Source organism: Photobacterium sp. 53610, assembly GCF_036409375.1.
Lineage (GTDB): Bacteria > Pseudomonadota > Gammaproteobacteria > Enterobacterales > Vibrionaceae > Photobacterium.
Window position 1 is genome coordinate 56881 of record NZ_JAXOFS010000012.1, and the last position, 45745, is coordinate 102625.

The 45745-nt window shown below is 53.2% G+C and carries 43 protein-coding genes and 1 riboswitch; of the genes, 29 read left to right on the forward strand and 14 right to left on the reverse strand.

Annotated features, from left to right (window positions below):
- Positions 1–121: 121 nt before the first annotated feature.
- A complete protein-coding gene (gene yihA, locus SPK40_RS19775) occupies positions 122–805 on the reverse strand; it encodes a ribosome biogenesis GTP-binding protein YihA/YsxC (RefSeq protein ID WP_248144658.1) in 684 nt (227 codons plus the stop codon).
- Between the two features lie 158 nt (positions 806–963).
- Between yihA and SPK40_RS19780 the strand changes: the two genes are divergently transcribed.
- From SPK40_RS19780 to hemN, 5 genes are all read left to right on the forward strand, one after another.
- Positions 964–1581 carry a c-type cytochrome gene (locus tag SPK40_RS19780; RefSeq protein ID WP_248144659.1) on the forward strand — a complete coding sequence of 206 codons (618 nt, stop codon included), beginning with the start codon at positions 964–966 and terminating at the stop codon, positions 1579–1581.
- A 208-nt stretch (positions 1582–1789) separates the two neighbouring features.
- The gene (locus SPK40_RS19785) at positions 1790–2431 is read left to right on the forward strand and encodes a class I SAM-dependent methyltransferase (RefSeq protein ID WP_248144660.1); all 642 of its coding nucleotides are present in this window, start codon (positions 1790–1792) and stop codon (positions 2429–2431) included.
- Complete coding sequence (gene yihI / locus SPK40_RS19790; protein WP_248144661.1) at positions 2428–2961, forward strand: Der GTPase-activating protein YihI; 534 nt, start codon at positions 2428–2430, stop codon at positions 2959–2961. The genes SPK40_RS19785 and yihI overlap by 4 nt, the downstream gene beginning before the upstream one ends.
- Positions 2962–2964: 3 nt before the next feature.
- Positions 2965–3447, forward strand: coding sequence for a DUF2489 domain-containing protein (locus SPK40_RS19795; RefSeq protein WP_248144662.1), 483 nt, complete (start codon positions 2965–2967; stop codon positions 3445–3447).
- A gap of 166 nt (positions 3448–3613) precedes the next feature.
- Positions 3614–4987 (forward strand): oxygen-independent coproporphyrinogen III oxidase, encoded by a 1374-nt coding sequence (gene hemN, locus SPK40_RS19800; protein WP_330961644.1) that lies wholly within the window; start codon positions 3614–3616, stop codon positions 4985–4987.
- 112 nt (positions 4988–5099) lie between these two features.
- Here hemN and add read toward each other — a convergent pair whose 3' ends face one another.
- The 4 genes from add to glnA all read right to left on the reverse strand — a co-directional run bounded on the left by add (position 5100) and on the right by glnA (position 10647).
- Complete coding sequence (gene add / locus SPK40_RS19805; RefSeq protein ID WP_330961645.1) at positions 5100–6101, reverse strand: adenosine deaminase; 1002 nt, start codon at positions 6099–6101, stop codon at positions 5100–5102.
- Positions 6102–6265: 164 nt separating this feature from the next.
- On the reverse strand, positions 6266–7681 hold the full coding sequence (gene glnG, locus SPK40_RS19810) for a nitrogen regulation protein NR(I) (RefSeq protein WP_330961646.1): 1416 nt from the start codon (positions 7679–7681) through the stop codon (positions 6266–6268).
- 74 nt (positions 7682–7755) lie between these two features.
- Complete coding sequence (gene glnL / locus SPK40_RS19815; protein WP_330961647.1) at positions 7756–8820, reverse strand: nitrogen regulation protein NR(II); 1065 nt, start codon at positions 8818–8820, stop codon at positions 7756–7758.
- A 417-nt stretch (positions 8821–9237) separates the two neighbouring features.
- Positions 9238–10647, reverse strand: a complete 1410-nt coding sequence (glnA, locus tag SPK40_RS19820) for a glutamate--ammonia ligase (protein ID WP_248144667.1) — start codon at positions 10645–10647, stop codon at positions 9238–9240.
- A gap of 559 nt (positions 10648–11206) precedes the next feature.
- Here glnA and typA point away from each other — a divergent pair.
- Positions 11207–13036, forward strand: coding sequence for a translational GTPase TypA (gene typA / locus SPK40_RS19825; RefSeq protein ID WP_248144668.1), 1830 nt, complete (start codon positions 11207–11209; stop codon positions 13034–13036).
- 96 nt (positions 13037–13132) lie between these two features.
- On the opposite strand, the gene SPK40_RS19830 is transcribed toward typA, so the two are convergent.
- Positions 13133–13777, reverse strand: a complete 645-nt coding sequence (locus SPK40_RS19830) for a DUF2959 domain-containing protein (RefSeq protein ID WP_330961648.1) — start codon at positions 13775–13777, stop codon at positions 13133–13135.
- Positions 13778–13977: 200 nt separating this feature from the next.
- On the opposite strand from SPK40_RS19830, the gene SPK40_RS19835 reads away from it, so the two are divergent.
- From SPK40_RS19835 to SPK40_RS19845, 3 genes are all read left to right on the forward strand, one after another.
- The gene (locus tag SPK40_RS19835) at positions 13978–14925 is read left to right on the forward strand and encodes a virulence factor BrkB family protein (protein ID WP_248144700.1); all 948 of its coding nucleotides are present in this window, start codon (positions 13978–13980) and stop codon (positions 14923–14925) included.
- Positions 14926–14944: 19 nt separating this feature from the next.
- A complete protein-coding gene (gene dtd, locus SPK40_RS19840) occupies positions 14945–15382 on the forward strand; it encodes a D-aminoacyl-tRNA deacylase (RefSeq protein ID WP_248144670.1) in 438 nt (145 codons plus the stop codon).
- A 99-nt stretch (positions 15383–15481) separates the two neighbouring features.
- Positions 15482–16405, forward strand: coding sequence for a bifunctional GNAT family N-acetyltransferase/hotdog fold thioesterase (locus SPK40_RS19845; protein WP_330961649.1), 924 nt, complete (start codon positions 15482–15484; stop codon positions 16403–16405).
- Here the strand turns inward: SPK40_RS19845 and SPK40_RS19850 are convergent.
- The 4 genes from SPK40_RS19850 to hslR form a co-directional block, all read right to left on the reverse strand.
- Positions 16357–18462: an AsmA family protein gene (locus tag SPK40_RS19850; RefSeq protein WP_330961650.1), complete on the reverse strand. Its 2106-nt coding sequence runs from the start codon at positions 18460–18462 to the stop codon at positions 16357–16359. The genes SPK40_RS19845 and SPK40_RS19850 overlap by 49 nt on opposite strands.
- A gap of 166 nt (positions 18463–18628) precedes the next feature.
- Positions 18629–20263, reverse strand: a complete 1635-nt coding sequence (pckA, locus tag SPK40_RS19855) for a phosphoenolpyruvate carboxykinase (ATP) (protein ID WP_330961651.1) — start codon at positions 20261–20263, stop codon at positions 18629–18631.
- 310 nt (positions 20264–20573) lie between these two features.
- The gene (gene hslO / locus SPK40_RS19860; protein ID WP_330961652.1) at positions 20574–21452 is read right to left on the reverse strand and encodes an Hsp33 family molecular chaperone HslO; all 879 of its coding nucleotides are present in this window, start codon (positions 21450–21452) and stop codon (positions 20574–20576) included.
- A gap of 26 nt (positions 21453–21478) precedes the next feature.
- Positions 21479–21886, reverse strand: a complete 408-nt coding sequence (hslR, locus tag SPK40_RS19865) for a ribosome-associated heat shock protein Hsp15 (protein ID WP_330961653.1) — start codon at positions 21884–21886, stop codon at positions 21479–21481.
- Between the two features lie 299 nt (positions 21887–22185).
- On the opposite strand from hslR, the gene gspC reads away from it, so the two are divergent.
- The 14 genes from gspC (at position 22186) to cysQ (ending at position 34983) form a co-directional block, all read left to right on the forward strand.
- Positions 22186–23100, forward strand: coding sequence for a type II secretion system protein GspC (gspC, locus tag SPK40_RS19870; RefSeq protein ID WP_330961654.1), 915 nt, complete (start codon positions 22186–22188; stop codon positions 23098–23100).
- A gap of 38 nt (positions 23101–23138) precedes the next feature.
- On the forward strand, positions 23139–25151 hold the full coding sequence (gene gspD / locus SPK40_RS19875; RefSeq protein ID WP_305885150.1) for a type II secretion system secretin GspD: 2013 nt from the start codon (positions 23139–23141) through the stop codon (positions 25149–25151).
- Positions 25151–26647: a type II secretion system ATPase GspE gene (gspE, locus tag SPK40_RS19880; protein ID WP_248144677.1), complete on the forward strand. Its 1497-nt coding sequence runs from the start codon at positions 25151–25153 to the stop codon at positions 26645–26647. The genes gspD and gspE overlap by 1 nt, the downstream gene beginning before the upstream one ends.
- The gene (gene gspF / locus SPK40_RS19885; protein ID WP_248144678.1) at positions 26647–27867 is read left to right on the forward strand and encodes a type II secretion system inner membrane protein GspF; all 1221 of its coding nucleotides are present in this window, start codon (positions 26647–26649) and stop codon (positions 27865–27867) included. The genes gspE and gspF overlap by 1 nt, the downstream gene beginning before the upstream one ends.
- 24 nt (positions 27868–27891) lie before the next feature.
- On the forward strand, positions 27892–28329 hold the full coding sequence (gene gspG, locus SPK40_RS19890; protein WP_248144679.1) for a type II secretion system major pseudopilin GspG: 438 nt from the start codon (positions 27892–27894) through the stop codon (positions 28327–28329).
- Between the two features lie 8 nt (positions 28330–28337).
- A complete protein-coding gene (gene gspH / locus SPK40_RS19895; protein ID WP_248144680.1) occupies positions 28338–28913 on the forward strand; it encodes a type II secretion system minor pseudopilin GspH in 576 nt (191 codons plus the stop codon).
- Positions 28910–29287, forward strand: coding sequence for a type II secretion system minor pseudopilin GspI (gene gspI, locus SPK40_RS19900; protein WP_330961655.1), 378 nt, complete (start codon positions 28910–28912; stop codon positions 29285–29287). The genes gspH and gspI overlap by 4 nt, the downstream gene beginning before the upstream one ends.
- Complete coding sequence (gene gspJ, locus SPK40_RS19905; protein ID WP_330961656.1) at positions 29277–29945, forward strand: type II secretion system minor pseudopilin GspJ; 669 nt, start codon at positions 29277–29279, stop codon at positions 29943–29945. The genes gspI and gspJ overlap by 11 nt, the downstream gene beginning before the upstream one ends.
- Entirely contained in the window at positions 29942–30961 is a 1020-nt protein-coding gene (gene gspK / locus SPK40_RS19910) for a type II secretion system minor pseudopilin GspK (RefSeq protein ID WP_330961657.1), read from the forward strand. Before gspJ ends, gspK begins: the two co-directional genes overlap by 4 nt.
- Positions 30930–32219, forward strand: coding sequence for a type II secretion system protein GspL (gene gspL, locus SPK40_RS19915; protein WP_330961658.1), 1290 nt, complete (start codon positions 30930–30932; stop codon positions 32217–32219). Before gspK ends, gspL begins: the two co-directional genes overlap by 32 nt.
- Positions 32216–32698, forward strand: a complete 483-nt coding sequence (locus SPK40_RS19920) for a type II secretion system protein M (RefSeq protein WP_330961659.1) — start codon at positions 32216–32218, stop codon at positions 32696–32698. Before gspL ends, SPK40_RS19920 begins: the two co-directional genes overlap by 4 nt.
- Before the next feature lie 2 nt (positions 32699–32700).
- Entirely contained in the window at positions 32701–33459 is a 759-nt protein-coding gene (locus tag SPK40_RS19925) for a type II secretion system protein N (protein ID WP_330961660.1), read from the forward strand.
- A 127-nt stretch (positions 33460–33586) separates the two neighbouring features.
- The gene (gene nudE / locus SPK40_RS19930; RefSeq protein WP_248144687.1) at positions 33587–34135 is read left to right on the forward strand and encodes an ADP compounds hydrolase NudE; all 549 of its coding nucleotides are present in this window, start codon (positions 33587–33589) and stop codon (positions 34133–34135) included.
- Positions 34136–34149: 14 nt separating this feature from the next.
- Positions 34150–34983 (forward strand): 3'(2'),5'-bisphosphate nucleotidase CysQ, encoded by an 834-nt coding sequence (cysQ, locus tag SPK40_RS19935; protein WP_330961661.1) that lies wholly within the window; start codon positions 34150–34152, stop codon positions 34981–34983.
- A gap of 42 nt (positions 34984–35025) precedes the next feature.
- Here the strand turns inward: cysQ and SPK40_RS19940 are convergent, their stop codons facing one another.
- Positions 35026–35901: a LysR substrate-binding domain-containing protein gene (locus SPK40_RS19940; RefSeq protein ID WP_248144689.1), complete on the reverse strand. Its 876-nt coding sequence runs from the start codon at positions 35899–35901 to the stop codon at positions 35026–35028.
- Between the two features lie 167 nt (positions 35902–36068).
- Here SPK40_RS19940 and SPK40_RS19945 point away from each other — a divergent pair, with 167 nt between their 5' ends.
- Entirely contained in the window at positions 36069–36920 is an 852-nt protein-coding gene (locus SPK40_RS19945) for a bifunctional allantoicase/(S)-ureidoglycine aminohydrolase (RefSeq protein WP_330961662.1), read from the forward strand.
- Between the two features lie 94 nt (positions 36921–37014).
- On the opposite strand, the gene sthA is transcribed toward SPK40_RS19945, so the two are convergent.
- A complete protein-coding gene (sthA, locus tag SPK40_RS19950; protein ID WP_248144691.1) occupies positions 37015–38430 on the reverse strand; it encodes a Si-specific NAD(P)(+) transhydrogenase in 1416 nt (471 codons plus the stop codon).
- A 296-nt stretch (positions 38431–38726) separates the two neighbouring features.
- Here sthA and fabR point away from each other — a divergent pair, with 296 nt between their 5' ends.
- The gene (fabR, locus tag SPK40_RS19955; RefSeq protein ID WP_248144702.1) at positions 38727–39362 is read left to right on the forward strand and encodes an HTH-type transcriptional repressor FabR; all 636 of its coding nucleotides are present in this window, start codon (positions 38727–38729) and stop codon (positions 39360–39362) included.
- A gap of 17 nt (positions 39363–39379) precedes the next feature.
- The gene (locus SPK40_RS19960; protein ID WP_248144692.1) at positions 39380–39757 is read left to right on the forward strand and encodes a YijD family membrane protein; all 378 of its coding nucleotides are present in this window, start codon (positions 39380–39382) and stop codon (positions 39755–39757) included.
- A 75-nt stretch (positions 39758–39832) separates the two neighbouring features.
- Here the strand turns inward: SPK40_RS19960 and trmA are convergent, their stop codons facing one another.
- The gene (gene trmA / locus SPK40_RS19965) at positions 39833–40939 is read right to left on the reverse strand and encodes a tRNA (uridine(54)-C5)-methyltransferase TrmA (protein WP_248144693.1); all 1107 of its coding nucleotides are present in this window, start codon (positions 40937–40939) and stop codon (positions 39833–39835) included.
- Positions 40940–41086: 147 nt separating this feature from the next.
- Positions 41087–41313, forward strand: a riboswitch (cobalamin riboswitch).
- A gap of 42 nt (positions 41314–41355) precedes the next feature.
- On the opposite strand from trmA, the gene SPK40_RS19970 reads away from it, so the two are divergent.
- From SPK40_RS19970 to murI, 3 genes are all read left to right on the forward strand, one after another.
- On the forward strand, positions 41356–43296 hold the full coding sequence (locus tag SPK40_RS19970) for a TonB-dependent receptor (protein ID WP_248144694.1): 1941 nt from the start codon (positions 41356–41358) through the stop codon (positions 43294–43296).
- Between the two features lie 39 nt (positions 43297–43335).
- A complete protein-coding gene (locus SPK40_RS19975; protein ID WP_248144695.1) occupies positions 43336–44013 on the forward strand; it encodes an adenine nucleotide alpha hydrolase in 678 nt (225 codons plus the stop codon).
- Between the two features lie 76 nt (positions 44014–44089).
- Complete coding sequence (gene murI, locus SPK40_RS19980; protein WP_248144696.1) at positions 44090–44887, forward strand: glutamate racemase; 798 nt, start codon at positions 44090–44092, stop codon at positions 44885–44887.
- Here murI and SPK40_RS19985 read toward each other — a convergent pair.
- Positions 44859–45311 (reverse strand): RNA recognition motif domain-containing protein, encoded by a 453-nt coding sequence (locus tag SPK40_RS19985; RefSeq protein ID WP_248144697.1) that lies wholly within the window; start codon positions 45309–45311, stop codon positions 44859–44861. The genes murI and SPK40_RS19985 overlap by 29 nt on opposite strands.
- Positions 45312–45745 lie beyond the last annotated feature (434 nt).

The following is a 45745-nucleotide window of genomic DNA, read 5'->3' on the forward strand; positions in this document are numbered from 1 at the left end:
GTTGCCCCATCGTTCAGGTGGGGTCATTTTTATCTGGTATCTCTGACACAGTATTTGTACGGACAGATAATGATGCCCGTGACGGTTTCCTGCCTGGCTTCGGGCCAGGCAGGCAGACAAATTATTCAGAAGCGGCGTTATGATTCAGGCCGTCAATGTCTTCGTCCTGATCGGCTTCGAGCAGTGCTTGCTGACGGGCAAGTTCCGGGGCAAACCAGATGTCCAGTTTGCGGCGAACCTGATCCACACCAATCCCTTTCAGGGCAGAGAAGCATTCCACTTCAACATCACCGCCAAAAGCCAGAGCTGCTTCACGGATTTTCAGCAGCTGCGCTTTGCGGGCACCGCTTTTCAGTTTGTCGGCTTTGGTCAGCAGAACCAGAACAGGCAAACGGCTCTCGACGGCCCAGTAAATCATTTGCTGATCGAGGTCTTTCATCGGGTGGCGGATATCCATCAGAACGACCAGACCCTGCAGGCATTCACGCTTTTGCAGATACTCACCCAGCGCCGCCTGCCACTTCTGCTTCATCTCCAGCGGAACCTGCGCGTAGCCGTAGCCCGGCAGGTCGATCAGGTTGCAGCCCGTGCGGACTTCAAACATGTTGATCAATTGGGTCCGGCCTGGTGTTTTTGAGGTCCGTGCCAGACTTTTCTGATCTGTCAGACGATTCAAAGCACTTGATTTACCAGCATTTGATCGGCCAGCAAATGCAATCTCAACTCCCTTGTCCATGGGAAGGTGGCGGATATCCGGGGCACTGGTAATAAAATGGGTTTGTCTGTAGTTGAGAGGGGAATTCACTGTTAACTCCGTCAAGTCTTCTGGTCGTCGACTAATTACTTTTATGCGAAAGTGTGTAAAATGTAGCACTAACCCTGCTTGGTTGATGGTGCATTGTATACCATGTTGCTGAGCAATACTTGTGGTACTGGAAGCTCAATAATTATAAACGGAATGTCATGAAGAAATTAGCATTGATATTTACACTTCTTGCCAGTTGCACAAGCTGGGCCCAGGGAGATGTTGAAGCTGGAAAAGCAAAAGCAGCGACATGCGCAGCATGTCATGGCGCTGACGGTAAAGGTATCACCGGACAATACCCCAACCTTGCGGGTCAGCACCCACGTTATCTGGAGAAACAGCTGAAGGAATTCAAGCTGGGGATGACAACGGGTGGTGAACAGGGGCGTAATGATCCTGTGATGGGCGGCATGGCGATGCCACTGTCTGAAGAAGACATGGCGGATCTGGCGGCTTACTTTGGTTCCTTACCTGCGGTAGAAGGCACCACCACAGAAGGCTCGATCGCAATTGGTCAGCAGCTGTACCGTGTGGGTGATGCTGAACGTGGTATTACGGCCTGTACGGCGTGTCACGGTCCTCGCGGTAATGGTACCAGCTTGTCTGGTTTCCCGGACATCTCCGGGCAAAACGCGGATTACATCAAGAAACAACTGACAGCTTTCCGCGATGGCCAGCGTAGTAACGATATGAACGCAATGATGCGCTCTGTTGCCGCGAAACTGAGTGACAAGGAAATCGACGCCCTGTCACATTATATTGGCGGTCTTCACTGATCCCGACTTCAGTATCGCAAGCAGTAACAAGCGACAAAAGGCAGCTCAGGCTGCCTTTTTTATTCGTCGAGCTTTGTGAGTGTCCGTCGTACTCGGGATAGTGCTCTGATTGCTGCCTGTGGATGAAGCAGACCGTCCATTTCTCAATCGGAACAGGTCTGGTATGATACGCGGCTTGATTTTGAGCGTCGGAACCCAGGAGAAGCTGATGACGGCCTGTACCTTATGCGGTGCATCTGCCTTGCCATATCATGAAGACCGCCGTCGCGGATATCTTCAGTGTCAGGCGTGTCACCTGATTTTTGCCGATCCGGCCTCGCATTTGTCCCCGTCGCAGGAGAAGGCAGTCTACGATCAGCATGAAAACCATGTTGAGGATGAAGGCTACCGTGGTTTTCTGGATCGTCTGGCGACGCCGCTGAAAGCGCGTCTGCCGGAAGGCAGCCTCGACGGGCTGGATTTTGGCTGCGGCCCCGGTCCGGCCCTGGCCGCGATGTTTCGTGAGCAGGGGCACCGGATTGCTGTCTATGATCCTTATTATGCCCCGGACAACAGCGTGCTCGAGCGTCAGTATGACTTTGTCACCTGTACCGAGGCCATTGAACACTTTTATACCCCGGCCCGCGAATGGCAGTTGTTGCTGTCGCTGGTGAAACCGGGAGGCTGGCTGGGACTGATGACCAAACTGGCCACAGATGTCGAGGCATTCAGCCGCTGGCATTATAAGAATGATCCCACCCACGTCAGCTTTTTCAGCCGGGAGACCTTTCGTTTTCTGGCCGAGCGTGATGGCCTGACGGTGGAATTTGTTGGAAACGATGTAATTATGCTGAGGAAAAATCAGTCATGACCCGTAAGAAAAGAAGCCGTAAACCTGGCTCAGAAGGCCCGGCGCAGTACGTAGAAAAAAGTGTCAGCCAGATGGATCTGGATGGCCGTGCCCGTCAGAAAGCCCGCAAGCGCAAAGGGTTGAAGGCCGGCAGCCGTCATTCTGAAGGCGGTGCTGAGTATGGCAGCCGTCAGGGTCAGGCCAGAGATCCTCGCCATGGCAGCAAAAAACTGGTGCCGCTGACTGTCGAGCCGAAACCAACCAAACAGGTTCGCCGCATGAATGCTGAGCAGGAACTGGCGATGCTGGAGAATGATCCGCAACTAATGGCGTTGCTGGACCGCCTCGATGCCGGTGAAAAGCTGGGTGCCGGTTTGCAGAAGCAGGTTGATCAGAAACTCGACCGCATCGAGCAACTGATGAAACAGCTGGGTCTGTACGAGGAAGACGTGGCTGCAGATGATGAAATCGCGATCGGTGATACCCGCAGCGAGGAAGATCTGCTGGATGACTTTGAAAATGCCCGTTGGGACGATTTCGATAAGGAGTAAGCCTTGCAGGATCTGAAACTCTGGCTGCTGGTGGCAGGAAGCCTGATTGTACTGGCACTGGCGTCTTATGCCGGTTATCTGTTGTACCAGCTGTATCTGCAGAAGCAGCGTCACCAAGCCTTTATTGCCCGTGCTGAAGCGCAACAGGCAGAGGCGATTGTGCAGCGCAATACCAATATTCTTGAAAGTGTCTATATCATTGCCGAAGCCGGAAAGCAGGAACAATGTGACATGTCGGAAATTGCCATCCGGCTGTATAAGCTGATGACGGTATTGCAGGCTGAGCGCAGCGTGAATTTTTCTGCCCAGTATCCGGCACTTTATGAGCTGTATACCGTGGTGGAAGAGATGCCGCGCGGCGATGAGCGCAAAGCCATGCCGAAACAGGATCGGATGAGGGACGATATGGTGCGGATGAAAGCTGAATCCCGTTTGTTCGACGCCATTCAGCAGGAGTTAGCTCAGATTCTGGCGCAGAAAGCCTGATTGAAAAGCTCGATGATGACCATGAACCCGGTGGATATGTCCCCGGGTTTTTTTGTATATCGGCCTGATGAATGCGTGCTGTCTTTGTGAACGATCAAAAAGGAGGGCGTTAGCCCGTGTTAGCTTAGCCGATTGACTATTTCGAGCGTCCGTGAGGTAAAGCAGCATGACACAGCCAGCCATGATTTGGGATCAGGCCCTGATTGAAAAGTACAATTATTCCGGTCCGCGCTATACCTCTTATCCGACCGCACTCGAGTTCCAGCCTGACTTCACCGTTGCCGATTTTGAAGCGGCCTGTCAGCGCTATCCCGATCGGCGTTTATCGCTTTACGTCCATATTCCGTTCTGCCACACCCTCTGTTATTACTGCGGTTGTAATAAAGTCATTACCCGTCATGCCCATAAAGCGGATATTTATCTGGCGGCACTGGCGCTGGAAATTCGTCAGCGAGCGGCGCTGTTACAAGGCCGGGAGGTGAGTCAGCTTCATCTCGGCGGCGGAACCCCGACGTTTCTGACGGCTGCGCAGATCACCCGCCTGATGACGATGCTCCGCGAGTCGTTCAACATTCTGCCTGATGCGGAAATCAGTATTGAAGTGGACCCGCGCCGCTTGGAACTGACCATGCTGGATCATCTGCGCGCAGAAGGGTTTAACCGTCTCAGTATCGGGGTGCAGGATTTTGATAAAGAAGTTCAGCAACTGGTCAACCGGGAGCAGGACAAGGATTTCATTGAAGCGCTGGTGATCCGTGCCCGTGCGCTGGGATTCCGCTCAACCAACCTGGATCTGATTTACGGATTGCCCAAGCAAAATAACGAACGATTTGTCAAAACCCTGGAACAGGTGCTGGCGATGCAGCCGGGCCGGCTGTCGGTGTTTAACTATGCCCACATGCCGTCACTGTTCGCGGCGCAGCGTAAGATTAAAGATGCGGATTTACCGGCGCCTGCCGAAAAGCTGGCGATGCTGCACAGCACGATTACCACCCTGACGGGGGCCGGTTATCAGTTTATCGGGATGGATCATTTCGCTTTGCCGGATGATGAACTGGCCGTTGCACAGCGTGAAGGCAAGCTGCACCGTAATTTTCAGGGGTACACGACGCAGGGCGACTGCGATCTGCTCGGATTGGGCGTGTCGGCGATTTCCATGATGGGGGACAGTTATGCCCAGAATCAGAAAGAGCTGAAAGCGTATTATGCCGAGATTGAGACCCAGCAGCATGCTTTGTGGAAAGGCGTAAACCTCAATGCGGATGACCTGCTGCGTCGGGAAGTGATTAAAACTCTGATTTGTCAGTTCGAACTCTCAATAACCGACATCGAGCAGTGCTACGGGATCTGCTTTGCAGACTACTTTGCGGAAGATTTGGCGCTGTTGAAGACCTTCATTGAGGATGGTCTGGTCACGGTGACGCCGGACCGGATTCAGGTCGCGCCGAAAGGCCGGTTACTGATCCGCAATATTTGCATGTGTTTTGATGTGTATCTGCGTCAGCGTGCCCGTCAGCAGCAGTTTTCCCGGGTGATTTAAGTCTCGTTCCCGCTGAGTGCTTTATATATAAAAGAACGCCCCGGACTGGATGCCAGCCGGGGCGTTTTTCATGATGAAGCTATGGGTTTATGGTGAAGCGACGGGTTTGAGATTAACGATTTGCGGCCATCTCACGCAGCGCTTTTTTCTCGCTGTCAGACAGGAACGCCAGTTCCAGACCGTTGATCTGCGCCTGACGGATTTGATCCTGAGTCAGACCGGCCTGTGGTGCCGCGACTTCGTACTCGTAAGGCAGCTCGATGCCTTCCACAGCCGGGTCGTCGGTGTTCAGACAGGCTAGGATACCGTGATCCAGGAATTGCTTGATCGGGTGTGCGGTCAGGCTGGCGACGGTGCTGGTCTGGATGTTTGAGGTCAGACAGGACTCGATGCCGATCTTGTGCTCGGCCAGATAGTTCATCAGCTTGGCATCTTCGACCGCTTTCACACCGTGGCCAATCCGGACGGCGCCCAGCTCCTGAATGGCTTGCCACATGCTCTCAGGGCCTGCGGCTTCACCAGCGTGAACCGTCACCTGAAGACCTGCATCACGTACTTGCTTGAAGTGACCGACAAACTGATTGCCTGGCTGGCCCAGCTCATCACCGGCCAGATCGACTGCCACCAGATGGTCTTTCTGGGTCAACAGTGCATCCAGTTCCTGCTGACAGGCTTGGATACCAAAGGTACGGCTCATAATGCCGATCAGATTGGCTTTGATGCCAAAGTCGCGGCAGCCGGCTTTGACGCCGTCAACAACAGCTTCGACCACACCCGCTACCGGCAGATTGTGCTTCATTGCCATGTAGTAAGGCGAGAAACGCAGCTCTGCGTAATCGATCTGTGCGTTCAGTGCGTCTTCAACGTTCTCATACGCAACACGGCGGCAGGCTTCCAGATCGCCCAGTACCGCCACTCCCCAGTCCAGTTTGGACAGGAAAGCAACCAGACTCGGCTCGGCTTCAACGATCTGAACGTGCGGACGCAGTGATTCAAGGTCATTGGCAGGCAGGGTCATGCCAAACTGCTGGCCCAGCTCAAGGATGGTCTGAATACGGATGTTTCCGTCAAGGTGACGGTGCAAATCAGACAATGGCAGGTGTTTGTGAATCATGATGATGGTATCCCGGAAAAACTGTAGCCTCAGTATAAGCAAAGAACGGAAGACAATCATTACCGGGCTGGGGGAGGATCCGGCCCGATCCGTCAGATCGGGCGAATGTTTACTTCAGGTGTTGAAAAAATCACCAGTATTTCAGGACCAATCTCTGAACAAGATCAATCGTTGGCCATGTTCAGCTCTTTCAGTTTCCGGGTCAGGGTATTGCGTCCCCAGCCGAGCAGTTTGGCGGCTTCCTGTTTGTGACCATGGGTAAACTCCAGTGCGGTATCGAGCAGAATGCGCTCAAATTCCGGCATGGCTTCGCCCAGCAGATTCTGATTGCCCTGCTGCAGCGCCTGACGGGCCCAGGTTTGCAGTGACTGGTGCCAGTGCGGCTCGCTACCGTCGCCTGCGGGCTGGCTTTCTACTGTCGTCAGCTCCGGCGGCAGATCAGAAGGCAGGATCTCATTCCCGCTGGCCATGACCGTCAGCCAGCGACAGGTATTTTCCAGCTGACGGACATTGCCCGGCCAGGACAGGCTGGTGAGCAGGGTTTCGGTATCCGGATGCAGGGTTTTGATTTCCACACCCAGTTCGTCTGATGCCCGTTGCAGGAAATGCCGGGTGAGCTGCGGGATATCCTGACGGCGGTCTTTCAGTGCCGGCAGATGCACCCGGATGACGTTCAGGCGGTGAAACAGGTCTTCCCGGAAATCGCCCTTGGCGACCAGACGCTCCAGATTCTGGTGTGTTGCGGCGATGATGCGGACATCCACGTTGATGGGCGAGTGGCCCCCAACCCGGTAAAACTGACCGTCGGCCAGAACCCGCAGCAGCCGGGTCTGAATATCCAGCGGCATATCGCCGATTTCGTCCAGAAACAGGGTGCCGCCGTTGGCCTGTTCAAAACGGCCCTGACGGATATTGTTGGCACCGGTGAAAGCGCCTTTTTCATGGCCGAACAGTTCGGATTCGATCAGATCTTTGGGGATGGCAGCCATGTTGAGCGCGATAAATTCGTTTTCCCGCCGTGGGCTGTGGCGGTGCAGCGCCTGAGCAACCAGCTCTTTACCTGTACCGGATTCGCCATTGATCAGCACGGAAATCGAGGAACGGGACAGGCGGCCGATCGCCCGGAATACTTCCTGCATCGCCGGGGCTTCACCGATGATTTCCGGTGCCCGTTTGGTGATTTCTTCCGGCTGCTGTTGGCGTTTCTGCTCCTGACTGTGCGTGACTGCGCGTTCAACCAGACTGACGGCTTCATCAATATCAAAAGGCTTGGGCAGGTATTCAAACGCCCCTTCCTGATAGGCGTTGACGGCAGCATCCAGATCAGAATGTGCGGTCATGATGATGACCGGCAGGGTCGGATAGTCGGTATGCAGGTTGCGCAGCAGCGTCAGACCGTCGGTGCCCGGCATCCGGATATCGGAAACCAGCACATCCGGGACGCTGCGTTCGAGTGCCTCCACGACGCTGTCGGCATCGGCGAAGGTTTCACAGCGCAGTCCGGCTGCATTCAGGGTCCGCTCCAGTACCCAGCGTATCGAGCTGTCGTCATCGACAACCCAGATTAGTCCTTTGCTCATTGCGTGCCTCCGTTGTGTCCTTTGTTAGCGTGCCGGGTCTAAAGGCTGAGGTGCGCCTGCGCCCGGCTGCTTTGTTATTCTGTCGTTTGTATTGGTAAATAAATGGAAAATTTGGTCTGTCCGGGCCAGCTTGAGACTTCAATCTTGCCGTGATGCTGGTCTATCAGATTCTGGGCGATGGACAGCCCCAGCCCGTTCCCGCCTTCGCGCCCGGTGACCATTGGATAAAACAAGGTGTCCTGAATATCTGCCGGAATGCCGGGACCGTTATCAATGATGTCAATTTTGGCCGCAATCCGGTGGCGCTGGCCGTGGATCATCGCCTGATGGGCCGTCCGGGTATGCAGGATGATGATGCCTTCGCCCGGTTGCTGGCTCAGCGCCTGCGCCGCGTTGCTGACGATGTTGAGAATCGCCTGCTCCAGCTGCTCCGGATCCATACTGAAATCCGGCAGGCTGGGGTCGTAGTCGCGCTGGATCTGCAACTGTTGCGCTCGGTGGTCCAGCGACACCAGCTGGCGGACTTTCTCCAGCACCACATGGATATTGCCGACCGTGCGTACGCCCGGCTTTTGCGGACCCAACAACCGGTCGACCAGGTTCCGCAACCGATCGGCCTGCTCAATAATCATCTGGGTGTACTCGGTGTAACTGGGATCGGGCAGGGTCTTCTCCAGCAGCTGTGCCGCGCCGCGCAACCCGCCGAGCGGGTTTTTGATCTCGTGCGCCAGCCCGCGAACCAGCTCCTTGGCCGCCTGCTGCTGAGCATGCTGACTGATTTCCTGACTGATCCGCCGTTGCTGGTCAACCGGCTTGAGTTCAAGCAGGATCAGCACTTCTCTCTGCCAGCTGACCGGGGTGGCGTTAATTTCCAGTGTGTGGTGACGACCGTCGATCACCAGGGTGACTTCACCATCGGTTAGCCCCTGGCCGCTCTGAACCGTGGCCTGGATCAGGCTTAAGTCCAGCGAACTGTGCTGGAGCAGGTCCGGAAACCGGCTGCCCAGCAGGCGTCGCTGGCTGCAGGACATCAGCTGTTCAGCAGCCGGATTGACATAGCGGATCTTCAAAGGCTCATCGAGCAGAATCACCGCAGTGACCAGATTGTTCAGGATCAATGGTGTAAAAGCGGCAGTCACAGTTTCATCCTTGTGTTGGTGATCCGTGCTGCCCATGCTGGCGCAAACCGGATCGGTGCATTGCACTGTTTTGGTGCATTACAGTGTAGCTCGTCTCTCCGCGCTTGTGCAGCACAATGTCGGTGAGCCCGGTTGTTTTCCGGGCCGACGCCTCTGAACTGGTTTAGCCAGCACTGCGCAGCGCACGGGAGATGGTGACTCGAATAGATAATGCAATAAGCTTGCCGTCTTTTGACAGCAGTCCGGATGCAAGGAAGATGGTCTGGCGGGAGGGCTCGGACAGGTTGCGCCAGTTCCGGGCAACAACGGATGAAGGTCGCAGAAATGCACCATCAGGGCGCACCGGGGCCGATGAACAGACAGAAAAAAGGCCTGCAATTGCAGGCCTTGGTCAGCATTTGAAGTTGCTGCTCTGATTTATACAGAGTAGTACAGGTCGAATTCCAGCGGGTGCGTCGCCATGTTAATGCGCTCAACATCTTTGGATTTCAGCGCGATGTAAGAATCGATGAAATCGTCAGAGAATACGCCACCGGCAGTCAGGAACTCACGGTCCTCATCCAGCGCTTTCAGTGCGATTTCCAGTGACTCTGCAACTTTTGGAATCTCTGCTGCTTCTTCTGCAGGCAGGTCGTACAGGTCTTTATCCATCGCTTCGCCTGGGTGGATCTTGTTCTTGATGCCGTCAAGACCAGCCATCAGCAGACATGCAAATGCCAGGTATGGGTTTGCTGCCGGATCCGGGAAGCGCGCTTCGATACGACGTGCTTTCGGGCTTGGAACCACTGGGATACGGATGGACGCAGAACGGTTACGAGCTGAGTAAGCCAACATAACCGGAGCTTCGAATCCGGGAACCAGACGCTTGTAAGAGTTGGTTGACGGGTTTGCAAAGGCGTTGATGGCACGCGCATGCTTGATGATACCGCCGATGTAGTACAGTGCAGTTTCAGACAGACCGCCGTACTTGTCGCCTGCAAACAGGTTCTGGCCGTCTTTCGCCAGAGACTGGTGAACGTGCATACCTGAACCGTTGTCACCAACCAGTGGCTTCGGCATGAAGGTCGCAGTTTTGCCAAACGCGTGCGCGACGTTGTGCACGACATATTTGTAGATCTGAATTTCGTCTGCTTTTGAAGTCAGGGTGTTGAAACGGGTTGCGATTTCGTTCTGACCAGCAGTCGCAACTTCGTGGTGGTGCGCTTCAACAACCAGGCCCATTTCTTCCATGATCAGACACATGGCAGAACGGATGTCCTGAGATGAGTCAACCGGTGCAACCGGGAAGTAACCGCCTTTCACGCCAGGACGGTGACCTTTGTTACCGCCTTCAACGGTCGAACCTGTGTTCCATGCCGCTTCGATGTCGTCGATCTTGAAGAAAGAACCGGACATGTCGGTCGCGAATTTCACATCGTCAAACAGGAAAAATTCCGGCTCCGGGCCCACTAGTACTGTATCTGCGATGCCAGTGCTGCGCATATATTCTTCAGCACGTTTCGCGATAGAACGCGGGTCACGGTCGTAGCCTTGCATGGTTGCAGGCTCCAGGATGTCACAGCGGATGTTCAGTGTGGCATCTTCGGTGAATGGATCCAGTACCGCGGTTGATGCGTCCGGCATCATCACCATGTCAGATTCGTTGATGCCCTTCCAGCCAGCGACCGAAGAACCATCAAACATTTTACCGTCTTCAAAGAAGTCAGCGTCGATCTGATGAGCGGGGATAGAGATGTGTTGCTCTTTACCTTTGGTATCGGTAAAGCGTAGGTCAACAAATTTAACTTCGTTTTCCTGGATCAACGCGAGTACGTTTTCTACTGACATCTTAAGTAACCTCCGGTGTTAGATTTGGGCAACTGGCCGCAAAAAAATATTTGGAAGGGAACAGTCATGTGCTCCGATACCAAGAACTTTGCGAAATCCATGCCAACTTTTTAAAGCCCCAAAATTGCCATCAATACGCCCTGTTATGGCGCTCAGTACAGAAAAACTTGGGCTTCCATGCACTGATATGGTGAAAGTGTGCACCATAATGGTGCATTGGGTCACTTTCCGACTTGGCTGGCCTGACATGCAAGCCGATCCAAGAGTCAGGCTATATTTAGTTCACATTGGTTAATTGTCAATCACCAACACTACTGATTGCATTCTCTATAAATAGCCAGAGAAAAGAAGATTATCATGCAATTAGTTTAATTTGCTGTTTTTAATGATATTTTTACGTTTAATCCTCATTGTGATGTCGGGCCGGTTCGGCTGCGATGATATAAATCACATAATTGCTGGGTTTTGACGTAAAATCTGGTAGATTATGAGCCGTTTTTTTAATCAGTGGCTGCCTCGTGAAACAGGTGGTCGCAACATCTGAGTGAATGCCAAATCCATGTCTAATCCACAGATCGATAAATTACGTAATATCGCAATCATTGCGCACGTAGACCACGGTAAAACTACCCTGGTAGATAAACTGCTGCAGCAATCAGGTACTTTGGACTCCCGTGGCGGCGTTGAAGAACGCGTGATGGACTCCAACGATATCGAAAAAGAGCGTGGCATTACCATTCTGGCGAAGAACACCGCCATCAACTGGAATGATTACCGCATCAATATCGTGGACACCCCGGGACACGCCGACTTCGGTGGCGAAGTAGAGCGTATTATGTCGATGGTGGATTCCGTACTGCTGATCGTTGATGCCGTGGATGGCCCGATGCCACAGACCCGTTTCGTAACGCAGAAAGCGTTTGCACACGGTCTGAAGCCAATCGTGGTGATTAACAAAATTGACCGTCCGGGTGCGCGTCCTGACTGGGTGATGGATCAGGTCTTTGATCTGTTTGACAACCTGGGTGCGACCGACGAACAGCTGGACTTCCAGGTGGTTTATGCGTCAGCGCTGAACGGCTGGGCTTCTCGTGAAGAAGGCGAGACTGGCGAAAACATGGAACCGCTGTTCCAGGCAATCGTTGACAACGTAGCTCCGCCATCAGTTGACGTAGACGGCCCACTGCAGATGCAAATCTCTCAGCTGGACTACAGCTCTTACGTCGGCGTCATCGGTGTAGCCCGTGTGACCCGTGGTTCTGTGAAACCAAACCAGCAAGTGACCATTATTGGTGCAGACGGCAAAACCCGTAACGGTAAAGTCGGTACTGTCATGGGTTACCTGGGTCTGGAGCGTCACGACATCGAGCGTGCGACTGCCGGTGACATCATCGCGATCACCGGTCTGGGTGAGCTGAAAATCTCTGACACCATCTGTGACGTCAACGCTGTTGAAGCGCTGCCGGCCCTGAGTGTCGATGAGCCAACTGTGACCATGACCTTCCAGGTGAACACCTCTCCGTTTGCCGGTAAAGAAGGTAAGTTCGTGACCTCTCGTAACATTCTGGAGCGTCTGCAGAAAGAGCTGGTCCATAACGTTGCTCTGCGTGTCGAAGAAACTGAAGATCCGGACAAATTCCGCGTATCAGGTCGTGGTGAACTGCACCTGTCGATTCTGATCGAAAACATGCGTCGTGAAGGCTTCGAGCTGGCGGTATCTCGTCCTGAAGTTATCATCAAAGAAGAAAACGGCCAGCTGATGGAACCGTTTGAGACCGTGACCATTGATGTGATGGAAGAGCATCAGGGCGGTATCATGGAGAAAATCGGCCTGCGTAAAGGTGAGCTGAAAGACATGGCACCGGATGGTAAAGGCCGTGTTCGTATGGACTTCGTCATGCCGTCACGTGGTCTGATCGGTTTCCAGACTGAGTTCATGACGCTGACTTCTGGTTCTGGCCTGATTTACCATACGTTCGATCATTACGGTCCGCACAAAGGCGGCGAGATTGGTCAGCGTATCAACGGCGTGCTGATTGCAAACGCCGCGGGTAAAGCACTGACGAATGCCCTGTTCAACCTGCAGGAGCGTGGTCGTCTGTTCATCGGTCACGGTGTGGAAGTTTACGAAGGGATGGTGATCGGTATTCACAGCCGTGACAATGACCTGACGGTGAACGCCCTGAAAGGCAAGCAGCTGACGAACGTCCGTGCATCCGGTACCGATGATGCGCAGGTGCTGACTACGCCAATTAAGTACACCCTGGAACAGGCACTGGAATTCATCGATGACGATGAGCTGGTGGAAGTGACGCCTGAAAGCATCCGTATCCGTAAGAAACTGCTGACGGAAACTGATCGTAAGCGTGCAAGCCGCGGTGCGAAGTAAGATTTGATGTGGTGCGCCAGTGAATATGGCGCACATGAAAAAAATCCCCCGTCCGGTCTGTCCGGCGGGGGATTTTTTTATCGGTTGTGACCGGGATTAACTGTTGTGATTCAACTGGGCGACAAAGCGTTCCGACTCACTGATTGCTGTTCGCATATCGTTGATGGCGCGCTGAATATCCCGTTCCAGTGAACGGAATTCGCCCTGCAGGGAGCCGATGGCCGCTGCGTTCAGGTTATGTTTCAGGTACAGGCTGTTGTCACGCAGTGTATTGAGGACCGGCTTCATTTTTGCTTCCGCCCGATGCATGGCTGCCAGCATTTTCTGGTAGGACGTCCGGGTTGCTTTCAGTTTTTTCTCGCTGTCACGGCGCAGGGTCGCGCTGGAATACAGGCTCAGCTCTTCCTGCCACTCTTCAAACAGGGCATCGGCGACATCTTCGATTGCAGCAATCCGGTCACTGACTTTGTCAGCTGCATCGGCGCTGGCTTCGTACTGAGCGTTCACGCGTTCATAAGTGGCTTCCAGTTCTCCGCCATTGAAGTTGGTGAGTGACTGCAAAGCTTCCAGAGCTGAAGTAAACTGCTCCTGAGCATCCTGTTGTGCTTCGGTGGCGTCTTCCACCCGGTCGACCATGATGTCGCGTTTATGTACACCCACGGATTCCATGGCTGAATAATAGGCGCTCTGACAGCCGGACAACAGGGTCAGACTCAGCAGCAGAACAAAAGCATATCGCATTGGGGGGCTCCTGACTGGCGACAGGGTTAGTTGTGATTCTTTCCCGGACGCACTATGTTGTTGATATACCCAAACAACCTGACGGCGGCATTGGTGCCTCCGGCTATTTTTCGACGCAAGATGCTGATTTAGAAAAGGGTTGTTTGATTCAATGAACGAATGAAAGCAAAGATTCAATCAATATGCCAGATAAAAAAATCATGCGACGCCCGGGTTTGCGCCAGACGCTCACAGTCCTGTGGCATTTTGTGCAGTATTTGCACCGCCGTATCGGCCACGATCGCCTGACGGTCATTGCCGGATCCATGGCCTATGTGACCTTGTTGTCACTGGTGCCACTGATCACTGTGGTGCTGTCGGCACTGTCGAGCTTTCCCGTGTTTGCTCCGCTGGGCGAGCAATTACAGGGCTTTGTGTTTGAAAATTTCGTCCCCACTGCCGGGGATGTGGTGCGCAACTATTTGAACCAGTTTGTAGCCAACGCCGGGAAGATGACGGCGGTGGGGATCGGCGCCCTTTTTGTAGTCGCCATTTTGCTGATCTCTGCCATCGATAAGTCGCTGAACTTCATCTTTCGGGTTCGCCAGCACCGCCGCATGGTGATTTCGTTTTCGATTTACTGGATGGTCCTGACGCTGGGCCCGATTCTGGTCGGTTCCAGTCTGGCAATCAGCTCATATCTGGGCTCTTTGAATATCATGGGGAGTGAAACCGCCAGCGGGCTGTTGCGACAGCTGCTGCGCGGACTGCCGGTGTTGATGTCAACGCTGGCGTTTCTGGGACTTTATCTGCTGGTGCCTAACACCAAAGTCCGATTGCGCAATGCCCTGATTGGTGCTCTGATCGCGAGTGCCTTGTTCGAGCTGAGTAAAAAGGGCTTTGCCCTTTATATCACCAATTTTCCGTCCTATCAGGTGATCTATGGCGCACTGGCCGTGGTGCCGATTCTGTTCGTTTGGGTGTACCTGTGCTGGTGCATTGTGTTGCTGGGCGCCGAAATTACCGCCAGCCTCTGCGAAGAGCAGCACTGGATGAAGCGGGGGCACGCAACACCATTGCCGCAGGGGGGGGAGGAGAAAAGTGCGCCTCATTTGACGTCAGTAGACAAAGGGCCGGACAAAACCGACAATTCCTCCTCTGAACTTTGAAAGCTGTAGGGGAAACAGAATGATTGCGCTTATACAACGGGTCAGCGAAGCCAGTGTGACGGTCGATGGGATGGTGACCGGGGCTATTGGTCAGGGGCTGCTGGTATTACTCGGTGTCGAAAAAGGGGATGATGAAGCCAAGGCCCGTCGTCTGCGTGATAAGGTACTGGGCTATCGGGTGTTTGAAGATGAAGCCGGCAAAATGAACCTGAATGTGCAACAGGCCGGCGGCAGCGTGCTGGTGGTGTCGCAGTTTACCCTTGCGGCGGATACCAACAGCGGGATGCGTCCGAGTTTCTCAGCCGGGGCGAATCCGGCAGATGCAGAGCGCTTATATGAATATTTTGTTCAGGCCTGCCAGGAGAAAGAGATCCGCACCGAAACCGGGCGTTTTGCGGCCGATATGAAGGTCGCACTTCTGAATGATGGTCCTGTCACTTTCTGGTTACAGTGCTAGCCTGCACAAATGCGCTCGGTTTGTGAGTCAGCCGCGATGCACTCAGAACCACATCGGGTGTACCGCGCAAATGGATTTGAATGACTGGAGAAAGATGGAATGTTTCGACTGATCACCCCGCAATCTGACGCGGAACTTGATCGCTATTTCGATTTTCGCTGGCAGATGCTGCGACAGCCCTGGCACATGCCTGTCGGCTCAGAGCGCGATGCATATGACGCCCTCAGCTTCCATCGTATGATTGTAGATGATGACGGCCAGCCGGTGGCGATTGGCCGGTTGTATATGACCCCGGAGAACGACGGCCAGATCCGCTATATGGCCGTCCACCCTAATTACCGTAATAAAGGGATGGGGGGATTACTGTTGATGGCACTGGAGTCACTGGCCCGGCAGGAAGGTGCCAAACGTCTGGTCTGTAATGCCCGTGAGGAAGCGATTCGCTTTTATCAGATGAACGGCTTTGCCAATCAGGGAGAGCTGAGCGAAGAGCGTGGGCCGGTCCGTCATCAGCAGATGCTGAAATATCTCGACCCGCTGACCGAGGTGGTACGCCATCCGGACTGGTGTCAGGAGCTGCAGGATGTCTGGCAGTCACAGATCCCGATCAGTGACAAGATGGGCGTGAAGATCAGCCAGTACACCGGGTATCGTTTCGAGGTCAGTGCTCTGCTGAATGCCAATCTCAACCCGAGGGCGACCATGTTCGCCGGCAGTATCTTTACCATGGCGACACTGGCAGGCTGGGGTTTTCTCTGGATGCTGCTGAGAGAACGTCAGCTCAAGGCCGACATCATGTTGGTCGACAGCCGGATCCGCTATTCAGCCCCGGTAAAATCCAGACCGCGGGCGGTGACCGGAGTCGAAACCCTGACCGGCGATCTGGACCGTATCGCCAACGGCCGCAAAGGCCGTATGGTGGTCGAAGTCCAGGTGTTCAGCGATGAAACTCTGGCAGCGACTTTTACCGGGACCTATATGCTTTTCCGCTCACAGGATGACGAAACGCGGGTCTCCTGCTGATGACTGTGCCAGCGTTTGGTGAGCTGCTGACAGCCATCGCTGGCCTGTAATTCAACGGCACTGTCTGCCGGTGCAGCCAGATCCCAAGCGCCCTGCAATTCAGCATGCAGCTGCGGTCCCTGCAATGCCAGGGGCTGGAGACTGATCCGGCCGCGATCGGCTTGTATCATCAGCGGACTCAGGGTTACGGGCATCAGCGGTTCGGTGTTGTCTGTACCGGGCTGAAAGCCTGCCGGTTTATCACCGGCTTGCCAGCGCGCCATCAAAGTGCTTTCTTGCTGGGTCAGCGACAGCTGACGGAATTTGGCTTCCAGCTGACCATGGAGGCTGTAGGCCAATCCGCGCTGGAACTGTCCCAGACCGCTGGCTTGTGTCTGAATATCCATGGCGCCGTGCAGCGGGAGCGGCAGGCCCAGCCATTGGCTGAGCATCTGCGGCGGCAGACTGTCACCGGAGAGCTTGAGCTGCCACGGCCAGCCAGCTTCGCCGAGCTGTATCTCACCTTTACCCTCCAGCAAACCCGCTTCAATCGGCAGTGTCAGTCGGGTCAGTTGCCAGTGGCCAGCCTGACTGCTCATGGTCAGCAAGGGGTCCCGGATTGTGATCTGGCGGATATTAGTAAAACCGGCACCTGCCGCAAACTCGCCCTGCCAGAGACCGGGCTGCCCTTCATGCAAGAGCACCATACCCGTCCCCTCCAGGTTGATATCGCTGAACTGAAAGGGCAGCGGTGCATATGTTCCAGTGATCTGGCTGTAGCCGACGGACAACTGATCGACGGTCAGTTCATTCAGCTGATGCCACCAAGTATCGACCTGCTGTTGCAGCGGATTCTGCGGTTCCGCATGCCCCATGAGCCAGGCCTGAATAGCCTCTGGCATGATCCAGCGAATCCCTTTCAGTTCCAGCTGGTGCAGCAGCAGGGCATCCGGTGTCAGTGTCGCCTCGGTTCGCAGGTAACCTTCCAGTAAACGTGCCGAGAACCCCTTGAGGCTGATTTGTCCCGGCGTGAGGTGTAACTCGGTTAACGGATTTTCCAGCAGCAGATCGTGCCAGCGCAGGGTTTCAGCCCCCAGTGACAGCCGGGCATCTTTTTGTTGCCAGACTTCTCCCGGCCACTGCCAGTTCTCCAGCGCCAGACTGGCGTGATTGATGCTGTAATGATTGTGCTCCAGACTGCCGTCGAGGATATCCAGCCGGCGTATTTCAACGCTGAGAGCCGTCTGGCGGGCTTCTGTGGCCAGACTCATCAGGGGCTCAAGCGGAAAATGTTCGTCAACCTGCAGTCCGCTGGCCGTCAGCTGGTGGACAATCAGGTGGTGTGTGTCGGTGTCGAATTCAGCCTGGCCGTTGAAATCTGCGTTCTGCCAGTGGAAAGACAGACCGTAGAAAGTCCAGCCTTTTGGAGAGTGCTCGCCATCGAGCAGCAACTTGTCCAGAGTCTGCTGCTGCCAGAGCATCTGGTCTGCGGTCAGTTGAAAATCGCCGCTGAAGTCTCCCCAGGGTGACTGACTGTTACGCCAGTTATCTAACTGCAGCCGGGCATTTTCCAGACGGAGTTCGGGCAGGTTCAGGTTCAGGTTCGTCAGGGCCAGACGCTGCGTGTTGATGGTGCCGCTTTCCAGCTGCAAATCCGGGAGGTTATCCACGGTGAGTCCCTGGATTAGCAGGCTGTCAAAATGCCAGCCTTTGCTGAACAGTGTTTTCGGGGACAACCAGAGGTCAATTCGTTCGGCCGTTTGTTCTGAATGACCCTGTTGTTGCCAGCGGGGCTGGATCAGTCGCAGGTGACGGGGGTTGTCTTGCAGGGAATACTGCACATCTGTGACCCGGAAATTCGTGTCACTCAGATGATGGATCAGAGTATTGACCAGAAAAGCGCTGTGACGGGTATGCAGCAGTATGATTGCAATGCTCACTGTCATCAGCAGCAGAATGATCAGGCTAGCCAGAATTTTTGCGATAAAACGCATGCCGAACTCCATATCAGCCGCCCAACCACGTTTAGGCCGCTGCCGGGCAATCGGGCGGTGATGAAATTCCTGAGAAAACTGCATGGTAAGGTCGGTATCAAAAGAGTGACGGAAATGCGACATCTTGGCAAGGAATGCGGCTGGTTTTTGCTGGTTATTTAGCTTTTCATGAAGAAGTTCAGCTGAGTGTGTGATTGCTTCAGAGACAAAAAAGCCCTGCTGTGCAGGGCTTGTTCAGTTTGATGGTTTATCAGTCGAGCTGAGGGCCGGCAGCAACCAGGGCAGCACCCTGTTCGTTGTCGGTGTACTTCTCGAAGTTGTTGATGAAACGCTGTGCCAGATCGTGGGCTTTTACTTCCCACTCGGCCGCGTTGGCATAAGTATCGCGCGGATCCAGAATGTCCGGGTTGACGCCCGGCAGGGCTGTCGGCACGGTCAGGTTGAAAATTGGTACCTGCTTGGTGTCGGCAGCTTCAATGGAACCGTCCAGAATTGCGTCAATGATGGCGCGGGTATCCTGGATAGAAATACGTTTCCCGGTGCCGTTCCAGCCCGTGTTGACCAGATAAGCTTCTGCGCCAGCTGCTTCCATGCGCTTGACCAGCACTTCCGCGTACTGCGTCGGGTGCAGGCTCAGGAAGGCATTACCGAAGCAGGCAGAGAAGGTTGGTGTTGGTTCGGTAATACCACGCTCTGTACCGGCCAGTTTGGCTGTGAAGCCGGACAGGAAGTGATATTTGGTCTGCTCAGGTGTCAGTTTGGACACCGGTGGCAGAACACCGAAAGCATCAGCAGAGAGGAAGATCACTTTGTTAGCATGACCGCCGCGGGAGACGGGCTTCACGATGTTCTCGATGTGGTACAGCGGGTAGGAGACGCGGGTGTTTTCAGTTTTGGAGCCGTCATCAAAGTCAATCGTGCCGTCCGGGCGGACCGTCACGTTTTCCAGAAGGGCGTCGCGACGGATGGCGTTGAAGATATCCGGCTCTGCCTCTCTGGACAGCTTGATGGTTTTGGCGTAGCAGCCCCCTTCGAAGTTGAACACGCCGTTGTCGTCCCAGCCGTGTTCGTCATCCCCGATCAGCTTACGTTTCGGATCAGTCGACAGAGTGGTTTTCCCGGTTCCGGATAATCCGAAGAAGACAGCAACATCTCCGTTCTCTCCCTGGTTGGCAGAGCAGTGCATGGAGGCGATGCCCTGAAGCGGCAGGAAGTAGTTCATCATGGAGAACATACCTTTCTTCATCTCGCCGCCGTACCAAGTGCCGCCGATCAGCTGTACACGCTCAGTCAGGTTGAACACGGTGAAGTTTTCCGAGTTCATGCCGTGCTGTTGCCATTGGTCATTGGTGCACTTCGCGCCGTTCATTACAACGAAGTCAGGCTTGAAGGTCGCCAGCTCTGCTTCACTCGGGCGGATAAACATGTTTTTCACGAAGTGGGCCTGCCAGGCAACTTCGGTGATCACACGAATGCACAGGCGGGTGTCCGGGTTGGCACCACAGTAACCATCGACGACAAACAAACGTTTGCCTGACAATTGGTTGGCAACCAGTGTTTTCAGATCCTGCCAGACTTCCTGGGTCATCGGTTTGTTATCGTTATTGCCTTGATCTGACCACCACAGGGTGTCGCGGGTGGTGTCATCTTTAACAATGTATTTGTCCTTCGGGGAGCGGCCGGTGAAGATACCGGTATCGACTGCAACAGCGCCCAGTTCAGTCACTACGCCTTTTTCATAGCCTTCCAGTTCAGGCTTGGTTTCTTCAGCAAAAAGGACTTCGTAGCTCGGATTACGAAGGACTTCTTTCACGTTTTGGATGCCGTACTGGCTTAAATCCAGTGTTTGGCTAACCTTTTGTTCCTCGGCGTGCACGACTGTCATCGGTGGCTCCTTGGGGGTAAGAGGGGTTATTGGCTGTCTTTTTTTACCCTGAAGTCAGGGAGGTAACTTTTATAGTAACCACATACAAAATGTGGAGATTGGCTAGTGTTTTTATCTGTACCTAGACTAATTTTACCCTCTCAGGCAAGGGTTGTACCAGCGGTAAGCGATTAATATTACTTGCCAATTAAGGCGGGTGAAGTTGTATTTCCATTTCAGAAAACAGCAGGAAAGTGTGCCGGAGTTAAAAAAAAAGCCAGCACGGTGCTGGCTTTTGTAATTTAATTTCAGTGTTAATAATTTCTGAAAATTAATGAAGCTGTGAATCGTCGCCTTCAGAACCGGTTTCGAACAGGCTGGCTACGTCAATACTGTCAAAGTCATAGCTGGTACCGCAGTAATCACAGTGCAGAGACAACTTGCCCTCTTCCTGCAAAATACGTTCAATCTCGGCACGATCCAGAAGTTTGATGGCGCCTGCGCTGCGTTCACGGGAGCAGCCGCAGTGGAAAGCGACCGGTTGCGGTTCAAACAGCTTCACTTTCTCCTGATGGTACAGGCGGAACAGTACATCTTCAGCTGCTAGTCCGAACAGTTCATCATTTTTCACCGTTTCGGTCAGCTGCTCCAGATGTTCGAAATCGCCGGCATCGCCTTTACCGTCCGGCAGGATTTGCAGCAACATTCCCGCGGCTTTTTTCTGGCCTTCCAGCTCGCCGGTACGCAGCCAGATTCGGGTCGCGAGCTGCTCTGAATTGGCAAAATAGCTTTCCAGACAAGCTGCCAGGTTGTCGCCTTCCAAGCCAACAACGCCCTGGTAACGCTCACCCTGATCCGGCGTAATGGTGATCACCATGTGGCCTTTGCCCATCAGGTCGTGAATATTGCCGTTGGCAGGGATGTTGCCATCCCAGCGGGCTACACCGCGCATCTGCTGGTTGTGATCACCGTTAATCACCGCCAGTTTCACCGGACCGTCACCCTGGAGCTGCACAGTAACGGAGCCTTCGAATTTCAGGGTTGCCGTCAGCAGGCTGGTGGCAACCAGCAGCTCGCCCAGTAAGGTCTGCAGCGGCGCCGGGTAGTCTTTACTATTAATAATATGCTGATAAGTGTCGTTCAGTTGTACGAGTTCACCGCGCACAGAGACATCGTCGAACAGGTAACGGTAGAGATTATCGCTGGTCATGATTTGGTTTTCTCCGGCAGTCACTGTTAGTGATTGCTTTTAAACTTAAGTATATCGCGCCGCTGCTTTTTATCCGGACGCTTCTCCGGGTGCGGGTTGTTGTGTGCGTTGAGTTTACGCATCTGAGCCTGCTTCTCGCGCTGGGCAAGGCTGGCTTCGGTTTCCTGATACAGCGTTTGGGCTTCGGGGGCACCACGACGGGTACCGGACACGATGAGGATAGTGACTGTTTTTTCCTCATTGCCCTGCCGCAGTTTGATTTCGGCGCCGACTTCGACAAGTTTGCTGGGTTTGGAGCGCTGACCGTTATAGTGAACTTTACCGCCGTCGATCATATTGCGTGCGATCGAGCGGGTTTTATAGAAACGGGCAGCCCACAGCCACTTGTCTAACCGCACATCAGGTGCATCGGATTCGGAAGTTTGCCGACTCATTTTCTGGCTCCTTACCCAAATGGGCGCTAAAAATATCACATCGGAAAAGCTGCGTCAGCTTTACTAAATGGTGATGCCAGATCGCAAATTCAACAATGAATGGGAATTTGCTCACACGAAACGGCATTCTTATTGAATGAGTTATGTTTTTTCATTGATTGGGTTTGCTATATTAACCTGTCATGCAACAAGATGAGCTTTCATGGGTATGCAAAAAATTGCAGCTTTTAACAGGAACCTAAGCAAAGACTTGCTTGTCATAATATTGATTACACAGAGTCACGAGGCAGAAACAGTCAATGGATGTAGCTAGGGTAACAATGCAGTGGCGTCAGGCAGTTGCGGGTAAACGGATGCCTTCCATGCAGACCCTGACCCGGATCGTGACCTGGTGGCTGGTGATTGTGCTGGCCTGGGTGTTGGGACGCCTGCTGTGGTCCTTTTTGCAGCCGGTAGAAACCCCTCCAACCTGGCAGGCGCCATTGGTCACGGCCACCGGGAGCAAGCAGGAAGGATTCCAGATCTCAGATATCACCAGTATGGAGCTGTTTGGCCGGTACCGGGCGGATACCCCGAAAGTAACCCCGCAGAAACCAGTCAAACAGGACGCGCCGGAAACCAAGCTGAATCTGACACTGGTTGGGGTGGTCGCAAGCGACGATCCCGGCACCAGCCTGGCGGTGATTACGAACCGGGGCAAACAGAATACTTACGGTCTGAATGAAGCGATTGACGGGACACGTGCCACCTTGCAGGCCGTCTTTGTTGACCGGGTGATTATCCGCAACAACGGCCGGGATGAAACCCTGATGCTGGACGGCGTAAAGTTTGGCCAGAGTACGTCACGTTCAACCCCGCCACCGCCGGCTACAAGAGCTGCACCTGAGCCTGCGCAGGGCGGGGCGGATGAGCTGGCGCAGATTAAGCAGGAAATTCTGGAGAAACCGCAGAATCTTTTTTCTTACATTCGGCTTTCACAAGTGAAGCAGGATGGAAATTTGCTCGGCTATCGGGTCAATCCGGGGAAAAACCGGGTGCTGTTTGATGCCGTTGGTTTACAGCCGGATGATCTGGCGGTCAGCCTGAATGGCAACGATTTGAAAGACGAGGCTGTGATGGCACGGCTGTGGACCGAACTGTCTTCGGCCACGGAGCTCACGCTGACCGTTGAGCGCGATGGCCAGTTACATGACATATATATTGAGCTGCAATAGCAGCCTGAACACATTGCGTACACACGCAGGAGTTAGTTGTGAAAAAATGGATGGGTAAGGGCACCCTATGGCTGGCGGCCAGCCTGCTATCGGCTCCTCTGATGGCGAGCGAATTCAGCGCCAGTTTTAAAGGAACTGATATTCAAGAGTTTATTAATATTGTCGGACGGAACCTGCAAAAGACAATTATCGTAGACCCATCTGTCAGGGGACAGGTGAATGTACGCAGTTACGATTTGTTAAATGATGAGCAGTACTATCAGTTTTTCCTGAATGTGCTGGAAGTATATGGGTTTGCTGTCGTCGAGATGGACAACGGTGTACTCAAGGTGATTCGGGACAAAGACGCAAAAACTTCTTCAATCCCCGTGGTCGACAGCAAAACACAGGCTCAGGGCGACGAAGTCGTGACCAGGGTTGTGGCGGTACGTAATGTGTCGGTGCGGGAACTTTCTCCTTTGCTGCGTCAGCTCAACGATAATGCCGGTGCTGGTAACGTCGTGCACTACGATCCGGCAAACATCATTATGATCACCGGTCGTGCGGCCGTTGTGAATCGTCTGGCCGAGATCATCGAGCGGGTTGACCGCGCCGGCGATAAAGAAATCGACGTGGTGGAGCTGAATAATGCCTCCGCGGCGGAGATGGTCCGGATTGTCGATGCATTGAATAAATCAGCCGATGCCAAGTCCACACCTGAATTCCTGCAACCGAAGCTGGTGGCGGATGAACGAACTAACGCCGTGTTGCTGTCTGGTGACCCGAAGGTACGTGAACGCCTGAAACGTCTGATCCGTCAGCTGGATAAAGAGATGGCGAGCGCCGGGAACAACCGGGTTATTTATCTGAAATACGCCAATGCTGAAGATTTGGTGGACGTGCTGAAAGGGGTATCGGATAACCTGCAGGCTGAAAAGCAGGGAAATGCGAAGACAACCAACACGAAAAATGAAGTGATGATCGCTGCCCACGCCGATACCAACGCCCTGATCCTGACGGCACCGCCTGATATCATGCGCGCGATGGAAAACATCATTGCTCAGCTGGATATCCGCCGTGCACAGGTGCTGATTGAAGCCATGATCGTTGAGCTTTCCGAAGGTGCCGGGATTAACCTCGGGATTCAGTACGGCTCAAAAGAAAATGGTGTTGTGCAGTTTGGCAACTCCAACGTGCCGATTGGTCAGTACCTGATTGGTCTGGAAGAAGCCAAGGACACAACTACAACTGAGCAGCGTTTTGACAACAATAACAATCTGGTGGATGTCGAAGTGACCGAAAGTGGTGACTTTACGACGCTGGGTCAGGTGTTGTCCGGTGCCAACGGCGCGGTGCTGGGGCTGATCATGGGTGACTGGACCATGCTGGTGAACGCCGTTGCCACGGATCGTGAATCGAATATTCTGTCTTCGCCAAGTATTACCGTGATGGATAACGGTGAAGCTTCGTTTATCGTCGGTGAAGAAGTGCCGGTGGTGACGGGTTCGACTGCCAGTTCCAACAACGATAACCCATTCCAGACTGTTGAGCGGAAAGAAGTGGGGATCAAGCTGAAAGTGACTCCGCAGATTAACGAAGGTGACTCAGTTCAGCTGAAAATTGAGCAGGAAGTATCCAATGTCCTGGGTGCTAACGGTGCGGTCGACGTTCGTTTCTCCAAGCGTCAGCTGACAACGTCCGTCTTGATTCAGGACGGTCAGATGATTGCACTGGGCGGCCTGATTCAGGACCAGTCGAACGAGAACGAATCGAAAATTCCGCTGCTGGGGGATATCCCGATTCTGGGCCATCTGTTTAAGTCCAACAATACCAGTAAGGGCCGCACAAACCTGATGGTCTTTATTAAACCGACCATTATTCGTGATGGGGTGACGGCTGATGGGATCACCCAGCGCAAATACAACTACATCCGTGCCGAGCAGCTGTACAAAGCGGATGAAGGTCTGCGCCTGATGCCAAACAGCAAGTCGCCTGTGTTGCCGAAATATGGTGATGATATTGCGCTGCCGCCTGAAGTACGGGCCTTTGTCTCCCGTCTGGAGGAGCAATAATGAACGACGTGCACCCGACTGAACTGGTGCAGTTCCGTTTACCGTTCTCATTTGCCAAGCGTCATCAGGTGGTACTGGAGGCAGGCGAGCAGGGCCGGGTGCTTTATCATGGCAGCCCGTTGAAAGCCGTGGTCCTGGCGGAAGTCCGCCGGGTTTGCGGTAGCAGTTTTCATGTTGAGCAATTGACACCTGAAGCTTTCGAATTGCGCCTGACAGAAGCTTATCAGCGTGATTCGTCGGAAGCCCGCCAGTTGATGGAAGATCTCGGCTCCGATAGCGATGACTTTTTCTCGCTGGCTGAAGAGTTGCCTCAGACGGAAGATTTGCTTGAATCTGAAGACGATGCGCCGATCATCAAATTGATCAACGCGATGCTGGCAGAGGCTATCAAGGAAGGTGCGTCCGATATTCATATTGAAACGTTTGAAAAGGCTTTGTCGATTCGTTTCCGGGTCGATGGCGTGCTTCGAGAAGTGTTAAACCCGAGTCGTAAACTTTCACCGTTGCTGGTGTCTCGTATCAAGGTTATGGCACGACTGGATATTGCTGAGAAGCGGGTCCCGCAGGACGGCCGGATTTCACTTCGCATTGGTGGCCGTGCCGTCGATGTGCGGGTGTCGACCATGCCTTCCTCTCACGGTGAGCGGGTAGTGCTGCGTTTGCTGGATAAAAACGCAACCCGGCTGGATCTGCACAGCCTGGGGATGACTCCCCGGATTCATGAGAGTTTCCAATACATCATTCAGCGTCCGCACGGCATTATTCTGGTGACCGGTCCGACGGGTTCCGGTAAGTCAACGACGTTGTATGCGGGCCTGCAGGAGCTGAACAGCTCAGAGCGGAATATTCTGACAGTTGAAGACCCGATTGAATTTGATATTGACGGGATTGGCCAGACACAGGTCAATACCAAAGTGGACATGACCTTTGCCCGCGGCCTGCGTGCAATTCTGCGTCAGGACCCGGATGTGGTGATGGTTGGTGAGATTCGTGACCTTGAAACTGCCTCAATTGCAGTTCAGGCGTCCCTGACCGGTCACATGGTGATGTCAACGTTGCACACCAATACGGCAGTCGGTGCGATTACCCGTTTGCGTGACATGGGCATTGAGCCTTTCCTGGTTTCGTCTTCTCTGTTGGGGGTACTGGCACAGCGTCTGGTGCGGACCCTCTGTAAGGAATGCCGGAAGCCTTATCTGGCAGATAATGAGCAGAAGAAACTTTTTGGTCTGCCTGAGTATGAATCCCTGACTCTCTATCATCCTGTCGGCTGCGAGCATTGTAACAACAAAGGCTACCGGGGCCGGACTGGTATTCATGAACTGTTGCTGGTCGATGAGCAGGTACAGGAACTGATCCATGCCGAAGCCGGTGAGCAGGCCATTGAGAAGGTGGTCCGCCAGCATACGCCGAGTATCCGTGATGACGGACTTGCGAAAGTTCGTCTGGGGATCACGACGCTGGAAGAAGTGATGCGGGTCACCAGGGAGGGATAATGGCAGCGTTTGAATATAAAGCGCTGGATGCCAAAGGGCGCCAGAAAAAAGGGGTCATGGAGGCGGATACGGCGCGCCAGATCCGTCAGCAACTGCGGGAGCAGGGGCTGATCCCGGTTGAAGTCAGCCAGAGCCATGAAAGAGAAAAACGCAAAGCTGGCGGTCGTCTGGTGCTGCGCCGCGGTATCAGTACCAATGAATTGTCTTTGCTGACCCGGCAGCTGGCTACGCTGGTTCAGGCCGGGATGCCGCTTGAAGAGTGTCTGCGGGCCGTTGCCGAGCAGAGTGAAAAAGTTCGCCTCAAGAACATGATACTGGCCGTACGTTCCCGGGTTGTAGAGGGTTACACCCTGTCCGACAGTATGGCGGAATTCCCTCATATTTTTGATCAGCTGTTCCGTGCCATGGTGGCGGCCGGTGAAAAATCCGGCCACCTGGATACCGTGCTGAACCGGCTGGCTGATTACACGGAAAATCGCCAGAAAATGCGCAGTAAGCTGCAGCAGGCGATGATCTATCCCACCATGCTGACGCTGGTGGCTGTTTCCGTGGTCGCTTTCCTGCTGGCAACAGTTGTTCCAAAAATTGTCGATCAATTTGTTCATATGGGCCAGGAACTGCCGCAGATCACTCAGGTGTTGCTGGCAGCCAGTAACTTTGTCCAGCACTGGGGATTGCTCGTCGTTCTGGCGATCCTGGCACTGATTATGGGAGTCCGGATGGCACTGCGCCGTCCTGATCTGCGTTTGAAGTGGGACCAGCGTATGATGAAGGTGCCGGTGATCGGTAAGGTTGCCCGGGGGCTGAATACCTCGCGCTTTGCCCGGACACTGTCAATTTGTACCTCGAGTGCCATTCCGTTGCTGGATGGGATGAAGGTGGCGGCTCAGGTCATGACCAATACCTGGGTGAACCAGCAAATCCTCGAAGCAGCAGATAAGGTGCGTGAAGGGGCCAGTCTGCGGGTCTCACTTGAGCAGACGAAACTGTTTCCGCCTATGATGCTGCACATGATTGCCAGTGGCGAGCGCAGTGGTGAGCTGGAGCAGATGCTGACCCGGGCAGCAGATAATCAGGACCGGGACTTTGAGTCACTGGTCAATATGGCACTGGGGGTGTTTGAACCCCTGCTGATAGTAGTGATGGCCGGGATAGTAATGTTTATTGTCATTGCTACCCTGATGCCAATTATTGCCCTGAACAATATGGTGGGCATGTAGTTTTTCCTTTTGGAGGTTTTTGCAATGCAACGTCAACAACGTGGTTTTACCCTGCTGGAAGTCATGGTGGTTATCGTGATTCTCGGTGTTCTGGCCAGTCTGGTCGTGCCGAACCTGCTGGGTAACAAAGAGAAGGCGGATCAGCAGAAAGTGGTGACCGATATCGGTGCACTGGAGCAGGCGCTGGACATGTACAAACTGGACAACAGTGTGTACCCGAGCACGGATCAGGGACTGGCTGCACTGGTTACTGCTCCGTCATCCACGCCGGAGCCGCGTAACTACCGTACCGGTGGCTATATCAAGCGTCTGCCGAAAGACCCTTGGGGTAATGATTACCAGTATGTGATGCCTGGCGAAAATGGCCCGGTCGATGTGTTCAGCCTGGGTGCTGACGGTCAGGAAGGCGGTGAAGGTGTGAATACCGATATCGGCAACTGGAATATGCTGGACTACCGTTAATTTCCGATATGTATCGAAAGGCTGCTGGTTTTACCCTGATCGAACTGCTACTGGTGCTGGTGCTGCTGGCAACCAGCGCCGTAGCCGTTATTTTCACCCTGCCTGCCCCGAAAGACGATGCGCTGAAAGAAGAGGCGCATCGCTTTCAGTATCTGGTGCAGCTGTTGGGGGAGGATGCGATGCTTAACGGGCGTGATTATGGTGTCCGGGTTGACCGACAGGGCTATCGCTTTTTTGAGCTTGCGCCGGATGGCTGGCAGCCGTTGAAAGACTCCCGTTACTTTACGGAAGTAACGCTGCCGGACACATTGGGAATGGAGGTCAAAATCGGCAGTAATGCCTGGCAGGACGATGACCGTCTGTTTGAGCCGGGGACATTGTTTGATGAAGACCTGTTCGCAGAGGAAAAGGAGAAGCAGGCCCGGCCACCGCAAATTATTGTCATGGCCAGTGGTGAGTATACTCCGTTTACCGTGACCTTTGATGCCAGCGGAGAAAGTGATGTCTGGCGGGTTGAAGCCGATGAAGTGGGACAGCTGCACTTGCTGGCTCCGGGCGAAACCCGCGAGGGGAAGAAACCATGAAAGATGGCCTGACGAAATTCACGCAAACCGGATTTACCTTGCTGGAAGTTCTGGTAGCGCTGGCCATTTTTGCCACCGCTGCCCTCAGTGTTATGAAGGCTGTTGGTCAGCACATCAACACCGTGGGTTATCTGGAACAAAAAACTTTTGCCACCATGGTGGCGGACAATGAACTCGCCCGGCTCCGCATTGCCGGTGAACGGCTGACGGCCGAGAAAAAAGGCAAGTCAGAGCTTGCCGGGCAAACCTGGTACTGGTCAGTGAAAAGCACGAAGACAGCAGATGGCTACCTGAGAGCTCTGGATGTGTCTGTGGCGACTGATGAAGCGATGAAAGATCGGGTAACCACCCTAAGGACCTACATTGAAAACTGAGCGTCGCCCATCCGGGCTGCAGCGTTCAGCCGGATTTACGCTGCTGGAAGTGCTCGTTGCGATTGCCGTCTTCGCCATGCTCAGCATGTCTGCCTATCAGGTAATGAATGGGGTTCAGCGTAGCGATGAGCAGTCTCGCGAGCATAATGAACGCTTGCAGGAAATACAGCGTGCGATGGTGATGCTGGATGGTGATTTCCGCCAGATGGTTGCCCGCCAGGTCAGACAGCAGGGGAACAATGAAAGTGGTCCGCTGCTGCAAAGTGGCGAGTATCTTCTTGATTCTTCAAGTCATGGTATCCTTTTTACCCGAGATGGCTGGCAAAATCCGCAGCAGATGTTTCCCCGCAGCGAAATTCTTCGGGTCGGTTATCGGATCATTGATGAGACGCTCGAACGGGTCTGGTTTCGTTATCCGGATACGGTGGTCGGCACTGAGCCGCTGGTACGCAAGGTACTGACCGGCGTGACCGCACTGTCGTTTCGTTACTACGGCGCGGAGGGCTGGCAGGACAGCTGGACTGACAGCGGGGCATTGCCCAAAGGGATTGCCGTCACGCTGACGCTGGATGATTTCGGCAAAGTTGAACGCGTATATATGCTGCCGGATGCGAAACTGCCTTCGGCAACCAAAAAAGACGGGGATGCAGATTCATGAGGCGGTCACCAGCGAAACAGCGCGGGGTTGCCCTGATCGTTGTCCTTCTTCTGCTCGCCATGATGACACTGCTGGCCGTACAGATGACCGATCGCTTGCAGCTGAATTTCTACCGGGTTGAAAACCAGGTGTTTAACCAGCAGGCCTACTGGTACAGCCAGGGGATGGAGCAGCTGGCGAAGGTTGCAATTGAGCAAAGTCTGTCTGACAGCGACACGGTGAATCTCAGTCAGGTCTGGGCGACAGAAGGCCAGAGCTACCCGCTGGATAACGGGGAAGTGAAGGGCAATATCTATGATCGCCAGGCCTGTTTTAACCTGAATGCTCTGTCCGGCCAGGCGCCGGAGCAGGATCGAACCAAAAAGCCTTTCCGGGTCCGTTTTCTGCAGGCCTTGCTGGAAGAAAGCGGCAGTGAAAGTTATGAAGCCGAAGTGGCGGCGGACTCCGTCTGGGAATATGTCGATCCGGATGAAACTGTATACAGCGCTTATGGTGCGGGTGACAGCAGCTATGAGGGTTTTTCACCGCCTTATCTTCCCCCCAGAAATCTGATGGCGGATGTGACCGAATTGCGGGCGGTGAATGGTGTGAGCGCCAAAATGTTCCAGCAGGCACGTCCATTCTTGTGTGCTTTGCCCACCACCGAGCTGCTGATTAACGTGAATACCATCAAAGCGACTCAGGCTGCCTTGCTGGTCGGGGTATTCAGCCCTGAGCTGAGCCTGGATGATGCCCGACAGCTGATTGAAAATCGTCCTTATGATGGCTGGCAGGATGTTGAGGCCTTTTTGGCAGACGGGGCAATCAGTCGTCTGACCAAGACGGTCAGAGATCAGGCGAAGCCTTATCTGGCCGTCAAAAGTGATTATTTTGAGCTGGATGCTGAAGTGAAAGTAGACCGGGCTCGATTAAGAATACTGGCCCTGCTCAAACGAGACGGGGAGAACAAGGTGACGGTTGTGCGTCGCCGATATGGAGGAATGAGTGAGCGAGTTTCTGACGATAAGGCTAAGTAGCCGTCCTGCCGGGCCGGTGCATTGGCTGGTCTGGTCGCCACAGCAACAGGAAGTAATTGCCTCGGGTGAACTGGCTGACAGCAGTCAGCTCAGCGAACTGGCGGATTACGGTGCGAACCGGCCGGTGTACTTACTGGTGCCGGGAAGTGATGTGCTGCTGAGTCAGGTGTCAATTCCATCAGGGTCCGGACGCCAGCTTGCGCAGGTGTTGCCTTACCTGCTGGAGGAAGAGCTGGCTCAGGATGTCGATGATTTGCATATCCACATGCTGAAGCGTGAAGCGGATAAAGCGCATGTGGCAGTGGTGGGTCATCAGCGGATGCAGGACTGGCTGTCACTGTGTGAGGATGCCGGGTTGTCTGTCCGGAAAGTTATTCCGGACTGTCTCTGCCTGCCGGCATTTGAGAACAGCTACAGTGCCGCGGAAATCGATGGTCAGTGGTTGCTGCGGCAGTCAGTGACACAGGGAATATGTGCAGACAGTGAGTGGCTGGCAAGTTGGCTGACGGCACAGAAAGTTCCTTTGATCAGTCAGGCCATGGAAGAAGATATCTCTGAGGAGGAGGTTGAAGCTGAAGTGGCTGAAGAACTGGCAGGCGGAGATGCCGAGGTGGTTCAGACACGTATCCGTCATTTCACCCCGGCACCGTCGGGTATGCCCGGGGTTTGGCAGGCTGAAGCACCAGAACTTGTGATGGCGCTGCTGGCAAAAGGGGCGCACGAGAGTAAATCCAGCCTGTTATCGGGCCCTTACAAGTTGCAGCCTACCTGGCATAAGGCACTGAAGCCCTGGCGTAAAGTCGGCATTGCCGCTGTGTTGCTGTTAGGGGGCATGGTGGCTGAATATGTGGTTCGGGTGCAGAGCATTGAGCAGCAGGCTCAGGCTTATCAAGATGAGAGTTACCGGATTTTTCGTGAAGTGCTGCCTCAGTTTAAGTCAATTCCAACACCAAGTTACCTGAAACGTCAGTTTAATGATGAAATTGATCGCCTGGGTGGCGCAGAATCAGGAGAGGGACTGTTGCCGTGGCTGGTCAAATTAAGGCCGGCTCTGAGTAGTGTGCCGCAACTGACCGTTCAGAATCTGAAATATGATCAGAATCGTAAGGAGCTGCGTCTTCAGGCAATTGCAGCGGAGTTCCAGCACTTTGAGCAACTCAGGGTATTGCTGGTGAAAGAATTTGAAGTTGATCAGGGCCAGCTGAACCGGGAAGGCCAGCAGGTAAGTGGTGCGCTGGTACTGAGGAGGCGTTCGTGAATCAGTGGTTTAAGTCCTTAACCAGCCGTGAGCAGCGTCTGGTGATCGGTGGCGGAATTGCGCTGGTGATTGCCGTCCTCTACTGGGGGATCTGGCAACCGATGGCGCTGCGGGCGGAACACGCCGAAAATGAGCTGAAAAACCAGCGCCAGTTACTGACCTGGGTGAGCAGCAAAGCGGATGACATCATAAAGCGCAGAGCGAAAACCGGTGCGTCTGGGAGCATCAGTCCGACAGGACTGAATCAGGTGGTCAATGAAACGACCCGGCGATTCCGGATTGAACTGATCCGGATGCAGCCGCAACCGCGCGATGAATCGGTACAGGTCTGGGTTCAGCCTTTGCCGTTTAATACCCTGGTGAACTGGCTGGCATTTCTCCGGGATGAGCATGGGATTGAAGCGAAATTTCTGGATGTGTCCAAAACCGATCAGGCCGGTGTGGTCGAAGTAAACCGTTTACAGTTGGGACGAGGCTAAGCGTGGGTTTCAGAGTGTTTGTTGGGGTGAGCTTCGTGTTTGCCCTGCTGGTGAGTTTGCTGGTGCATTTGCCCGCAAGCTGGTTATGGCAGTTTGTACCGAATACACCGGGGTTGGTTGTTTCCGGGATCAGCGGGACGCCCTGGAAGGGCAGTGCATCGCAAATTCGCTGGCAGCAGTGGGTGTTGGGAGAGGCTGAATGGACAATGTTTCCCTGGAAGCTGCTGACAGGCGATGCGGCTTTTAAGGTGAGCATGGGCAGGGGCAGTGAGCTGGGATACCGTGGCGATGGTACTCTTGGCATTAATTTTGATGGCCCGTACGCAAAAGGTTTTGTGCTGACGATGTCAGCGCAACAGGTGGTGCAGTCTGTGCGCTTACCGATACCGTTAACCTTGGGCGGCAGTTTTACACTGACGCTGAATGATTACCGATTTGCCTCGCCTTATTGTCAGGCACTGGATGGTGTACTGACCTGGAATGGTGCTTTGGTCGGCACGCCGATGGGTGAAATCGACTTGGGGCCGGTGAATGCTGAACTGAGCTGTAACGACGGGCAGTTGGCGGCCACCTCCCACCAGAAATCAAATCAGGTCGAAAGCGATTGGCAGGCTAGCTTGAGCCAGAATCAAACCTACAGTCTCAATGGCTGGTTTACGCCCGGGGCAGAGCTGCCCGCTAATTTACGGGATCAGCTTAAGTGGTTGGGGAGTCCGGATGCCAGCGGCCGTTATCCGGTTCGGTATTCCGGTCGCCTGTAATTTTAGGGTGACAGCGTTCATCAAAGCTGAAAGTGGTCTAGCGGGTTTGGGGAATGTGGCTTTTTTACTTTATTTTCTGACAGCCTTGCCATTTAATACCCGGTAGACCAAGTTACAAGGAAACAGCATGGCGGCAGAAAGTAAAAAACCAACCATTCTGGCGACTGAGGTTGTGGCCCAGTCACGCCTGTTCAAGATTGAATCTTTGGATCTTCGCTTCAGTAACGGGGTGACACGGACCTATGAACGCATGAAGCCCAGCGGGCGCCATGCGGTGATGGTGGTCCCGGTTACGGCAGAAGGCGACCTGCTACTGGTTCGTGAATATTCAGCTGGTACTGACCGCTATGAGCTGGGCTTTCCAAAAGGACTGATCGATCATGGTGAAGCGGCCGAGCAGGCTGCGAACCGTGAAATGAAAGAAGAAATCGGCTTCGGTGCCAATATTTTGGTCCCCATGAAAGAAGTTGTACTGGCACCGTCCTATTTTTCCAGCCGGATGACGCTGTTTCTGGCCCAGGACTTGTATCCTGAACGGCTGGAAGGTGATGAACCCGAACCGCTGGAGGTGGTGCGCTGGCCATTGGCGCAGGCTGAGGAACTGCTCAGTCATCTGGACTTTGCGGAAGCCAGAAGCATCACCGCCTTATTTTTGGCATTGAAGTACTTATCCTAGCGCAGGAGTGTGAGATGGAACTATCGAGCCTTATTCCATCCGTGATTGAAATTGCCCGGGCATCGGGACAGGTAATACTGGATATTTACCAGCGTGGCCAGTTTGAGAAGCAGGTCAAGCATGATAATACTCCGGTCACCAGTGCAGATCTGGCGGCCCATAAACTAGTGCTGGAGCGTTTGAGTGAACTGACTCCGGACATTCCCGTCTTGTCGGAAGAAGATGCTGCCATTCCATTGGCAGAGCGGAGTCAGTGGCAGCGCTACTGGCTGGTGGACCCTCTGGACGGCACTCAGGAATTTATTGCCGGCAGCGGAGATTTCGCAACCATTATCGCGCTGGTGGAAGACAATCAGCCAGTAATGGGGGTGGTCTATGCACCGGTCTCCGGCGTGGTGTATTATGCGTACCGGAATCAGGGAGCCTGGAAGATCACGCCGGAAGGTGAAACGGTCCGGATTTCCACCCATAAACATGAAGGTCCGACACGCTCGATTGCTGTGGCAATCAGCCGGCGTCAGGATATACGTGTGATCACCAATCGATTGGATCCGGCGCTGAACTATGATTTGGTACCGCTGGGCTCGGCGGCACTGAAATCCTGTCTGGTGGCCGAAGGTGCGGTGGATTGTTATCTGCGACTGGGGCCAACCGGGGAGTGGGACACTGCTGCGACGCAATGCATTGTCGAAGAAGCGGGCGGTCGAATCCTCAACACACATCTGACGCCGTTGTCTTACAACGAGCGGCATACGCTGGAAAATCCGAACTTTATTACTCTGGGCGATGAGAGTCTGCCCTGGTCTGAGATTCTGACGCCGGATAACCGGATGATGGAAGCCAGTTAACTAAACACTGAAACGGCCCGAGCGGGCCGTTTCTTTTTTGTGTTACTGCTCGCGTTCGAAAATCCGGTCACAGGTATGGATGAGTTGCTCGGCCAGGGTCCGGCTGAGCGCAGAAAGTTTGCTTTGTGCATGCAGGGTCACCTCCATATCCGGTACCGGCGGCAGTCCGTCCTGTTCGTCCAGGATCCGGTGCTGAGCGGTCACCAGACGCCGGGGTAAGAGTGAAATCCCCAGTCCGGCTTCGACAGCGCAGCAAACACCGGACAGGCTGGTACTGACATAAGCCAGCCGCCAGCTGCGACCCAGACTGTCAAACGTATGGGCCATCTCGTTCCGGTACAGCCCGCCAATCGGGAATGAGACCAGCGGGACAGGATGCCGTTCGAGGTTGTTGCTGTGCAGCGCGTCGATCCAGCACAGCGGTTCGGGCCAGTGGCTCAGGCCGGGTTGGCTGCCCGGGCGTTGTTTGACCAGCGCCAGATCCAGCTCACTGTTCTGAAACTCTCGCCAGATATCACTGCACATCCCGCTTTTCACTTCCAGCCGGATGCCCGGATACGCACTGGAAAAGGCATGCAGGGTCGGCATGATGGCATGGGTCGCAAAATCTTCCGGAACGCCCAGACGGATTTTTTGCTGTTCAGCACTGAGGCTGGTCTGCGCGACGGCTTCATTCATCAGCTGCAGGATGCGGCGGGCATAGCTGAGCACCCGCTCTCCTTCCAGTGTTGCTGTAACATAGCGGCCTTTCCGGTGCAGCAGTTCACACCCCAGCTGTGATTCGAGTTTACGGACTTGCTGACTGACCGTCGATTGTGTGAGGTGGGTACTCTCGGCAGCACGGGTAAAGCTGCCACTGTCGATGACGGCGACGAAGCTGCGGAGCAAAACCGGATCTAATGTCTTGTTGAGGTTCATTATTTTTCCAGTGGAAAATCCACTAACTGGCATTTATTTATTTAATTTATAAATCAAACAGCCATGCTCTACAATCATAAGTCTCCAGTATCGAAACAGCAGTCTCATCCAGATCCTGCTTGATCTATCGGCGCAGTCACACTGCTATACATGAAAGGATATCTGTCATGGCTCGTAATACTTATTATGCCCCTCAGGGCGGTCTGCCGCCCCAAACTCAAATTCTGTCGGACCGCGCGGTGTTTACCGAAGCGTATGCCATCATTCCCAAGGGCGTGATGAGCGATATCGTGACCAGTTTTCTGCCTTTCTGGGAAGACACTCGGCTCTGGGTGATTGCCCGGCCGATGACAGGTTTTGCGGAAACCTTCTCTCATTACATCATGGAAGTGTCACCGCAGGGCGGCAGTGACAAACCTGAACTGGATGCCGGTGCTGAAGGCGTGCTGTTTATCGTCGAAGGGGAGATGACCCTGACCCTGGAAGGGGAAGAGCATCATATGACCACCGGAGGTTATGCTTATCTGCCGCCTTCGGCACAATGGCGTCTGAAAAATCACAGCGATGCACCGGTGCGGTTCCACTGGATCAGGAAGGCTTACCAGTTTGTAGATGGCATTGCGGTGCCGGATGCATTCGTGACCAATGAAAACGACATCGAACCGACTGCCATGCCGGATACCGGTGATGTCTGGGCGACCACCCGGTTTGCTGATCCGGCAGATATGCGTCATGACATGCATGTCAACATTGTGACTTTTCAGCCCGGCGGGATCATTCCTTTCGATGAAACCCATGTCATGGAGCATGGTCTGTATGTGCTCGAAGGTAAGGCGGTTTATCACCTGAATCAGGACTGGGTCGAAGTGGAAGCGGGTGACTATATGTGGTTAAGGGCTTTCTGCCCGCAGGCATGTTATGCCGGTGGTCCGGGTCGTTTCCGCTATCTGCTGTACAAAGATGTGAACCGTCACATGTTGCTGAATCCGTCATCAGCGTATCGCGGTAACCGGCTGTAACTGACTCCGGGCATGCAAAAACGGCGCACTTCACAGTGCGCCGTTTTGTTTATGGGGTGTATCGTTCCGCAGAGCAAACTACGGAACGGTGCTTTCAAAACAGGCGGTTCAGCCCGTTCAGTGCTGCGACTCGGTAGGCTTCAGCCATGGTCGGATAGTTGAAGGTGGTATTGACGAAGTAGTCGATTGTGTTGCCGCCGTTCTTCTGCTCCATGATGGCCTGGCCGATGTGGATGATTTCTGCCGCACGTTCGCCGAAGCAGTGGATCCCTAAGATTTCTTTGGTATCGCGGTGGAACAGGATCTTCAGGCTGCCGACATCCATTCCGGCAATCTGGGCCCGTGCCAGGTGTTTGAACTGTGCACGTCCTACTTCATACGGGACTTTTTCTGCCGTCAGTTGCTGCTCGGTTTTACCGACGGAACTGATTTCCGGAATGGTGTAAATGCCGGTCGGGATATGGTCAATCAGTTGTCCCTGTGCCTGACCGGTGGCAATGGCCTGGGCGACGAACCGGCCCTGATCATAGGCGGCACTGGCCAAACTCGGGTAACCAATGACATCGCCGACAGCATAAATGTTGTCGATTTCGGTGCAGTAATTCTGGTCGACGGACAGCTGGCCGCGGGAATCCGGTGTCAGTCCGACAGCATCCAGATTCAGGCGGTCGGTATTACCGGTCCGGCCGTTTGCATACAGCAGGCAGTCGGCTTTCATTTTCTTGCCGGACTCCAGATGCAGGACCACCCCGTCATCCGTTCCTTCGATTTTGCTGTAGGTCTCGCCGTTGCGGATCAGCACCCCGTTGTTCCACAGGTGATAAGACAGTGAATCGGAGATCTCGTTGTCCAGAAATTCCAGCAGGCGTTGACGGGTGTTGATCAGGTCTACTTTGACGCCCAGCCCCCGGAAGATTGAGGCATACTCACTGCCGATGACACCGGCGCCATAGATAATGATATGGCGCGGATCATGCTGCAGGCGCAGAACGGAGTCGCTGTCGTAGATACGTGAGTGATTGAAATCAACGTTGTTCGGATGATATGGCCGTGAGCCGGTTGCGATCACGAACTTGTCAGCGGTGTAAGTCTCCTGGCTGCCGTCGTGATGACGGACCCGAAGTGTGTGGTTGTCTACAAAGCTGGCTTCGCCGGAGATAATCGGGCACTGATTGCGATCATAAAAACCCTGACGCATGCGGGTTTGTTTGCTGACAACATCTTGCGCATGACCAAGGATCCGGCTGAAGGTGCTGTGCAGCGGTGCGGAGTTTCTGCTGTACAGCGGGTTTTTGTTGAATTCAATAATCCGGCTGACCGCATGGCGTAAAGCTTTGGAAGGGATGGTTCCCCAGTGAGTACAGCCGCCGCCGACACTGCTTTCCCGCTCGACAATCGCCACATTGAAGCCAGCTTTGGTCAGGCCCATGGCGGCCCCTTCGCCCCCGGGTCCGCTGCCGATAATGATCACATCATAGTGTGAGGGAGTCGTAGGGTTTTGTTTGCTCATGGGCCGCCTTTATTATCCGATTGTTTCTGTGGTGCGGAGTGTAACGTTTTCCTGCACAAGGGAAAATCGCCTTGCCGCGATAGAGCGCGGAGGATCACGTTGTCGGTGATAGATTTCTCAAATATGTACCTGAATATCAGGAGATTGTGAGCCGACTGGGAAAACCGGAACTGTGATTTTGATTCCAGCTGAGTGGCTCGTTAGTATTCCCCCGGTCAAAAAGAGGAATGACGCTGAACAAGTTGCTGAAAGCGGGTATAGTGAAACACAAACTGGCAACCGAGAAGCAGTCAACCATGGGGATCAGGGCCCAACAGAAAGAGAAAACCCGGCGTTCACTGATTAACGCAGCATTTAACCAGCTCAGTGCCGAGCGGAGTTTTTCCAGTCTCAGCCTGCGCGAAGTCGCCCGCGAAGCGGGGATCGCGCCCACGTCTTTCTATCGTCACTTCAAAGATATGGATGAACTTGGACTAACATTGGTTGATGAGGGGGGCCTGCTGCTTCGCCAGTTGATGCGTCAGGCCCGGCAGCGTATTGCCGAGGAAGGCAGCGTCATCCGCACTTCTGTTGAAACCTTTATGGAATTTATTGAAAGCAGCCCGAACGTGTTCCGGCTGCTGTTACGGGAGCGTTCCGGCACGTCTCCGGCGTTTCGTGCGGCCGTTGCCCGAGAAATTCAGCACTTTGTGGCGGAACTCACGGAGTATCTGGAGGCCAAAGGAGGAAGCCGTCATGAAGATGCATTCACTCAGGCTGAAGCTTTGGTCACACTGGTATTCAGTTCCGGCGCCGATGCACTGGATCTCGATGCTCAGTCGCGGGCAGAGCATGCCGAGCGTTTGATTATGCAACTCCGGATGATTGCCAAGGGTGCTTACTGGTATCGTAAAGAGCGTGAGCGGAACACGCTGGCGCATAAACCTAAATAGAAAATGTTGGTGAAAATATGGACAAGCAACAAGTTAAAGCAGAACGCAAGACCTTAATCCTGTCGCTGCTGGCGGGACTATGCGGTAATGCCACACTGGCTGTGTTTACCTCCAGTGCGGTCGCTTTCTCTATTTTTCCTGTCATTGCTTTTATCATGACAGTGTATTGCCTGTATCAGGATTACCTGACACGTCCAATGTCGGAAGGGACGCCGCAGATTGCCTTTGCACTGTTTTTAGTCGGTGCCTTTGGGTATTCCGCATTCCTGCGAGCTCAGACACCGGACATGGGCTCCAACTTCCTGCCGCTGATGATCTGTCTGGCGCTGCTGCTGTGGGTGGCCTACCGGATGGGTATCATGAAGCCAAAAGCAAAAACTCAGGAAGACGCGTAAGCTTGTCGATTTCACGTAAAAAGGCGCCTGAGGGCGCCTTTTTTATATCGGAATGATTGCCTGCCGGACGTGCGGTTATCTGCGCTCCAGCATCACACCGGCTTCCATGTGGTGGGTATACGGAAACTGGTCAAACAGTGCAAAGCGGGTGATCCGGTGAGTCGTACTCAGAATCTCCAGATTGGCTTTCAGGGTGTCCGGGTTACAGGAGATGTAGACGATGCGCTCGTAGCCCTGAACCATACGGCAAGTATCGTCATCCATGCCGGACCGTGGCGGATCGACAAAAATGGTGTTGCAATGGTAGCTTTTCAGATCAATGTTGTTGTCTTTCAGGCGGCGAAACTCGCGCTGACCTTCCATGGCCTGTGTAAACTCTTCAGCGGACATCCGGATGATCTGTACGTTATCGATCTGGTTTGCCGCAATGTTGTACTGAGCTGAGTCCACAGACGGCTTCGCCAGTTCGGTTGCCAGAACGCGTTCAAAGTTCTGCGCCAGAGCCAGCGAGAAATTACCGTTACCGCAATACAGCTCCAGCAGATCGCCTTCGCTGTCCTGCGTACAGTCGACCGCCCACTCAAGCATTTTCTGTGCGACTTCACCATTTGGCTGAGTGAAACTGTTCTCGACCTGCTGATAGGTGAGGGTGCGATCATTGACTTTCAGTTTTTCAACCACGTAGTCCTGATCCAACACGATTTTTTGTTTGCGTGCACGACCGATCAAATTGAGGTTGAAACCTTCATCATTCAGGCGCTGCTTCAGGATTTTGGCTTCTTTGAGCCACTGATCGTCCAGCTGACGGTGATACAGTAGGGAGACCAGCACCTCGCCGCTTAAAGTTGACAGAAAGTCGACCTGAAACAGTTTATGACGCAGGGCGCGGTTTGGTTTCATGGCGTCCATCAGCAGCGGCATCAGGTCATTGATCAGGCGGCTGGCCGCTGGGAACTGATCGACACGGTATTTCTCGCGGGTTTCCTGATTGAACATGATGTAATACAGGTCTTCCCCTTCGTGCCAGACGCGAAATTCCGCGCGCATGCGGTAATGCTGTGCAGGCGAAGCAAACACTTCCAACTCCGGGGTGTCTACGTCAGCAAACAGCGCTTGCATGCGCTCGGCTTTCTCGTCCAGCTGTGCCTGGTAGGTATCGGGGTTGATTGGGGTTGCTGCCATGGTGTTGCCTCAAAACTGCTCAAAATAAGAGCGGAGATTTTATTGCATTGTTGACTGATGTCCAGTGCAAGGGCGGAGAAAAATGTTGGCGGTGTAGATTTGTCATGAGTAATAGCAAACTAAACTAGACAATCGGAACAGTGAAAACTAGCATTTTGTTGCGCTGGTTTGCCTGCAGAGCAGGTGGGGGAATACGGTGAGAATCCGTAACTGACGCGCAGCGGTAAGAGAGAACGAAGACACAGGGCTGGAAGCCAGACACTGTTTCCTCAGGTGTGCGCAATGCATGCTGAACGAAATGGGAAGTCGTTGTCCTAGGCGGTTGTTCAACCGTGCTCTCAAGTCCGAAGACCGACCAGCGCCGAAGGCAGTACGGAGACTGCCAGATTTCAACGCGATTTAAGGTATCCAAAATAATGAAAAAAACGCTTTTAGCAGTGGCGTTGGCACCGTTGTGCCTGCAATCCTCTCTTGTTTCCGCCCAGAACACGACTGAAGAGACTATGGTGGTCATTGGACGCAGTGCCAATGTGAACTCTATAGATAATATCCCGGCGAATGTCAGCGTGATTACCCAGAATGATATCCAGGAATCAGGCGCACAAAACCTGTCTGCCTTATTGCGAGGTCGGGCTGGTATTCAGGTTTCTGACACAAACAGTGGCCCTGTACTTTCCCTCCGTGGTTTCAGTGGTGAGCAGGCTGCGAGTAATACGTTGATCCTGGTGGATGGCCGTAAACTGAACCGTAATGATCTCTCTTCACCTAATTTGAATGCGATCGCATTGAGTCAGGTTGAGAGAGTTGAAGTTTTATCTGGCAGTGCTGGTGTACTGTACGGTGATCAGGCTGTAGGCGGTGTGATTAATATCATCACTAAATCGCCTGATTCCACTGGTGGCAGTCTCGGTGCGACTGCAGGTAGTTTTGATACTTATGGGTATCGGGGGGATGTATCTGGCCGCATTAATGATGACTGGCATTATTACTTTGCTGGAAATCAGACGAACAGCGATAACTATCGTCAGCATAATGAAAGCAAGGATGGCTCTATCCTTGGTCGGATTCAATTCAATCAAGATGACAAGCGTTTTTTTGTTGAAACGAATTATTTAGACACGAATCGCGAATATGCTGGATCTTTAACTGAGGAACAATTTAGGGAAAATCCTAGACAAGCGAACGCTGCATTTCCTAATGATTATGCTCATGAAATATCAACGGTGTACCGTACTGGTTATCGTCAAGACTTGGTCGGTCCTTGGGCTATCAACACTGAGGTGAGCTATGACGATACTAAAAGCAGAGGTATCGCTTGGGGGGGGCGTACGAAAAAGAAAATGGATGACCTCTATGCTTCTGTACAGCTAGAGGCTGGTTTACTCACTAACAAAGGAGAGAGTAACGTCCTGATTGGTCTTGATTACTCCAACAGTAAGTTTGATTATCTGACTGGTTCCAGCGATCGTGATAATGATCAACAGACACTCAGCGTGTATGGCCAGGTTAACTACCCTGTTATGACAGATTTAATGGTGACGTTGGGAGGGCGGTATGCCGAAGTAGAAGATGATCTAAAAGACAAACAGGCATACCCTGATAGGCAATCTATTGATAACAGTGCTCACGCTGTAGAGTTGTCTGCAAACTACTTTCTCAATGATAAACAGCGTGTATATGCACGCTTCGATCAAAACTTTCGCTTTGCGAAGGTTGATGAACAAGCATATACCTCAGCAGGTGTGATTGGATTAAAACCACAAACCGGTGATTCAATTGAAGCTGGATGGTCATATTCTGATAGTTATTTTATTACGAGCGTCAGTGTTTACCGCTTAGTACTTGAAGATGAAATCGTTTTTGACAGTACAGCGTCTGCACCAAATGGTGGTCTGTTTCCTGGAGCAAACGTTAATGCGGATGCGACACGTCGGTATGGAGTAGACCTCAGTGGCACATATTATTTGACTGATTCAGCTTCAGTTGGCGCTGAGTACCATTATGTTGATGGCGAATTTACCAAGGGCGAGAATAAAGGCAAAAATATTTCTGGTGTAGCGCCGTATAGTGGGCGTGTTTTTGGCACCCTAACTATTGTGCGGGACTGGCAGCTATTTGCGGAGTCAGTGTATACGGGATCGCAATATCGGGATGGTGACAACGCCAACAGCCAGGACAAAGTTGATAGTTACTGGTTGATGAATGTTGCTGTGAACTACGCACTGAATAACTGGCAGGCAAGTTTACGGGTCGATAACTTGGCAGATGAAAGTTATCCAAGTTCTGTAAACACATGGGGAGCTTTTTACTCTGGCGATGGTCGTAAAGCGACGTTGTCTGTAGATTACCAATTCTAACCCTCAGCCGCCTTCGGGCGGCTTTTTCGTGAGATAAAGATGAAACCCAAGAAAGTGATTGTCAGTTGGTCCTCCGGTAAAGACTCGACCCTGACGCTGCTTCGCTTACTGGAAAACCCCGATTATGAGGTAGCAGGCTTGTTCACGACTTATGTCGGTGACGAAGTACCGTTTCAGGCGACCCCAATCGCTGTCGTTCGGGAGCAGGCGCGTCTCACTGGGCTGCCTTTGCTGGAAATTCCATTGCCGCAGGTTTTTCCTGCCAATGATGTTTACCAGTCGCTGGTGGTTGCGGCCATTCGAAACTGTGGATGGGAGATTGGCGCTGTCGCCTTTGGCGATATGTTCTGTAATGGCATTGAAGCTTACCGGCGGAGTTATATTGAGCCGGCTGGCTGGGAATGCGTGTTTCCTTTACTCGGTGAGGACAGCCATCAACTGGCGCTGGAAATTCTGGACAGGGGAATTCAAACCATACTGACAACAGTGGATACGCATCAGCTCAGTGGTGATTTTTGTGGACAACAGTTCGGATATCCATTGCTTGAACAGCTCTCTGAAGGTGTCGACCCATGCGGAGAAGACGGTGAGTTCCATACTCTGGTGGTGTCTGCCCCCTGTTTTCACGGGCAATTGAATATCAGTCCGTTGTTTGTAGAACGTGAGGAGCGCTTTCATTATCTCCGCTATCAGATCTCGGCCTCAGACTCACAGTAAACTGACGTTGCCGAGTTGGTTTTTACGATTCAGGCAGTATGATGAAGGCTTGAATTTTTCTCTGCCAGAATGACACGTGAAAACCATCCTTATTTTTGATTCCGGTGTGGGTGGCCTGTCGGTATATCAGGAGATATACCGGCAACTGCCTCACTATCAATATATCTATGCGTTTGATGACGCCGCTTTTCCTTATGGTGAGCTGGATGAATCCACTCTGATTGAACGTACACTGCACATCGTCAATACGTTGGTTGATAAACATCAGGCTGATCTAGTGGTGATTGCCTGCAATACGGCAAGTACGATTGTGTTGCCTCACCTGAGAGCCGCTTTAAGTCAGCCGGTGGTTGGGGTTGTTCCTGCCATTAAACCTGCTGCGCAGCTGAGTCAGAGTAAAGTTGTGGGCGTGTTAGCGACACCGGCCACCGTGAAGCGTCAGTACACTCAGTCATTGATTCAGGAATTTGCTGCAGACTGCGAAGTGCATTTACTGGGCACGACCAGGCTGGTGGAAATGGCTGAAATGAAGTTACGTGGCGGAAGGGTGGATCTGCCTGAACTGGCCGCTATCCTTCAGCCGTGGGAATCGACGGCAATAGATACCGTGGTGCTGGGGTGTACTCATTTCCCGCTGATGAAAGAAGAGATTGAGGCAGTATTCCCGCAGGCGCGTCATGTCATTGACTCCGGGAATGCAATTGCAAGCCGGGTGAAGTCACTTTTAGCTGAAGAGATTACACGCGGCGAAAAGGCGAAGGTGGAAAATCTGACTTATCACACCTGCGACAAGTCAGATCATAAGGCACTGAACGAAAGTTTACTGGCGATGCAGCTCAGCCAGGTCAGAAATCTGAACTATCCTCGTTCTTAGGCTCATTGGCTTCACGGACTTTGAGGGTACGTTGACCGAACTCTTTCTCATTCAGTTTATTGATAGCGAAGTCTGCATCTTTGCTATTCATGACGACAAAACCGAATCCGCGTCTTTTTCCTGTCCGTTTGTCTTTCATCAGGCGGACAGCGAACACCTCACCGTACTCCGCAAATAGCTCTTTGACATCCCCTTCATTCGCCCGGTAAGGCAGGTTACCAACGTAAAGTGTTTTGCTGCTTTGAGTGTCTTCTGTAGTTGTGCTGTCTTTTTGGTTGCTGCCCAGATAGAAGTTGGCAAAACCCGACAAGATGGCACCTAACGCAAAAGCAATCGCTGCGGTTAAAGAAATGAAGCTAAAAATGACAGCGCCAACCAGTGTTATCAGCGCGATGATCATTGTGTGTGAGTTAGAAAGTTTCATAGGCAAGCTACATTGTCATTGATTGAATAGTAAGAATGCGAACTCTTTTAACAAATTAATCACATTAATATTACGTGTATAAGTTTCTGATTACCAGAAAGTGAAAATAGCGTTCGTATAATGTTGACTTACGACGCATAATTTCACATTAGCTGAATTTATGACCGCTTAAACAACTTTTCTGAAGAAAAGGGTTGTCACGTGTCTTCAAGTCTCTATAATGCCGCCTCACCAACACGGGGTACGGAACAAAACGGCACTCTGGTTTGGATACAAGGCGGCACAAAGAAGCCAAATAAAAAATTGTTTGACTCTTTAAATTGATTCGTTAGAATGGCCGCCCTGTTCGAGATTAACCCTTTGGGTTAACAGCGAAAGCTCTTTAACAATTTGACCATGCAATCTGTGTGGGCACTCGACAATGATACAGTCAA

What these genes read in the sequence shown, in the direction of transcription:
- SPK40_RS19845 (WP_330961649.1), top strand. Translation starts at nt 15,482, where the DNA reads ATGTTTCGACTGATCACCCCGCAATCTGACGCGGAACTTGATCGCTAT.
- SPK40_RS19945 (WP_330961662.1), top strand. Translation starts at nt 36,069, where the DNA reads ATGGCTCGTAATACTTATTATGCCCCTCAGGGCGGTCTGCCGCCCCAA.
- SPK40_RS19850 (WP_330961650.1), bottom strand. Translation starts at nt 18,462, where the DNA reads ATGCAGTTTTCTCAGGAATTTCATCACCGCCCGATTGCCCGGCAGCGG.
- SPK40_RS19830 (WP_330961648.1), bottom strand. Translation starts at nt 13,777, where the DNA reads ATGCGATATGCTTTTGTTCTGCTGCTGAGTCTGACCCTGTTGTCCGGC.
- add (WP_330961645.1), bottom strand. Translation starts at nt 6,101, where the DNA reads ATGATTCACAAACACCTGCCATTGTCTGATTTGCACCGTCACCTTGAC.
- hslO (WP_330961652.1), bottom strand. Translation starts at nt 21,452, where the DNA reads ATGACCAGCGATAATCTCTACCGTTACCTGTTCGACGATGTCTCTGTG.
- SPK40_RS19975 (WP_248144695.1), top strand. Translation starts at nt 43,336, where the DNA reads ATGAAACCCAAGAAAGTGATTGTCAGTTGGTCCTCCGGTAAAGACTCG.
- gspC (WP_330961654.1), top strand. Translation starts at nt 22,186, where the DNA reads ATGGATGTAGCTAGGGTAACAATGCAGTGGCGTCAGGCAGTTGCGGGT.
- sthA (WP_248144691.1), bottom strand. Translation starts at nt 38,430, where the DNA reads ATGAGCAAACAAAACCCTACGACTCCCTCACACTATGATGTGATCATT.
- gspH (WP_248144680.1), top strand. Translation starts at nt 28,338, where the DNA reads ATGTATCGAAAGGCTGCTGGTTTTACCCTGATCGAACTGCTACTGGTG.
- SPK40_RS19835 (WP_248144700.1), top strand. Translation starts at nt 13,978, where the DNA reads ATGCGACGCCCGGGTTTGCGCCAGACGCTCACAGTCCTGTGGCATTTT.
- hemN (WP_330961644.1), top strand. Translation starts at nt 3,614, where the DNA reads ATGACACAGCCAGCCATGATTTGGGATCAGGCCCTGATTGAAAAGTAC.
- gspK (WP_330961657.1), top strand. Translation starts at nt 29,942, where the DNA reads ATGAGGCGGTCACCAGCGAAACAGCGCGGGGTTGCCCTGATCGTTGTC.
- yihI (WP_248144661.1), top strand. Translation starts at nt 2,428, where the DNA reads ATGACCCGTAAGAAAAGAAGCCGTAAACCTGGCTCAGAAGGCCCGGCG.
- glnA (WP_248144667.1), bottom strand. Translation starts at nt 10,647, where the DNA reads ATGTCAGTAGAAAACGTACTCGCGTTGATCCAGGAAAACGAAGTTAAA.
- glnG (WP_330961646.1), bottom strand. Translation starts at nt 7,681, where the DNA reads ATGAGCAAAGGACTAATCTGGGTTGTCGATGACGACAGCTCGATACGC.
- gspE (WP_248144677.1), top strand. Translation starts at nt 25,151, where the DNA reads ATGAACGACGTGCACCCGACTGAACTGGTGCAGTTCCGTTTACCGTTC.
- pckA (WP_330961651.1), bottom strand. Translation starts at nt 20,263, where the DNA reads ATGACAGTCGTGCACGCCGAGGAACAAAAGGTTAGCCAAACACTGGAT.
- nudE (WP_248144687.1), top strand. Translation starts at nt 33,587, where the DNA reads ATGGCGGCAGAAAGTAAAAAACCAACCATTCTGGCGACTGAGGTTGTG.
- SPK40_RS19780 (WP_248144659.1), top strand. Translation starts at nt 964, where the DNA reads ATGAAGAAATTAGCATTGATATTTACACTTCTTGCCAGTTGCACAAGC.
- gspI (WP_330961655.1), top strand. Translation starts at nt 28,910, where the DNA reads ATGAAAGATGGCCTGACGAAATTCACGCAAACCGGATTTACCTTGCTG.
- typA (WP_248144668.1), top strand. Translation starts at nt 11,207, where the DNA reads ATGTCTAATCCACAGATCGATAAATTACGTAATATCGCAATCATTGCG.
- fabR (WP_248144702.1), top strand. Translation starts at nt 38,727, where the DNA reads ATGGGGATCAGGGCCCAACAGAAAGAGAAAACCCGGCGTTCACTGATT.
- dtd (WP_248144670.1), top strand. Translation starts at nt 14,945, where the DNA reads ATGATTGCGCTTATACAACGGGTCAGCGAAGCCAGTGTGACGGTCGAT.
- trmA (WP_248144693.1), bottom strand. Translation starts at nt 40,939, where the DNA reads ATGGCAGCAACCCCAATCAACCCCGATACCTACCAGGCACAGCTGGAC.
- SPK40_RS19985 (WP_248144697.1), bottom strand. Translation starts at nt 45,311, where the DNA reads ATGAAACTTTCTAACTCACACACAATGATCATCGCGCTGATAACACTG.
- cysQ (WP_330961661.1), top strand. Translation starts at nt 34,150, where the DNA reads ATGGAACTATCGAGCCTTATTCCATCCGTGATTGAAATTGCCCGGGCA.
- SPK40_RS19940 (WP_248144689.1), bottom strand. Translation starts at nt 35,901, where the DNA reads ATGAACCTCAACAAGACATTAGATCCGGTTTTGCTCCGCAGCTTCGTC.
- SPK40_RS19960 (WP_248144692.1), top strand. Translation starts at nt 39,380, where the DNA reads ATGGACAAGCAACAAGTTAAAGCAGAACGCAAGACCTTAATCCTGTCG.
- SPK40_RS19785 (WP_248144660.1), top strand. Translation starts at nt 1,790, where the DNA reads ATGACGGCCTGTACCTTATGCGGTGCATCTGCCTTGCCATATCATGAA.
- gspG (WP_248144679.1), top strand. Translation starts at nt 27,892, where the DNA reads ATGCAACGTCAACAACGTGGTTTTACCCTGCTGGAAGTCATGGTGGTT.
- hslR (WP_330961653.1), bottom strand. Translation starts at nt 21,886, where the DNA reads ATGAGTCGGCAAACTTCCGAATCCGATGCACCTGATGTGCGGTTAGAC.
- gspF (WP_248144678.1), top strand. Translation starts at nt 26,647, where the DNA reads ATGGCAGCGTTTGAATATAAAGCGCTGGATGCCAAAGGGCGCCAGAAA.
- SPK40_RS19970 (WP_248144694.1), top strand. Translation starts at nt 41,356, where the DNA reads ATGAAAAAAACGCTTTTAGCAGTGGCGTTGGCACCGTTGTGCCTGCAA.